60 protein-coding genes and 5 tRNA genes (2 of these 65 running past the window's edge) are annotated in these 54,803 nt (G+C 60.5%); 36 read left to right on the forward strand and 29 right to left on the reverse strand.

What is annotated here, in order from left to right; genetic code table 11:
* The 4 genes from prmC to QRN41_RS23350 all read left to right on the forward strand — a co-directional run.
* Positions 1-223, forward strand: partial view of a peptide chain release factor N(5)-glutamine methyltransferase gene (prmC, locus tag QRN41_RS23335; RefSeq protein WP_034095787.1) — the final stretch only. The gene continues 608 nt to the left of window position 1, outside the view; only the last 223 of its 831 coding nucleotides appear in the window; its start codon lies beyond the left edge, outside the window; its stop codon occupies positions 221-223.
* Entirely contained in the window at positions 217-972 is a 756-nt protein-coding gene (locus tag QRN41_RS23340) for a molybdopterin-synthase adenylyltransferase MoeB (RefSeq protein ID WP_285422181.1), read from the forward strand. Before prmC ends, QRN41_RS23340 begins: the two co-directional genes overlap by 7 nt.
* Positions 965-1,759, forward strand: a complete 795-nt coding sequence (murI, locus tag QRN41_RS23345) for a glutamate racemase (protein WP_285422182.1) — start codon at positions 965-967, stop codon at positions 1,757-1,759. Before QRN41_RS23340 ends, murI begins: the two co-directional genes overlap by 8 nt.
* 111 nt (positions 1,760-1,870) lie before the next feature.
* On the forward strand, positions 1,871-2,389 hold the full coding sequence (locus QRN41_RS23350) for an acyloxyacyl hydrolase (RefSeq protein ID WP_034136802.1): 519 nt from the start codon (positions 1,871-1,873) through the stop codon (positions 2,387-2,389).
* 53 nt (positions 2,390-2,442) lie between these two features.
* Here the strand turns inward: QRN41_RS23350 and QRN41_RS23355 are convergent, their stop codons facing one another.
* The 12 genes from QRN41_RS23355 to QRN41_RS23410 form a co-directional block, all read right to left on the reverse strand.
* Positions 2,443-2,748 (reverse strand): YkgJ family cysteine cluster protein, encoded by a 306-nt coding sequence (locus tag QRN41_RS23355; protein ID WP_034136803.1) that lies wholly within the window; start codon positions 2,746-2,748, stop codon positions 2,443-2,445.
* Positions 2,749-2,802: 54 nt separating this feature from the next.
* Entirely contained in the window at positions 2,803-3,282 is a 480-nt protein-coding gene (locus tag QRN41_RS23360) for a DUF2878 domain-containing protein (RefSeq protein ID WP_285422183.1), read from the reverse strand.
* Positions 3,275-4,546, reverse strand: a complete 1,272-nt coding sequence (locus tag QRN41_RS23365) for an SAM-dependent methyltransferase (RefSeq protein WP_034136804.1) — start codon at positions 4,544-4,546, stop codon at positions 3,275-3,277. Before QRN41_RS23365 ends, QRN41_RS23360 begins: the two co-directional genes overlap by 8 nt.
* The gene (locus QRN41_RS23370) at positions 4,533-5,342 is read right to left on the reverse strand and encodes a DUF1365 domain-containing protein (protein WP_034095793.1); all 810 of its coding nucleotides are present in this window, start codon (positions 5,340-5,342) and stop codon (positions 4,533-4,535) included. The genes QRN41_RS23365 and QRN41_RS23370 overlap by 14 nt, the downstream gene beginning before the upstream one ends.
* A complete protein-coding gene (locus tag QRN41_RS23375) occupies positions 5,339-6,586 on the reverse strand; it encodes an NAD(P)/FAD-dependent oxidoreductase (RefSeq protein ID WP_285422184.1) in 1,248 nt (415 codons plus the stop codon). The genes QRN41_RS23370 and QRN41_RS23375 overlap by 4 nt, the downstream gene beginning before the upstream one ends.
* Positions 6,583-7,365, reverse strand: coding sequence for an SDR family NAD(P)-dependent oxidoreductase (locus QRN41_RS23380; RefSeq protein WP_034095795.1), 783 nt, complete (start codon positions 7,363-7,365; stop codon positions 6,583-6,585). The genes QRN41_RS23375 and QRN41_RS23380 overlap by 4 nt, the downstream gene beginning before the upstream one ends.
* The gene (locus tag QRN41_RS23385) at positions 7,362-7,784 is read right to left on the reverse strand and encodes a nuclear transport factor 2 family protein (RefSeq protein WP_034136806.1); all 423 of its coding nucleotides are present in this window, start codon (positions 7,782-7,784) and stop codon (positions 7,362-7,364) included. Before QRN41_RS23385 ends, QRN41_RS23380 begins: the two co-directional genes overlap by 4 nt.
* On the reverse strand, positions 7,777-9,222 hold the full coding sequence (gene phrB / locus QRN41_RS23390; RefSeq protein ID WP_285422185.1) for a deoxyribodipyrimidine photo-lyase: 1,446 nt from the start codon (positions 9,220-9,222) through the stop codon (positions 7,777-7,779). The genes QRN41_RS23385 and phrB overlap by 8 nt, the downstream gene beginning before the upstream one ends.
* Positions 9,223-10,152: a MerR family transcriptional regulator gene (locus QRN41_RS23395; protein WP_034111698.1), complete on the reverse strand. Its 930-nt coding sequence runs from the start codon at positions 10,150-10,152 to the stop codon at positions 9,223-9,225. It lies immediately after the preceding gene.
* Between the two features lie 15 nt (positions 10,153-10,167).
* Positions 10,168-11,127, reverse strand: a complete 960-nt coding sequence (locus QRN41_RS23400) for a YbgA family protein (protein ID WP_285422186.1) — start codon at positions 11,125-11,127, stop codon at positions 10,168-10,170.
* A gap of 112 nt (positions 11,128-11,239) precedes the next feature.
* Positions 11,240-11,455 (reverse strand): TIGR02450 family Trp-rich protein, encoded by a 216-nt coding sequence (locus QRN41_RS23405; protein ID WP_034136808.1) that lies wholly within the window; start codon positions 11,453-11,455, stop codon positions 11,240-11,242.
* Complete coding sequence (locus tag QRN41_RS23410; protein WP_285422187.1) at positions 11,452-12,438, reverse strand: NAD(P)/FAD-dependent oxidoreductase; 987 nt, start codon at positions 12,436-12,438, stop codon at positions 11,452-11,454. The genes QRN41_RS23405 and QRN41_RS23410 overlap by 4 nt, the downstream gene beginning before the upstream one ends.
* A gap of 198 nt (positions 12,439-12,636) precedes the next feature.
* On the opposite strand from QRN41_RS23410, the gene QRN41_RS23415 reads away from it, so the two are divergent.
* On the forward strand, positions 12,637-13,536 hold the full coding sequence (locus tag QRN41_RS23415; protein WP_034111701.1) for a TIGR01777 family oxidoreductase: 900 nt from the start codon (positions 12,637-12,639) through the stop codon (positions 13,534-13,536).
* Positions 13,537-13,550: 14 nt separating this feature from the next.
* Complete coding sequence (gene hemH, locus QRN41_RS23420; protein WP_167417772.1) at positions 13,551-14,576, forward strand: ferrochelatase; 1,026 nt, start codon at positions 13,551-13,553, stop codon at positions 14,574-14,576.
* A gap of 5 nt (positions 14,577-14,581) precedes the next feature.
* Here the strand turns inward: hemH and QRN41_RS23425 are convergent, their stop codons facing one another.
* Both QRN41_RS23425 and algW read right to left on the reverse strand, forming a co-directional pair.
* Positions 14,582-16,675, reverse strand: coding sequence for a TonB-dependent siderophore receptor (locus tag QRN41_RS23425; protein WP_285422188.1), 2,094 nt, complete (start codon positions 16,673-16,675; stop codon positions 14,582-14,584).
* 112 nt (positions 16,676-16,787) lie between these two features.
* On the reverse strand, positions 16,788-17,942 hold the full coding sequence (gene algW, locus QRN41_RS23430) for a Do family serine endopeptidase AlgW (protein ID WP_034095805.1): 1,155 nt from the start codon (positions 17,940-17,942) through the stop codon (positions 16,788-16,790).
* Between the two features lie 102 nt (positions 17,943-18,044).
* Between algW and QRN41_RS23435 the strand changes: the two genes are divergently transcribed.
* From QRN41_RS23435 to cysN, 4 genes are all read left to right on the forward strand, one after another.
* Complete coding sequence (locus QRN41_RS23435) at positions 18,045-18,803, forward strand: Nif3-like dinuclear metal center hexameric protein (RefSeq protein WP_034095806.1); 759 nt, start codon at positions 18,045-18,047, stop codon at positions 18,801-18,803.
* Positions 18,804-18,980: 177 nt separating this feature from the next.
* Complete coding sequence (gene cysD / locus QRN41_RS23440; protein ID WP_063033107.1) at positions 18,981-19,898, forward strand: sulfate adenylyltransferase subunit CysD; 918 nt, start codon at positions 18,981-18,983, stop codon at positions 19,896-19,898.
* A 104-nt stretch (positions 19,899-20,002) separates the two neighbouring features.
* Complete coding sequence (locus QRN41_RS23445; protein ID WP_167417770.1) at positions 20,003-20,344, forward strand: four helix bundle protein; 342 nt, start codon at positions 20,003-20,005, stop codon at positions 20,342-20,344.
* A 53-nt stretch (positions 20,345-20,397) separates the two neighbouring features.
* Entirely contained in the window at positions 20,398-22,296 is a 1,899-nt protein-coding gene (gene cysN, locus QRN41_RS23450; RefSeq protein ID WP_040267214.1) for a sulfate adenylyltransferase subunit CysN, read from the forward strand.
* A 111-nt stretch (positions 22,297-22,407) separates the two neighbouring features.
* Here cysN and yihG read toward each other — a convergent pair whose 3' ends face one another.
* The 3 genes from yihG to QRN41_RS23465 form a co-directional block, all read right to left on the reverse strand.
* Complete coding sequence (yihG, locus tag QRN41_RS23455) at positions 22,408-23,307, reverse strand: 1-acylglycerol-3-phosphate O-acyltransferase, YihG family (RefSeq protein ID WP_034136812.1); 900 nt, start codon at positions 23,305-23,307, stop codon at positions 22,408-22,410.
* Positions 23,308-25,407 carry a phosphate acetyltransferase gene (pta, locus tag QRN41_RS23460; RefSeq protein WP_034095809.1) on the reverse strand — a complete coding sequence of 700 codons (2,100 nt, stop codon included), beginning with the start codon at positions 25,405-25,407 and terminating at the stop codon, positions 23,308-23,310.
* 79 nt (positions 25,408-25,486) lie between these two features.
* A complete protein-coding gene (locus QRN41_RS23465) occupies positions 25,487-25,777 on the reverse strand; it encodes a DUF3565 domain-containing protein (RefSeq protein ID WP_285422189.1) in 291 nt (96 codons plus the stop codon).
* On the opposite strand from QRN41_RS23465, the gene QRN41_RS23470 reads away from it, so the two are divergent.
* Positions 25,776-26,261 carry an FKBP-type peptidyl-prolyl cis-trans isomerase gene (locus QRN41_RS23470; protein WP_034136813.1) on the forward strand — a complete coding sequence of 162 codons (486 nt, stop codon included), beginning with the start codon at positions 25,776-25,778 and terminating at the stop codon, positions 26,259-26,261. The genes QRN41_RS23465 and QRN41_RS23470 overlap by 2 nt on opposite strands.
* A 355-nt stretch (positions 26,262-26,616) precedes the next feature.
* Here QRN41_RS23470 and rpsT read toward each other — a convergent pair whose 3' ends face one another.
* Entirely contained in the window at positions 26,617-26,895 is a 279-nt protein-coding gene (rpsT, locus tag QRN41_RS23475; RefSeq protein WP_016976313.1) for a 30S ribosomal protein S20, read from the reverse strand.
* A gap of 253 nt (positions 26,896-27,148) precedes the next feature.
* On the opposite strand from rpsT, the gene murJ reads away from it, so the two are divergent.
* From murJ to ispH, 6 genes are all read left to right on the forward strand, one after another.
* Positions 27,149-28,687 (forward strand): murein biosynthesis integral membrane protein MurJ, encoded by a 1,539-nt coding sequence (murJ, locus tag QRN41_RS23480; RefSeq protein WP_034136913.1) that lies wholly within the window; start codon positions 27,149-27,151, stop codon positions 28,685-28,687.
* Between the two features lie 119 nt (positions 28,688-28,806).
* Entirely contained in the window at positions 28,807-29,745 is a 939-nt protein-coding gene (ribF, locus tag QRN41_RS23485) for a bifunctional riboflavin kinase/FAD synthetase (protein WP_034095812.1), read from the forward strand.
* Positions 29,746-29,759: 14 nt separating this feature from the next.
* The gene (gene ileS, locus QRN41_RS23490; protein WP_034136915.1) at positions 29,760-32,591 is read left to right on the forward strand and encodes an isoleucine--tRNA ligase; all 2,832 of its coding nucleotides are present in this window, start codon (positions 29,760-29,762) and stop codon (positions 32,589-32,591) included.
* On the forward strand, positions 32,584-33,093 hold the full coding sequence (gene lspA / locus QRN41_RS23495; RefSeq protein ID WP_034136916.1) for a signal peptidase II: 510 nt from the start codon (positions 32,584-32,586) through the stop codon (positions 33,091-33,093). The genes ileS and lspA overlap by 8 nt, the downstream gene beginning before the upstream one ends.
* Before the next feature lie 7 nt (positions 33,094-33,100).
* Complete coding sequence (gene fkpB / locus QRN41_RS23500) at positions 33,101-33,538, forward strand: FKBP-type peptidyl-prolyl cis-trans isomerase (protein WP_169868004.1); 438 nt, start codon at positions 33,101-33,103, stop codon at positions 33,536-33,538.
* A 111-nt stretch (positions 33,539-33,649) separates the two neighbouring features.
* The gene (gene ispH, locus QRN41_RS23505) at positions 33,650-34,597 is read left to right on the forward strand and encodes a 4-hydroxy-3-methylbut-2-enyl diphosphate reductase (RefSeq protein WP_034095816.1); all 948 of its coding nucleotides are present in this window, start codon (positions 33,650-33,652) and stop codon (positions 34,595-34,597) included.
* On the opposite strand, the gene QRN41_RS23510 is transcribed toward ispH, so the two are convergent.
* Positions 34,551-35,132, reverse strand: coding sequence for a GspH/FimT family pseudopilin (locus tag QRN41_RS23510; protein ID WP_167417768.1), 582 nt, complete (start codon positions 35,130-35,132; stop codon positions 34,551-34,553). The two genes, ispH and QRN41_RS23510, sit on opposite strands and share 47 nt — an antisense overlap.
* 204 nt (positions 35,133-35,336) lie before the next feature.
* Between QRN41_RS23510 and pilV the strand changes: the two genes are divergently transcribed.
* From pilV to thiO, 5 genes are all read left to right on the forward strand, one after another.
* Positions 35,337-35,822, forward strand: a complete 486-nt coding sequence (gene pilV, locus QRN41_RS23515) for a type IV pilus modification protein PilV (protein WP_167417767.1) — start codon at positions 35,337-35,339, stop codon at positions 35,820-35,822.
* Complete coding sequence (locus QRN41_RS23520) at positions 35,819-36,526, forward strand: prepilin-type N-terminal cleavage/methylation domain-containing protein (protein ID WP_285422190.1); 708 nt, start codon at positions 35,819-35,821, stop codon at positions 36,524-36,526. The genes pilV and QRN41_RS23520 overlap by 4 nt, the downstream gene beginning before the upstream one ends.
* A 46-nt stretch (positions 36,527-36,572) precedes the next feature.
* Positions 36,573-37,064, forward strand: a complete 492-nt coding sequence (locus tag QRN41_RS23525) for a pilus assembly PilX family protein (protein WP_123480718.1) — start codon at positions 36,573-36,575, stop codon at positions 37,062-37,064.
* A gap of 10 nt (positions 37,065-37,074) precedes the next feature.
* On the forward strand, positions 37,075-37,476 hold the full coding sequence (locus tag QRN41_RS23530) for a type IV pilin protein (RefSeq protein ID WP_034136921.1): 402 nt from the start codon (positions 37,075-37,077) through the stop codon (positions 37,474-37,476).
* A 62-nt stretch (positions 37,477-37,538) separates the two neighbouring features.
* Positions 37,539-38,648: a glycine oxidase ThiO gene (gene thiO, locus QRN41_RS23535; protein ID WP_034137081.1), complete on the forward strand. Its 1,110-nt coding sequence runs from the start codon at positions 37,539-37,541 to the stop codon at positions 38,646-38,648.
* On the opposite strand, the gene QRN41_RS23540 is transcribed toward thiO, so the two are convergent.
* Both QRN41_RS23540 and QRN41_RS23545 read right to left on the reverse strand, forming a co-directional pair.
* On the reverse strand, positions 38,635-38,868 hold the full coding sequence (locus QRN41_RS23540) for a PP0621 family protein (protein WP_034095822.1): 234 nt from the start codon (positions 38,866-38,868) through the stop codon (positions 38,635-38,637). The genes thiO and QRN41_RS23540 overlap by 14 nt on opposite strands.
* 126 nt (positions 38,869-38,994) lie before the next feature.
* The gene (locus QRN41_RS23545) at positions 38,995-40,020 is read right to left on the reverse strand and encodes an outer membrane protein assembly factor BamD (protein ID WP_034136922.1); all 1,026 of its coding nucleotides are present in this window, start codon (positions 40,018-40,020) and stop codon (positions 38,995-38,997) included.
* A gap of 149 nt (positions 40,021-40,169) precedes the next feature.
* Between QRN41_RS23545 and rluD the strand changes: the two genes are divergently transcribed.
* The 7 genes from rluD to QRN41_RS23580 all read left to right on the forward strand — a co-directional run bounded on the left by rluD (position 40,170) and on the right by QRN41_RS23580 (position 45,264).
* Positions 40,170-41,132, forward strand: a complete 963-nt coding sequence (gene rluD / locus QRN41_RS23550; protein ID WP_024073341.1) for a 23S rRNA pseudouridine(1911/1915/1917) synthase RluD — start codon at positions 40,170-40,172, stop codon at positions 41,130-41,132.
* Positions 41,129-41,854: a peptidoglycan editing factor PgeF gene (pgeF, locus tag QRN41_RS23555; RefSeq protein WP_285422191.1), complete on the forward strand. Its 726-nt coding sequence runs from the start codon at positions 41,129-41,131 to the stop codon at positions 41,852-41,854. The genes rluD and pgeF overlap by 4 nt, the downstream gene beginning before the upstream one ends.
* Before the next feature lie 131 nt (positions 41,855-41,985).
* Complete coding sequence (clpB, locus tag QRN41_RS23560; RefSeq protein WP_034095825.1) at positions 41,986-44,550, forward strand: ATP-dependent chaperone ClpB; 2,565 nt, start codon at positions 41,986-41,988, stop codon at positions 44,548-44,550.
* A 300-nt stretch (positions 44,551-44,850) separates the two neighbouring features.
* A tRNA-Asn gene (locus tag QRN41_RS23565) sits at positions 44,851-44,926 on the forward strand.
* Between the two features lie 9 nt (positions 44,927-44,935).
* Positions 44,936-45,012: transfer RNA gene (locus tag QRN41_RS23570), tRNA-Pro, on the forward strand.
* 5 nt (positions 45,013-45,017) lie between these two features.
* Positions 45,018-45,093: transfer RNA gene (locus tag QRN41_RS23575), tRNA-Lys, on the forward strand.
* 94 nt (positions 45,094-45,187) lie between these two features.
* Positions 45,188-45,264, forward strand: a tRNA-Pro gene (locus tag QRN41_RS23580).
* 128 nt (positions 45,265-45,392) lie between these two features.
* Here the strand turns inward: QRN41_RS23580 and QRN41_RS23585 are convergent.
* Genes QRN41_RS23585 through QRN41_RS23595 form a run of 3 tightly spaced genes read right to left on the reverse strand, consistent with a single transcriptional unit; the run spans position 45,393 to position 47,608 of the window.
* Complete coding sequence (locus QRN41_RS23585; RefSeq protein ID WP_167418612.1) at positions 45,393-46,691, reverse strand: NAD(P)/FAD-dependent oxidoreductase; 1,299 nt, start codon at positions 46,689-46,691, stop codon at positions 45,393-45,395.
* 60 nt (positions 46,692-46,751) lie between these two features.
* Positions 46,752-46,925, reverse strand: coding sequence for a DUF3094 family protein (locus QRN41_RS23590; protein WP_034095827.1), 174 nt, complete (start codon positions 46,923-46,925; stop codon positions 46,752-46,754).
* A gap of 53 nt (positions 46,926-46,978) precedes the next feature.
* Positions 46,979-47,608, reverse strand: coding sequence for a DUF1780 domain-containing protein (locus QRN41_RS23595; RefSeq protein WP_017845475.1), 630 nt, complete (start codon positions 47,606-47,608; stop codon positions 46,979-46,981).
* 102 nt (positions 47,609-47,710) lie between these two features.
* Between QRN41_RS23595 and QRN41_RS23600 the strand changes: the two genes are divergently transcribed.
* From QRN41_RS23600 to QRN41_RS23610, 3 genes are all read left to right on the forward strand, one after another.
* Positions 47,711-48,178 carry an FAD/FMN-containing dehydrogenase gene (locus tag QRN41_RS23600; RefSeq protein ID WP_167418611.1) on the forward strand — a complete coding sequence of 156 codons (468 nt, stop codon included), beginning with the start codon at positions 47,711-47,713 and terminating at the stop codon, positions 48,176-48,178.
* Positions 48,175-48,864 carry an energy-coupling factor ABC transporter permease gene (locus QRN41_RS23605; protein ID WP_034095830.1) on the forward strand — a complete coding sequence of 230 codons (690 nt, stop codon included), beginning with the start codon at positions 48,175-48,177 and terminating at the stop codon, positions 48,862-48,864. The genes QRN41_RS23600 and QRN41_RS23605 overlap by 4 nt, the downstream gene beginning before the upstream one ends.
* A 65-nt stretch (positions 48,865-48,929) precedes the next feature.
* Positions 48,930-49,145: a hypothetical protein gene (locus tag QRN41_RS23610; protein ID WP_003171680.1), complete on the forward strand. Its 216-nt coding sequence runs from the start codon at positions 48,930-48,932 to the stop codon at positions 49,143-49,145.
* Here QRN41_RS23610 and yacG read toward each other — a convergent pair.
* The 4 genes from yacG to QRN41_RS23630 are packed head-to-tail and all read right to left on the reverse strand — an operon-like array spanning position 49,142 to position 52,033.
* Positions 49,142-49,342: a DNA gyrase inhibitor YacG gene (gene yacG / locus QRN41_RS23615; RefSeq protein ID WP_034095831.1), complete on the reverse strand. Its 201-nt coding sequence runs from the start codon at positions 49,340-49,342 to the stop codon at positions 49,142-49,144. The two genes, QRN41_RS23610 and yacG, sit on opposite strands and share 4 nt — an antisense overlap.
* Positions 49,339-49,965: a dephospho-CoA kinase gene (gene coaE, locus QRN41_RS23620; protein ID WP_034111714.1), complete on the reverse strand. Its 627-nt coding sequence runs from the start codon at positions 49,963-49,965 to the stop codon at positions 49,339-49,341. The genes yacG and coaE overlap by 4 nt, the downstream gene beginning before the upstream one ends.
* Positions 49,962-50,828 (reverse strand): prepilin peptidase, encoded by an 867-nt coding sequence (locus QRN41_RS23625; protein ID WP_167418610.1) that lies wholly within the window; start codon positions 50,826-50,828, stop codon positions 49,962-49,964. Before QRN41_RS23625 ends, coaE begins: the two co-directional genes overlap by 4 nt.
* Positions 50,825-52,033, reverse strand: a complete 1,209-nt coding sequence (locus QRN41_RS23630; RefSeq protein ID WP_167418609.1) for a type II secretion system F family protein — start codon at positions 52,031-52,033, stop codon at positions 50,825-50,827. Before QRN41_RS23630 ends, QRN41_RS23625 begins: the two co-directional genes overlap by 4 nt.
* A gap of 203 nt (positions 52,034-52,236) precedes the next feature.
* Between QRN41_RS23630 and QRN41_RS23635 the strand changes: the two genes are divergently transcribed.
* From QRN41_RS23635 to QRN41_RS23650, 4 genes are all read left to right on the forward strand, one after another.
* Positions 52,237-52,650, forward strand: a complete 414-nt coding sequence (locus QRN41_RS23635) for a pilin (protein ID WP_034095835.1) — start codon at positions 52,237-52,239, stop codon at positions 52,648-52,650.
* A gap of 35 nt (positions 52,651-52,685) precedes the next feature.
* A complete protein-coding gene (locus tag QRN41_RS23640) occupies positions 52,686-54,086 on the forward strand; it encodes an O-antigen ligase family protein (protein WP_285422192.1) in 1,401 nt (466 codons plus the stop codon).
* A 48-nt stretch (positions 54,087-54,134) separates the two neighbouring features.
* Positions 54,135-54,207 (forward strand) — tRNA-Thr (locus QRN41_RS23645).
* A gap of 149 nt (positions 54,208-54,356) precedes the next feature.
* Positions 54,357-54,662: a DUF6388 family protein gene (locus QRN41_RS23650; RefSeq protein ID WP_034095837.1), complete on the forward strand. Its 306-nt coding sequence runs from the start codon at positions 54,357-54,359 to the stop codon at positions 54,660-54,662.
* A 69-nt stretch (positions 54,663-54,731) separates the two neighbouring features.
* Here QRN41_RS23650 and nadC read toward each other — a convergent pair whose 3' ends face one another.
* On the reverse strand, positions 54,732-54,803 hold the 3' portion of the coding sequence (gene nadC, locus QRN41_RS23655) for a carboxylating nicotinate-nucleotide diphosphorylase (protein ID WP_285422193.1). The gene runs 777 nt beyond the window's last position; the window shows 72 of its 849 coding nt (coding positions 778-849); its start codon lies beyond the right edge, outside the window; the stop codon is at positions 54,732-54,734.

Genomic DNA, 54,803 nt, shown 5'->3' on the forward strand with positions numbered 1-54,803 from the left:
CAGCGCCCTGGTGGCGGGCCATGATGGTTTGGATGACCTGCGGCTGATCATCCAGGACGCGCCCGCCCACCTGAATGCGGGTGGCTGGTTGCTGTTGGAGCACGGTTACGATCAAGCCCCTGCGGTACGCGACCTTTTGCAGAGCCAAGGTTTTGAGCAAGTGCACAGCCGCGTCGACCTTGGCGGGCACGAACGTATCACCTTAGGGCGCCGGCCGTGCTGACCGATCAGGAGCTGTTGCGCTATAGCCGACAGATTCTGTTGCAGCATGTCGACATAGACGGGCAATTGCGCCTCAAAAACGGCCGTGCCCTGATTGTCGGCCTTGGCGGTCTGGGCGCGCCGGTAGCGCTGTACCTGGCCGCTGCGGGCGTTGGCCAGTTGCATTTGGCGGATTTCGACACGGTCGACCTGACCAACCTGCAACGCCAGATCATCCATGACACTGACAGTGTCGGGCAGACCAAAGTCGACTCGGCCATGCGTCGCTTGTGCGCGATCAACCCCGACATCCAACTGGTGCCCCATCGCACCGCGCTGGATGCCGATTCGCTGGCCGCTGCCGTGGCTCAAGTGGATGTGGTGCTCGATTGCAGTGACAACTTCTCTACCCGCGAGGCGGTCAATGCCGCCTGTGTCGCCGCCGCGAAGCCGTTGATCAGCGGCGCGGCGATTCGCCTGGAAGGGCAACTGTCGGTGTTTGACCCCCGTCGCGCCGACAGCCCGTGCTACCACTGTTTATATGGGCACGGCAGCGACGCCGAATTGACCTGCAGCGAAGCCGGTGTCGTCGGGCCGCTGGTGGGCTTGGTCGGCAGCCTGCAAGCCCTGGAGGCCCTGAAGGTGTTGGCCGGTTTTGGCGAGCCGTTGGTCGGGCGTTTATTGCTGATCGATGCCTTGACCACGCGTTTCCGCGAGCTGCGGGTCAAGCGCGACCCTGGCTGCAGTGTCTGCGGGACTCGCCATGGGTAAGGATGCGCCGATCGGTGTGTTCGATTCCGGTGTCGGTGGCCTGTCGGTGCTGGAGGAAATCCAGCAACTGCTGCCCCACGAGTCGCTACTCTACGTTGCCGATTGCGGGCATATCCCCTATGGCGAGAAAACTCCGGCCTTTATTCGCGAGCGTTCGCGGCGGGTGGCGGCGTTTTTCCGCGAGCAGGGCGCCAAGGCATTCGTAATTGCCTGCAACACGGCGACGGTAGCCGCCGTCGCCGACCTGCGTCTGGACTACCCCGATTGGCCGCTGGTGGGCATGGAGCCCGCCGTCAAACCCGCTGCCGCCGCGACCCGCAGTGGCGTGGTCGGCGTGCTCGCCACCACCGGCACCCTGCAAAGTGCCAAGTTCGCGGCGCTGCTCGACCGTTTTGCCACTGACGTGCGCGTAGTTACCCAGCCATGCCCAGGCCTGGTTGAGCTGATTGAAACCGGCGATCTGAGCAGCCCGGCCCTGCGCCAGTTGTTACGGGGCTACGTCGACCCCCTGCTCAGTGCCGGTTGCGACACCATCATCCTCGGTTGTACCCACTACCCCTTCCTTAAACCGATGCTGGCGCAAATGCTGCCGCCGAGCGTCATCCTCATCGATACTGGCGCCGCAGTGGCACGGCAGCTCAAGCGCTTATTGGGCGAGCGTGACCTGTTGGCCGACGGAAAACCTGCTCCCGCGCAGTTCTGGACCAGCGGCGATCTGTCTCACCTAAGAAATATCCTACCGACACTATGGAAACATCCCGGAATCGTGCGAAGCTTCGGCTCGTGAAAATTTCGTGAAATTTCGTGATTAGAAGCTGAACTTCTGGCTCTGCGCAGGCTTCTATAGCGAGATTGCTTGTACAAAACACCATACAAACTTGTTCGGAAGGAACGTTTAATGAAGCGCTTGTTCTGTTTGGCTGCGATTGCGGCCGCCGTTGTAGGACACTCGTTTTCGGCGCAGGCCGCCGGCCTCGAATTCGGTCTGGGGTCCACCAGCGATTCGACGTTGACTTACCGCCTGGGGCTGACTTCGGATTGGGATAAGAGTTGGATGCAAAGCGATGTAGGTCGCCTGACCGGTTACTGGAGCGGTGCTTACACGTACTGGGAAGGTGATGACCGCGCAGGCGCCAGCAGTCTGTCGTTCTCACCGGTGTTTGTGTACGAATTTGCCGGGCAATCGGTTAAACCGTACATCGAGGCCGGCATCGGCGTTGCTGTTTTCTCCCGTACCAAGCTGGAAGACAACAACATCGGCCAGGCTTTTCAGTTTGAAGACCGTTTGGGTTTCGGGCTGCGCTTTACCGGTGGGCATGAAGTGGGCATTCGCGCCACCCATTATTCCAACGCCGGTATCAGCAGTAACAACGATGGGGTAGAGAGCTACTCGCTGCACTACACCATGCCGTTGTAATCACCCGCATCGCAAAACGCTGCGGGGGCGGCTTGTGCCCTCCCGCATTGCGATCAGATATACGCCGTCGCAATCCCTTGGCGTTCTTCCAGGCACTCCGGTGCGCCCATCTCGAATTCCCGACAAATCAGCGGGCGCCGCTCGTAAATCGTACACATCATCGTGTCCCGATCCAGCGCCGCACACCAGCCGTCGTCCAGGCGCAGCATCACTTCACCGCCCCAATCGTCTGTGTCGATATAGCGCTCAGGTACGCCCGTGTCGGTAATCAGCATGACTTCCAGCTGGCAGCAGCACGCCGCACACGTAGAGCAGGTGACGGCGGGGTCAGCGATTTGGATGTGGGGGATGTTGGTCATAGGCGCGCAGTGTAAGGCATGAGCGAGTCTCGGGTGTGAAAGGTCTGACAGACGTCAGCGTGCCAATCGATGCAGCCCGACAAAAACCACGGCCCACAGCAGCGCCAGCCCGGTCAGCGTGGGCGCCACGTCAAAGCCGAATTCCACGCCTGCCAACTGGCTGCCGGCGTAATACGACAGCGGCCCGCCGACTGCGCCTAATACGGCGGCTCGCCACCAGGGCCGTGCGCTCCATGCCAGGCAATGACGCAACGTGGTGGCCAGCAGCGCCCACAGCAGCATCAGCCAAAACGGGATCAAGGGCCCTGGTTCGCTGAACTGAAACACACCCAGCGCTCGCAGTAATGTGTCCAGCAGCGTACCCGCCACGGTCACGCCAATGATCAGCGCGCCATCCTTGGCCCAAGAACTTATCCACAGCAGATGAACGGCCAGCACCCCCACGCCAATCAGCAACCAGGGGCCGTCGCCGCCCAGCACGCAGGCAAACCAGCCGCACTGGAACAGCGCGGCGTTGGCCAGGTTTTTAAGCATTGAAGCGCCCGAGCAGCGGAGGGTTGATCGCCGCCGGTTTGGCCAGCAGCAACTGAGCGGTGCCGATGGTGCGCTCCATAAAGCCACCTTCGCAGTAGCACAGGTAGAACTCCCACAACCGCAGAAAGTACTCGTCGTAGCCCAGTTCCGTCAGGCGGCCATGGGCGCGGCGAAAATTCTCATGCCACAGGCGCAGGGTTTTTGCGTAGTGCAGACCGAAGTCTTCCATGTGCAGCAGGTTCATATCGGTGTCGCGGCTGACGATCTGCAGCATGTTCTGCACCGAGGGCAGGGCGCCGCCGGGGAAGATGTAGCGCTGGATAAAATCCACGCTGCGTTTGGCTTGCTCGAAACGCTGTTCGCGGATGGTGATGGCTTGCAGCAACATCAGGCCGTCGCGCTTGAGCAACTGTGCACATTGCTTGAAGTAGGTGGGCAGAAAGCGATGACCCACAGCCTCGATCATCTCGATGGACACCAGTTTGTCGTACTCGCCCGTGAGATCGCGATAATCCCTTAGCAGCAGGGTGACCTGATCTTGCAGGCCCAACGCCTGGATGCGTTGTTCGGTGTACGCAAATTGTTCCTTGGACAGGGTCGTGGTGGTGACCTTGCAGCCATAGTGCTGCGCGGCATACAGCGCCATGCTGCCCCAGCCGGTGCCGATCTCCAGCAAATGGTCGCTGGGTTTGAGGGCAAGCTTCTGGCAGATACGCTCCAGTTTGTTCAGTTGCGCCTGTTCCAGGGTGTCGTCGGCCGTCAGAAATTGCGCCGCCGAGTACATCATGGTCGGGTCGAGGAATTGTTCGAACAGCTCATTGCCCAGGTCGTAGTGGGCGGCGATGTTTTTTTGCGAGCCCTCGCGCGTGTTGCGATTGAGCCAGTGCAGGCTCTGAGTCAGCGGGCGGGCGAGGCGGGCCAGGCCACCTTCCAGCGCGTCGAGTACGTCCAGGTTGCTGACCATCACCCGCACCACGGCGGTCAGGTCCGGGCTGGTCCAGTAGCCATGGATAAACGCTTCGCCGGCGCCGATCGAACCGTTGGCCGCCACCAGGCCCCACACGGCCGGATCGACGATCTGGATTTCCCCCAACAGGTGCGCTTCCCGTGCGCCGAACACTTGGCGTTCACCGTCCTCGATCACCACCAACTGGCCATGGCGCAATTGGCTGAGTTGGCGCAGCACACCCTTGCGCAGTAGCGCGGTGGTCATGCCGTTGACGTTCAGGCGGCTGGCCTTGACCGATAAGCTAGGGGATTTCATGGCGATGTTCCTTGGTATACCCGACGGCGGTGCGAGAGGCGCCATCGGCGGCCCGGTGGGAGAAAATCGGTGTGCGTTTGAGCAACAGGCGCAGGGCCTGCCAGTAAATGGCCAGGCAGGTCTTGGCGGTCATCCACGGAAAACGTCCCAGGTAGCGGTGCAGACTGGCGCGGGTCAGCGCCTCTTTGTGCAGGCTCAGGGTGGCGTCGAAGACTTTCAGCTCGCCCTGCCAGTCGGCCATATGTACGCCGAGCCGCTCGGCCGGCGGGCTGAAGCTCATGCGGTATTCCAGGTCTCGCGGCAGGAACGGCGACACATGGAACGCCTTGGCCACGGCGAAATGCTGGTGCTCGTCCGCGCCCAGGGCCTGGGCCGGCAGCACGTAGTGGTAGCGTTCGCGCCAAGGGGTGTTGGTCACTTCACACAGGATCGCGGCCAGTTGCCCATCGGCCTCGAAACAGTAGAAGAAACTCACCGGATTAAAAGCCAGGCCCCAACTGCGGGCCTGGGTCAGTAGGCAGATAACGCCCTGGGGTGTGCGCCCCAGCGCCTTGCCGACTTCCTGGCGCACGGCATCGCTCAGGCTCATGCCGTGGCCGGTCAACTCACGCAGGTAGTCCTGCTGGCGAAAACCGAAGGGCGCCAGGCGGCTACGCCCGGCCAGGGGCGAGAGCCCGAGCACTTGGTCTTCTTCGCTCAAATCCAGGTACAGCAGGCCGATGCGGTAGCGAAAGGCATGAGCCTTGGGCGCAAACCGGCGGTGGGCAATCCAGCCGCTGTACAGGGCGCTGTTCACAGGGTCTCTCCAAAGGCTTGCGCCACGCGCAGGGCGCTGACCACGCCGTCTTCATGGAACCCGTTGGCCCAATAGGCGCCGCAATAATGGGTATGTCGGGCGCCGTTCAGTTCTTCCCAGCGCTGCTGGGCGGCGACGGCGGCCAGGCTGTATTGCGGGTGGGCATAGGTAAAGCGCGCGAGGATCTTCAGTGGGTTGATCACCGCCGTCTGGTTGAGGCTCACGCAAAAGGTCGCGGCGCTGTCGATGCCTTGCAGGATGTTCATGTCGTAGGTCACGGCGGCCTGGGCCTGACTGTCGCCGGTCAGCCGGTAGTTCCAACTGGCCCAGGCCAGCCTGCGGTCGGGCAGCAGGCGTGTGTCGGTGTGCAGCACTACGTCGTTGTCGGCGTAGGGCAGGGCGCCGAGGATTTCCTGCTCGGCCTGGCTCGGGTCGCCGAGCAACGCCAGGGCCTGATCGCTATGGCAGGCGAACACCACTCGGTCGAACGTCTCGCTACCGGACGCGCTGTGGATAACCACGCCCTCCTCGTTGCGTTCTACTTTATGCACAGGGCAGTTCAGGCGGATCCGCTCACGAAAACCGCGCGTCAGCGGTTCGATATAAGCACTGGAGCCGCCTTCGATCACGCACCATTGCGGGCGATTGTTCACCGACAACAAGCCGTGGTTCTTGAAGAACCGTACAAAGAACTGCAACGGAAACCCCAACATGTCCGCCAGTGACATCGACCAGATCGCTGCCCCCATCGGCACGATGTAGTGGCGCACGAAGCGCTCACCGTAACCGCCGGCAGTGAGGTAGTCGCCCAGGGTCATATCGGCGCTGATCCGTTGTTCTTGCAGATCCAGCGGAGCCTGGCGGTTGAAGCGCAGGATGTCGCGCAACATGCCCCAGAAGCCTGGCGAAAGGATATTGCGGCGCTGGGCGAACAGGCTGTTGAGGTTGTTGCCGTTGTACTCGAACCGGGTGCGCTCGTCGCACACCGAAAAACTCATCTCGGTGGGTTTGAACGCCACGCCGATCTGCCCCAGTAACCGAATGAAGTTGGGGTAGGTCCAGTCGTTGAACACGATAAAACCGGTGTCCACCGCGTAGGGTTGGCCCTCCACCGTCACGTTGACCGTATGGGTATGCCCGCCGATGCGGTCGCCCGCTTCGAACAGGGTGATGTCGTGGCGGCGGCTGAGCAGATAGGCGCTGGTCAGCCCGGCGATACCGCTACCGATAATGGCGATCTTCACAGGTCGTCCTTTTTCGGCGGTGGGCTGCGCAACATGCGTTTGCCGATGATCAATTGCGCGCGGTTGGGCAGTTTCGACAACGGCCACAAGGTGGCGATAAACAGCGCGGGGAAGGCGATCTCCAACGGACGCTTGCTCAGCTTGGCGAAGATATGCCGCGCGGCTTTGTCGGCGGGCCAGCTCAGGGGCATCGGGAAGTCGTTGCGTTCGGTCAGGGGCGTGTCGACAAAGCCTGGGCTGATCACGGTAACGTCGATGTTCTCCGGCGACAGGCTGATGCGCAGCGATTCGAACAAGTAGCGCAGGCCGGCCTTGGACGCACCGTACGCCTCGGCACGTGGCATTGGCAGGTAAGTCACGGCGCTGGCGACGCCCACCAGGTGCGGTGTGAGCCCGGCGCGCAGCAACGGCAGGGCGGCTTCGATGCAATAACTGCTGGCCAGCAGGTTGGTGCGCACGACGTGCTCGATGATCGATGAGTCGAACTGGCGGGCGTCCACGTATTCGCACGTGCCGGCGTTGAGGATCACCGTGTCCAGCGCACCCCACACCTGAGCGATGTGCTCGCCGATTTCGCGCACGGTCTGGCTGTTGGTCAGGTCGCCGGCCACCACCAGCACTTGGCCAGGGTAACGCTGCGCCAACGCCTCCAGCGGCTCTTTGGTGCGCGAGCTCAAGGCCACCTGGGCGCCGCTGTTGAGCAGCTCCACGGCCAGCGCGGCGCCGATGCCACTGCTGGCGCCAGTCAGCCAATAACGACGGGGCGTCACTGCGTTCATCCCACTCTCCTTTTCAGCCAACTGATCACCTTGCCCAACACGGGCAGGTGTTCGTACAGCAGTGCCCCGGCATCGAAATAATCCCGATGGCGGTACACCGTTTCACGCCACATCAGGTGTGAGCAGCCTTCCACGCGGATGACCTTGCCATTGGCCAGGCGCGGGTGGCAGAAACTCATTTTCCAGCGCAGGTAGCCTTCGCCCTCGGCGACCTGATCGAAACCGTGGAAATCGAAGCGTAACTGGCTGACGTTGCCGTACAGCGACTCGAAATAGCGGTGCAGCGCGGTCAAGCCGTGCACTTCGTGCAGCGGATCGGTGAAGGCGATGTCCTTGCTGTACAGACTGTCGAGCAAGTGCAGGTTGTGCTTGTCCAGGGTGGCGAAGGTCTGGGCGAAACGGCGCAGGAAATCACTCATGGGCACCTCCTACCGCTTCGCGCGACGGCAGACTGCGAAACGCCGCCAGGGCGCGCTCGCGGGATTTTTTCAAATCGACCATGGCGCGCGGGTAATCCGCCACGCCAAACAGTCCGCCAACCGCGTCGGGGTTGTGGACTTCCTTTTTATTCAGCCCGGCCAGTTCCGGCAGCCAGTGCTTGATGAACACGCCTTCGCTGTCGAATTTTTCCGATTGGCTCAGCGGGCTGAAAATCCGGAAGTACGGCGCCGAGTCGGTGCCGGTGGAAGAGCTCCACTGCCAGCCGCCATTATTGGCGGCCAGGTCGCCGTCGATCAGATGGCGCATGAAGAACCGTTCGCCTTCGCGCCAATCGATCAACAGATTCTTGGTCAGGAACATCGCCACCACCATGCGCAGGCGGTTGTGCATCCAGCCGGTTTCAAGCAACTGGCGCATCGCCGCGTCGATGATCGGCAGACCGGTGCGCGCCTCTTGCCAGGCCGCCAGGTCCTTGGGCGCATCGCGCCAGGCCACGGCTTCGGTTTCGGGGCGGAAGGCGCGGTGACGGGACACCCGGGGGTAGCCCACCAGAATGTGTTTGTAGAACTCACGCCACAGCAGTTCGTTGATCCAGGTGATCGCGCCGATATCGCCGCTTTCGAACTCGCCCTGATTGGTTTGCAGCGCCGCGTGCAAGCATTGGCGCGGCGAGACCACGCCGGCGGCCAGGTAGGCGGACAACTGGCTGGTGCCGGGTTTGGCCGGGAAATCGCGCTCGTCCTTGTAATAGCTGATCTGCGCATCGGCGAAGGTTTCCAGGCGGCGTCGGGCTTCGTCTTCACCGGCAGGCCAGAGGGCGCGTAGGCGTTCGCTCGGCGGTTCGAAGCCATCGACGGTGGCTGGCACGGTGTCGCTTTTGATCGCCAGTTTTGCCTGGGCCTTGGGCGTGCTCACCAGGCGCGGCAGGGCGCTGTGCAGACGGGTGTAGCAGACTTTGCGGAACTGACTGAACACTTGGAAATACGTGCCGCTCTTGGTCAGCACACTGCCGGGTTGGAAAAACAATTGATCCAGGTAGCTGTGGAAGGTCACCCCATCGGCTTCCAGCGCCGTGGCCACCGCCGCATCTCGGCGGCTTTCATGAATGCCGTATTCCTCGTTGACGTGCACCGACGCCACGCCCAACTCGCCGCACAATTGGCGGAGCACGGCGGGTGCCTGGTCCCAGGTGGCGGCGGTGCGGATCAGCAACGGGATGTTGAGTTCGCCCAGGGACCGGCTCAAGTGCCGCAGGTTACGCAGCCAGAAATCCACTTTGCACGGCGCGTCATCGTGGGCCAGCCATTGTTCGGGCGTGATCAGGTACACCGCTGCCAGCGGGCCGCGCTGGCTCGCAGCGGCCAGGGCGGTATTGTCGTGAAGGCGCAAGTCGGTGCGCAGCCAGATCAGGTGCATTTAGACGAGTCCACGCTGGAGCATAAGCTGGTGGGCCGACAACGGGTCTTCGGCGAGGGACAGATCCGCAAGGTCATGGCTCAATAACGCCAGCTCGGCCTGATGAATGCTCACCGTGGGGCCGACCAGCAGTGTCGGGCAATCAACACCGCCCAATAGTTTGGCGAAGGCCGGCAGTTGCAAGGCTTTGCTCGAATACAGCAGCACGGCGCGCGGTTTGAGGTGCTCCACCGCCAGGGCCAATTCGCCGGCCGGCAGCGGCCAGTCGAACACTTCCACCGGGCAATCGGCGCTGCTGGCCAGCCAGGCGCTGAGCCACAGATGCGGCTCCAGCGGCAAGTCGGACTGGTTGATCAGCAGCAGCGGCGCACCGTGCAATTGCCGATTGTTGTGGTAAATGCGCGCGCCGAACTTGCTGCGCAGCCACGACAGGAAAAACACCCGCTCCATCTGCGCGCCGAACTGGCCCTGCCAGCGTTGCTCCAATTCCTGGATCAGCGGTAGCAGCAGTTGCTCGCACAAGGTGCGCGGCGGGTATAGCGCCATGGCCTGGTTAAAGGCATCGTCGACCCGGCGCTCGGCCAAGTCGCTGATGGCCTGCACCAATGTCTGGCGCAGACTCTGCCATTCGTTGGCAACGCTGTCGGGGGTGATCTGGGCGGAGTCGATCAGGTTTTTCACCTGGCTGACCGGCACGCCGCGATTAAGCCAGGTCAGGATGGTGTGGATACGTTGCACATGCTCGGCACTGAAGAGCCGATGCCCCTTGGGCGTGCGCTGCGGCACGATCAAACCGTAACGGCGTTCCCAGGCGCGCAGGGTCACGGCGTTGACGCCGGTCTGGCGCGCCACTTCACGGATCGGCAGCCAGCCGTCTTCAAGGGCTTGGGCGATGTCTTCGCCGGGTTCGTCTTGGAGGACGGCGTTCATGACGCTTTTCATGGGTTAGATCGCATTTCGCAGGCTGAGATTTTCCGGGTGCGGCTGCAAGTACGCCTGCTGCGCAATGTAGCGGTCCGGGTGTTGACGAAAGTGGTGCTTGAGCAACGTCAGCGGCACCACCAGCGGCACGATGCCGTGGCGGTATTGGCCGATGACGGTCTGCATTTCATGTTTGTCGTCGGCGCTGATCACCTGTTTCAGGTAGCCGCTGATGTGCTGCAGCACATTGCTGTGGGTGCCGCGGGTGGCGCATTTTTTCAGGCCGGTCATCAACTCAGTGAAGTAAACGCTGGCCAGCTCATCCAGCTCGGTACTTTTATCCATCGTGCCCAACAGGTGACCGAGGCTTTTGTAGTGCTGCGGGCTGTGAGCCATCAGCAAGTACTTGTACCGAGAATGAAAGGCCAGCAAGCGATGACGGCTCAAACCTTCGGCCAGCAGTGCTTGCCAGCTGGCATAGACGAATACGCGGGTGAGGAAGTTTTCCCGCAGGACCGGGTCATTCAAGCGACCGTCTTCTTCCACCGGCAAGTTGGGGTGGCGCGCGCAAAACGCCTGGGCATAGATGCCGCGACCGCCGCCATCCACCGGTGTGCCATTCTCGCGATACACCTTGACCCGCTCCAGGCCACAGGACGGGGACTTCTGCATAAAGATGTAACCGCACAGGTCGGTATGCTCGCGCGCCATCTGCCGGCCGTAATCGTCCAGCGGCTGGGTCACGTTGAGGGCACGGTTCACCGTGCCGACGGCTTGCGGCTGGGCAGGGTCGCCCACCAGACGGATCGGTTCACGGGGGATGCCCAGGCCGATGGCGACTTCCGGGCACAGCGGCACAAAGTCGAAATAATCGGCCAGGGTCTGGCAGCAGAGCAGGGATTGTTTATGTCCGCCATTGAAGCGCACGTTCTCGCCCAGCAGGCAGGCGCTGATGGCGATCTTCGGTTTGGTGATGCTGGACATGAACAAACCTCTGCAAAATTCCTATACAAACAAGAGTGCCTGTACAACTAAATCTCATCATAGGTTTGATGCTGTACAAGTCAAATCATTTGTATAAGTTTTTGCGCTGAGATTATTGCCAGCCGATTTTCCACGCCTCGGCGTCTTGCAGGGTTTGCCACGGCAGGCGTTCACCCCGGCGCGTCATGACCGCTTGCAGCTCGATTTCCAACACGGTGCCTTCTTCGTCACGAAACAGTTCGGTGACCAGAAAATGCTTTTCCTTGTTTTGGGGGTGTGCTGCTGTCCACTTCGACAGCAGCAATTTGGCCGGGTTGATGCGATTCATTGCAGATGCTCGATCAGCCGTCGCGCTGCTTCTTGCCCGCTGAGCCAGGCGCCTTCCACACGGCCGGACAAGCACCAGTCACCGCATACGTACAAGCCTAGGTCGGCATCGGCGAGCACGCCGAATTCATGGGCGCTGGACGGTCGCGCGTACAGCCAGCGATGCGCCACGCTGAACGACGGTGCGGGCATGGCGCTGTGCAGCAGTTCGGCGAACGCGCCGTGCAGGTATTCGGTGACCGCTTCTTTGGACAGGTCCAGATGAGCCTTGCTCCACGCGCTGGTGGCGTGCAGCACCCAGGTGTCGAGGGTGGTGTCGCGCCCGGGCTTGCTGCGGTTACGCGCCAGCCAATCGAGGGGGCTGTCCTGTACGAAGCAGCCCTCCATTGGGGTGTCCAGCGGGGTGTCGAAGGCCAGGGCCACGGCCCAGGTAGGGTCCATTTTCACACCGGCGGCGACGCCCGCCAGTTTGGGCGCGGCTGCCAGCAGGGCAGTGGCCTGGGGCGCGGGCGTGGCGATGATGACATGGCTGAACGGCCCGTGATTGCCGCCGTCGGCGTCCTGCAGGTTCCAATGATGTTTGCCTTGGAACACCTCGGTGATGCGGCAGCCGAATTGCACCGGCAAATCATCCAGCAATGCGCGGGTGATCGCACTCATACGCGGTGTACCGACCCAGCGCACCTGTTCATCGGGTGAGGGAGTGAGCTGGCCGGACTTGAATTGATAAAGCTGCGGTTGCCACTGATCGACCACGCCCTGCGTCTGCCAGCGTTGCACCTCGGTGGCGAAGCGCCGGTCGCGGGCGGTGAAGTACTGGGCGCCCATGTCGAGCGCGCCAGCATCGCTGCGTTTGCTGGACATGCGTCCGCCGCTGCCGCGGCTTTTATCGAAGAGTTGTACAGGGTGCCCGGCCTCTTTTAACGCTCGGGCGGCGGAAAGTCCGGCGATGCCGGTACCAATAATCGCGATGGGTAGAGTCATGGTGGGCCTCATTTACCGTTGGGTACAGGCTACGCCGAGACCAATAGCTGTACAATATTGTTTTTTGGTATAAGTTTTGGCGTACCTGAACCGTTGGCGTGGCCTATGGTTAACCCTACGCCACGCCCGACTTCGAATTGATCCCTGCTTATAAAATAGACCAGTGATCGGCGGCGAACGTTACATGAGGAGCGTCCCATGCATATTTTGCTGACCGGCGGTACCGGCTTGATCGGTCGCCAACTCTGCCAACACTGGCTGGCCCAGGGTCATCGTCTGACCGTGTGGAGCCGTCATCCTGAGGAAGTGGCGTCGCTGTGCGGCGCGCAAGTACTGGGCGTTGCGCGCCTGGAAGAGGTGATCGGCGCGGTGGATGCGGTGGTCAACCTGGCCGGCGCGCCCATCGCCGACCGCCCCTGGACTCACAAGCGCAAGGCGCTGTTGTGGAGCAGCCGCATCAGTCTTACCGAAACCTTGCTGGCCTGGCTCGAAGGCCTTGAGCAGAAACCGGCAGTGCTGGTGTCCGGTTCGGCGGTGGGTTGGTACGGCGACGGCGGCGAGCGCGAATTGACCGAAGCCAGTGGCCCGGTGCAGGACGATTTCCCCAGCCAGCTGTGCATCGCCTGGGAAGAAACCGCCCAACGCGCCGAAGCCCTGGGTATCCGCGTGGTACTGGTGCGCACTGGTCTGGTACTGGCTGCCGAGGGCGGCTTTTTGTCGCGGTTGCTGCTGCCGTTCAAACTGGGGCTGGGCGGGCCTATCGGCAATGGCCGCCAGTGGATGCCGTGGGTGCATATCCAGGATCAAATTGCCCTGATTGATTTTCTTCTGCACAAGCAAGACGCCAACGGTCCTTATAATGCGTGCGCGCCGCACCCGGTGCGTAACCGCGAGTTCGCCAAGACCCTGGGCCAAGTGTTGCATCGCCCGGCATTTATGCCCATGCCGGCCTTCGCGTTGAAGGTGGGGCTGGGCGAGTTGTCGGGGTTGTTGTTGGGCGGCCAAAAGGCCGTACCGGAACGTTTGCTGGCGGCCGGTTTCACTTTCCAGTTCACTGAGTTGCGTGCGGCTCTGGACGACTTGTCCACCCGCCTCTAGAGATAGGATGTTGCATGACGGATCACGCGTTGTTACTGGTCAACCTGGGTTCACCGGCGTCCACTTCGGTGGCCGATGTGCGCAGCTACCTCAATCAGTTTTTGATGGACCCTTATGTGATCGACTTGCCATGGCCGGTGCGACGCCTGCTGGTGTCGCTGATCCTGATCAAGCGCCCAGAGCAGTCGGCCCATGCCTATGCATCGATCTGGTGGGACGAGGGCTCGCCGTTGGTGGTGCTCAGCCGTCGCCTGCAAGCGCAAATGACCGCGCAGTGGACCCAAGGCCCGGTGGAGTTGGCGATGCGTTACGGCGAGCCCTCCCTGGAAACCACCCTGACGCGCCTGGCCGCCCAGGGCATCCGCAAAGTCACGCTGGCGCCGTTGTACCCGCAGTTTGCCGACAGCACCGTGACCACGGTGATCGAAGAGGCCCAGCGCGTGGTGCGTGATAAGAAACTGGATGTGCAGTTTTCGATCCTGCAGCCGTTCTACGATCAGCCGGAGTACATCGACGCATTGGCGGCGAGCGCGCGCCGCTATGTGGAACAGGATTACGATCACCTGCTGCTGAGTTTCCACGGCTTGCCCGAGCGGCACCTGACCAAGCTCGACCCCACCGGCCAGCATTGCTTCAAGGATGCCGACTGCTGCAAGAATGCCTCGCCTGAGGTGCTCGCCACCTGCTATCGCGCACAGTGCTTCAGTGTCGCCCGTGATTTCGCTGCGCGGCTGGGCTTGCCCGAGGGCAAGTGGTCGGTGGCGTTCCAGTCGCGGCTGGGGCGCGCGAAATGGATCGAACCCTACACCGAGGCCCGCCTGGAGGCGCTGGCCCAGCAAGGTGTGAAAAAACTGCTGGTGATGTGCCCGGCGTTCGTCGCCGATTGCATCGAGACCCTGGAAGAGATCGGCGACCGCGGCCGCGAGCAATTCCGCGAGGCCGGGGGCGAGGACCTGATATTGGTGCCGTGCCTGAACGATGACCCGCAGTGGGCGGCGGCGCTCAATACCCTGTGCGAGCGCGCGCCGCAGCAACTGTAGGCGCGTTACAGATTGAGGGTCAGGCTGACCGTGAGGTTGCGCGGTTCGCCGGGGTTGACCCAGTAATTGCTGTAGGAGCGCTCGTAGTACTTTTCATCGAACAGGTTGTTGAGGTTCAGGCCCACCGTCACGTTTTGCGTGGCCTTGTAATGGGCCAGCAAATCGACGGTGTGGTAGGCGGGCAGTTCAAAGCTACCGCCGGCCTCACCCGAGCGATCCCCCACATAGGTGAACGCTGCGCCCACATCCGAGCCGCGCAAGGCGCCATCCTGGAATTCATACACCCCCAATAGACTGCCGCTGCGCTTGGCCACGCCGAGAATGCGGCTGCCCGTGGGAATGGTTTTGTCACCCTTGGTCACTTCGGCGTCGATATAGGCCAAGGCGCCGATCACGCGCACCGCGTCGGTCACTTGCCCGCTCAGTTGCAGGTCGAAACCCTGGCTGCGAGCCTTGCCCATGGCGCGATTGGTGTTGGTGGCCGGGTCCAGGGCCAGCACGTTTTCCTTTTCGATATGGAACGCGGCCAGGGTGGCGCTGAGGCGGTCGTCGAACAGTTCGCTCTTGATCCCCACTTCATAACCCACGCCTTCTTCAGGCTTGAAGGTTTTGCCCGTGGCGTCCAGGCCGCTATTGGGCTTGAACGAGGTTGAAGCGTTGGCGAACACGCCGAGTTCGGGCGTGAGCTGGTAAAGCAGCCCGGCGCGCTGGGTGAGGGCGTCGTGGGTTTGTCGACTGGTTGGGGCGTTACGAGTGAAGTCGTCGAGGGTTTGTTCGAAGTGCTCGAAGCGCGCGCCAATCATGCCGCGCAGGCGGTCGGTGAAAATGATCTGGTCCTGCAGGTTCAACGCGTGGCTTTTAGTCTGCTCGAAGAAGTCAGTGCCGGAGTGAGCGCCATTGGGTTTGGGTTGGCCGTAGACCGGGTTGTAGAGGTCGATGGGGTAGCTGCCCGCGATCGCAGTCACGCGTTCGCTCTTGCGGTAGTCCTCGTATTCAGTGCCCACCAGCAATTCGTGCTGCCAACTGCCGATGTCGAACAGGCCACGCAGTTCCAGCTGGGTGATGCTGTCATGCCAGCCCATGGAGCGCTCGCGGTAACGGCGATTGAGGGTATGACCGTCGGCATTCAGCGCCCGGTTTTCCGAAGCATCGCCCCATAGGCTGCCTTGTTTGTAGTGGCTGGCCAGGCGCAGTTTCCAGGCGTCGTTGAGGTGATGTTCGAGGGTCGCTTGCAGGCGGTTGTTGTGGTTGTCGATATCGCCGTCGTTGGGTTCGCCGAGGAACGTGCGGCGCGATACGCCGGGAGCGTCGACGATGCCGCGGTCGAAGGTAGAGCTGTGGCGCACGAATTCACTTTCCACCAGCAGGGTGGTGTCCGGGTCCAATTGCCAGCTGAACGACGGCGCGACAAACACCCGCTTGCTGCCGACGTGATCGCGGAAACTGTGGTTGTCTTCCACCGCCAGGTTGACCCTCGACAGCACGTTGCCTTCGCTATCCAGTGGGGTGTTGACGTCCAGTGCGGTGCGATAACGATCCCAACTGCCTGCGCTGGCTTGCAGGGTGGTGAAGGCTTCGGGTTGAGGTTTTTTGGTGACGATATTCACCGTGCCGCCGGGATCGCCGCGCCCGTAGAGGCTGGCGGCAGGGCCCTTGAGCACCTCGATGCGTTCGATATTGGCGGTGTCCGGCGTGCTCGGGTAGCCACGGTTGGCGCTGAAGCCGTCCTGGTAGAACTCCGACGTAGTGAAACCGCGCACGCTGTATTCGTACAGGGTCAGGCCGCCGAAGTTGTTTTGCTTGGACACCCCGCCGGCGAATTCCAGCGCGCGTTCCACGTTGGTACTGCCCAGGTCTTTGAGCACCGTGGCGGGAATCACGCTGATGGACTGTGGGATGTCACGCAGAGCCGTGTCGGTTTTGGTCGCGCTGGCGGATCGGGTGGCGCGGTAGCCCGTGACCGGGCCGGTGGCGGATTCATAAGCGTCGGTCGTGACGCTGATAGCTTCCAGTTCCAGGCGGTTGTCTTCGGCGAAGGCAGGGTCCAGCAGCAATCCTAGGGCCAGACCGGCCATGGGAGCGATTTTTCGAGACGGCATGAGAGAGCGTTCCAATGATTTAATTGAAACAATATAACATGCCCAATGAGAATGAATCGCTATGAGATGTCAGCTGGCAAGTGCCCGCGAACGGGCACCTGGGGGCGGCCGGTTATTCCTCTTCTTTTACCGGGGCTGGCGGTGGGCGCAGGCCGATCTCGGCTGACAACTTGATCTCTTTGCCATTGCGCATGACCTGAATTGCGACTTTATCCGTCGGTTTGATTCGCGCCACTTGGTTCATCGACTTGCGTCCATCGCCGGCCGGTTCTCCGTTGATGCTCAGAATCACGTCACCCAATTGCAGGCCGGCCTTCTGCGCCGGGCCATCGCGGAAGATCCCCGCCACCACGATGCCTGGGCGCCCAGTCAGGCCGAACGACTCGGCCAACTCTTTGGTCAACGGCTGCACTTCGATGCCCAGCCAGCCGCGAATTACTTGGCCGTGCTCGATGATCGACTTCATCACTTCCATCGCCAGCTTCACCGGGATCGCAAATCCGATGCCTTGCGAGCCGCCGGACTTGGAGAAAATCGCCGTGTTGATGCCGGTCAGGTTGCCATTGGCATCCACCAGGGCGCCGCCTGAGTTGCCCGGGTTGATCGCGGCATCGGTCTGGATAAAGTCTTCGTAGCTGTTAAGACCTAACTGGTTACGCCCGGTGGCACTGATGATGCCCATGGTCACCGTCTGGCCAACCCCGAACGGGTTGCCGATGGCCAGTGCGACATCACCCACGCGCAAGCCGTCGGAACGACCGAGGGTGATCGACGGCAGGTTCTTCAAGTCGATCTTCAGCACCGCCAGGTCCGTTTCCGGATCACTGCCCACCACACGGGCCAGGGTTTCGCGGCCGTCACGCAGGGCCACCACAATCTGATCGGCGCCACTGGTCACATGGTTGTTGGTGAGGATGTAGCCCTCAGGGCTCATGATCACCCCGGAACCCAGGCTGGACTCCATGCGCCGCTGCTTGGGCCCGTTGTCACCGAAATAGCGGCGGAACTGCGGGTCTTCAAACAGCGGATGCGCCGGTTTGTTGATGACTTTGGTGGTGTATAGGTTGACCACCGCTGGGGCGGCGATTACCACTGCGTCGGCGTAGGTCACCGGGCCTTGCACCACCGTGGTGGTCTGGGGGGCCTGTTGCAGGTTCACATCAAGGCTGGGTAAGCCCACCCACTGGGGGAAACGCTGAATGATCAGCATCGCGATCAGCACGCCGGCCAGCAATGGCCATCCAAAAAAACGCAGCGCCTTGAGCATCAAGTAAGTCCTGACAGGTTGCAGGGGGCGGGGGAGCGCCCATAATGTCGCGCATTATACGAGGCTGAGCGCGCCTCTGAACGGGATATTTAGGAGACTTTCATGGCCGTCCCCCTTACCACCCTCGTCGAGGAAGCGGACCGCTACCTCGGCAGTGCAAAAATTGCCGATTACTGCCCCAACGGCCTGCAGGTCGAGGGTCGTCCGCAGGTGATGCGCATCGTCAGCGGCGTGACTGCCAGCCAGGCGCTGCTGGACGCCGCCGTCGAAGCCCAGGCCGACCTGGTACTGGTGCACCACGGTTATTTCTGGAAAGGCGAAAACCCGTGCATCACCGGCATGAAGCAGCGTCGCCTGAAAACCCTGCTCAAGCACGACATCAGCCTGCTGGCCTACCACCTGCCGCTGGACCTGCACCCCGACGTCGGCAATAACGTGCAGCTGGCGCGCCAGTTGGATATCACCGTCGAAGGCCCGCTGGACCCGGACAACCTCAAGGTCGTCGGCCTGGTGGGCTCCCTCGCCGAGCCGCTATCCCCCCGCGATTTCGCTCGCCGCGTGCAGGACGTCATGGGCCGCGAGCCTTTGCTGATCGAAGGCAGCGAGATGATCCGGCGCGTCGGCTGGTGCACTGGTGGCGGCCAGGGCTATATCGACCAGGCGATTGCCGCCGGTGTCGATCTGTTTCTCAGTGGCGAAGCCTCCGAGCAGACCTTCCACAGCGCCCGCGAAAACGACATCAGTTTCATCGCCGCCGGCCATCACGCCACCGAGCGCTACGGTGTGCAGGCGCTGGGCGATTACCTGGCGCGGCGCTTTGCCCTGGAACATCTATTCATTGATTGCCCCAACCCGATCTGAACCACAACGCTGACCCGGATGGGGGAGGGGATGCCTGCTTTCACACAAACCTGACGGCATATTCATATATCGTTTCGGTCTAGCTGGCGCCCTAAATAGAAGAAGTTGCTGTGCTAGCATGCCTCGCTCGAACACGGCCCGCTGGCCGTCCATAAGATCGTTTTTCCGTGAGTAACCATGGTCGACAAACTGACGCATCTGAAACAGCTGGAGGCGGAAAGCATCCACATCATCCGCGAGGTCGCCGCCGAGTTCGACAACCCGGTGATGCTCTACTCGATCGGTAAAGACTCTGCCGTGATGCTGCACCTGGCACGCAAGGCGTTTTTTCCGGGCAAGCTGCCCTTCCCGGTGATGCACGTCGACACCCGCTGGAAATTCCAGGAGATGTACAAGTTCCGCGACAAGATGGTCGAAGAACTGGGCCTGGACCTGATCACCCACGTCAACCCGGACGGTGTGGCGCAGGGCATCAACCCATTCACCCACGGCAGCGCCAAGCACACCGACATCATGAAGACCGAGGGCCTCAAGCAGGCTCTGGACAAGTATGGTTTCGACGCAGCATTCGGCGGCGCCCGTCGCGATGAAGAGAAATCCCGCGCCAAAGAGCGTGTGTACTCGTTCCGCGACAGCAAACACCGCTGGGACCCGAAGAACCAGCGTCCGGAGCTGTGGAACGTCTACAACGGCAACGTCAACAAGGGCGAGTCGATCCGCGTGTTCCCGCTGTCCAACTGGACCGAGCTGGACATCTGGCAGTACATCTACCTCGAAGGCATCCCGATCGTGCCGCTGTACTTCGCTGCTGAACGTGAAGTGATCGAGAAGAACGGCACGTTGATCATGATCGACGACGACCGCATCCTCGAACATTTGTCCGACGAAGACAAAGCCCGCATCGTCAAAAAGAAAGTACGTTTCCGTACCCTTGGCTGCTACCCGTTGACGGGCGCGGTGGAGTCCGAAGCCGAGACGCTGACGGACATCATTCAGGAAATGCTCCTGACGCGAACTTCCGAGCGCCAGGGCCGGGTCATCGACCATGATGGCGCCGGCTCTATGGAAGATAAAAAACGTCAGGGGTACTTTTAAGTTTCGAGTTACAAGCGGCAAGCTGCAAGTTAAAGGCGGTATGCGTAATTTGGCGGTTTGGTGCTTGCAGCCGGTTGTTGCGAGCCGCTATCGAGTGACTCGTAATGGACTTCGAGAAGTTGGTCGTTTGGCAGAGAAGCAAATGTTTAGCGGTGGGAGTCTACCGGGAGTTGGCGCAATGCAGGGATCTTGGTTTTAAGGACCAGATTACTCGCTCTGCACTTTCGGTGCCCTCTAATATTGCTGAGGGTATGGAGCGTCGCAGTGCTAAAGAAAAGGCGCGTTTTCTTTGGATAGCGAAGGCTTCTTGTGGTGAGTTACGGACACAGATTCTCATCGGTCGCGACATTGCTTACATCGCCCGCCCGCTGGCTGAAAACTGGATTACAGAAACTCGCGAGCTCTCAAAAATGCTCTGCGGCCTGATCAACAAAATTTCTGACTAGCTGTACGCCGACAAGCTTGCCGCTTGAAGCTTACAGCTCGGAGCTTGAACCCAATGAGCCATCAATCTGATTTGATCAGCGAGGACATCCTCGCCTACCTGGGCCAGCACGAGCGCAAGGAAATGTTGCGCTTCCTGACCTGTGGCAACGTCGACGACGGCAAGAGCACCCTGATCGGGCGCCTGCTGCACGACTCCAAGATGATCTACGAAGATCACCTGGAAGCTATTACCCGCGATTCGAAGAAGTCCGGCACCACCGGTGACGACATCGACCTGGCCTTGCTGGTCGACGGCTTGCAGGCCGAGCGTGAGCAGGGCATCACCATTGATGTGGCCTATCGCTACTTCTCCACCGCCAAGCGCAAATTCATCATCGCCGACACACCCGGCCATGAGCAGTACACCCGCAACATGGCCACCGGTGCGTCCACCTGTGACCTGGCGATCATCCTGATCGACGCACGCTACGGTGTGCAGACCCAGACCCGTCGCCACAGCTATATCGCCTCGTTGCTGGGCATCAAGCACATCGTGATTGCCGTCAACAAGATGGACATCAACGGCTTCGACCAAAGCGTGTTCGAGGCGATCAAGGCCGATTACCTGAAGTTCGCCGAAGGCATCGCGTTCAAGCCGAGCACCATGGCGTTCGTGCCGATGTCGGCGCTCAAGGGCGACAACGTGGTCAACAAGAGCGAGCGTTCGCCTTGGTACACCGGCCAGTCGTTGATGGAGATCCTCGAAACCGTCGAGATCGCCAACGACCGCAACTACACCGACCTGCGTTTCCCGGTGCAGTACGTCAACCGTCCGAACCTGAACTTCCGTGGGTTTGCCGGCACCCTGGCCAGCGGCATCGTGCACAAGGGCGACGAAGTCGTGGTGCTGCCGTCGGGCAAGAGCAGTCGCGTCAAATCCATCGTCACGTTTGAAGGTGAGCTGGAACACGCCGGCCCAGGCCAGGCTGTGACCCTGACCATGGAAGACGAAATCGATATCTCCCGTGGCGACTTGCTGGTGCATGCCGATAACGTGCCGCAAGTGGCCGACGCGTTCGACGCCATGCTGGTGTGGATGGCCGAAGAGCCGATGCTGCCGGGTAAGAAATACGACATCAAGCGCGCCACCAGCTATGTGCCCGGTTCCATTACCAGCATCGTGCACCGCGTGGACGTGAACACCCTGGCCGAAGGCCCGGCGAGTTCGTTGCAGTTGAATGAGATCGGCCGGGTCAAGGTGAGCCTCGACGCCGCCATCGCGCTGGACGGTTACGACAGCAACCGCACCACTGGCGCCTTTATCGTCATCGATCGCCTGACCAATGGCACCGTGGCGGCCGGCATGATCATCGCGCCGCCGGTCAGCCATGGCAGTGCATCGCACCACGGCAAGTTGGCCCATGTGGCAACCGAAGAGCGCGCCATACGCTTCGGCCAGCAACCGGCTACCGTGTTGTTCAGCGGTTTGTCGGGCGCCGGTAAGAGCACCCTGGCCTATGCGGTCGAGCGCAAGCTGTTCGATATGGGCCGCGCGGTATTCGTGCTGGATGGCCAAAACCTGCGTCACGACCTCAACAAAGGGCTACCGCAGGATCGCGCCGGGCGTACTGAAAACTGGCGGCGCGCGGCTCACGTTGCGCGTCAGTTCAACGAAGCCGGGCTGTTGACCCTGGCCGCGTTCGTCGCACCGGATGCCGAAGGTCGCGAGCAGGCCAAGGCGCTGATTGGCAGCGATCGCCTGTTGACGGTCTACGTGCAAGCATCGCCGCTGGTGTGCGCCGAGCGTGACCCGCAAGGTCTGTACGCCGCCGGTGGGGATAACATCCCGGGCGAATCCTTCCCATACGACGTGCCGTTGAACGCCGATCTGGTAATCGATACCCAGGCCCTATCGCTGGAAGAGAGCGTCAAGCAAGTGCTGGAGCTGTTGCGCCAGCGCGGCGCGATCTAAGCTTCGCGCAATCAAATGTGGGAGGGGGCTTGCCCCCGATAGCGATGTACCAGTGACAGATGTACTGACTGACACACTGCTATCGAGGGCAAGCCCTCTCCCACCTTTTGATTATCGTTTGTCTGGGAAGTCTTTATGTAGCTTGTCCAGTAACCCATCCTTCTCTTCCCACAGCTGATTGATCCACCCCTGGAACGCCAGCCGATACTCCCCATCCTGCTCATAATTCCTGCCGATAAACTCGACCGGGATCTGCACCTCGTCAAACTGCACCACCACGTCCTTCACCTTCCCGCATAGCAAATCCCAGTACCCAGGGCGCCCTGCGGGGTAGTGAATGGTCACGTTCACCAGTGACTTCAATTGCTCGCCCATGGCATCCAGTACAAACGCGATACCGCCGGCCTTGGGTTTGAGCAGGTAGCGAAACGGCGAGTTCTGCTGTGCGTGTTTGGCCGGCGTAAACCGCGTGCCTTCGGCGAAGTTGAAGATGCCCACCGGGTTGTCGCGAAATTTCGCACAGGTCTTGCGAGTGGTTTCCAGATCCTTGCCTTTCTTCTCCGGGTGTTTTTCCAGGTAGGCCTTGGTGTAACGCTTCATGAATGGAAAGCCCAGGGCCCACCACGCCAGTCCAATCACCGGCACCCAAATCAGTTCCTGTTTGAGGAAGAACTTCAGTGGGCGAATCCGACGATTGAGCACGTATTGCAGCACCATGATGTCGACCCAGCTCTGGTGGTTGCTGGTCACCAGATAGGAATGCTGATAATCCAGGCCTTCAAGGCCCTTCACATGCCAGCGCGTGCGCTGAACCAGGTTCATCCAACCCTTGTTGTTGGTCACCCAGGCCTCATGGGTGTGGTTCATCAGCCATTCGCTGAACCCCTTGGCGAAGGGCAGGGCCTTGAACAGCGCCACGACAAACAGGAACGAACACAACAGGATGGTGTTCAGCGCCAGCAACAGCGAGGCGATCACCCCGCGTACGGCGGCAGGTAGAAAATCCAGCATTTAGATATCCATAGGTCGATTGGCGGCTTGGATCGCGGTCAGCGCGATGGTGTACACGATGTCGTCGACCTGGGCGCCGCGCGGCAGGTCGTTGACCGGTTTGCGCAGGCCCTGAAGCATCGGCCCCAGGCTTACGCAGTCGGCGCTGCGCTGCACCGCTTTGTGGGTGGTGTTGCCGGTGTTCAGGTCCGGGAATACAAACACCGTAGCCTTGCCAGCGACCGGGCTGTTAGGTGCCAGTTGGCGGGCCACGGTTTCATTGGCGGCGGCGTCGTATTGCAGCGGGCCGTCGATCAGCAGTGAACTCTGTTGCTCGTGGGCGAGCAGCGTGGCTTCGCGGACTTTCTCGACTTCTTCGCCGCTGGCCGAATCGCCGCTGGAGTAACTGATCATCGCCACCCGTGGCGTGATGCCGAACGCCTGCGCCGAGTCGGCGCTCTGCAGGGCGATTTCCGCCAGTTCGGCGGCGCTCGGGTGCGGGTTCATCACACAGTCGCCGTACACCAACACCTGCTCGGGAAACAGCATGAAGAACACCGACGACACCAGCGTGCAACCTGGTGCGGTTTTAATCAGTTGCAAGGCCGGGCGGATGGTATTGGCGGTGGAGTGGATGACGCCGGACACCAGCCCGTCGACTTCATCCAGGGCCAGCATCATGGTGGCGATCACCACGGTGTCTTCCAATTGCTGCTCGGCCATCGGCGCATTGAGACTCTTGCTCTTGCGCAGCGCCACCATGGGTTCGACGTAACGCTCTCGGATCAGGTCCGGGTCGAGAATCTCCAGCCCTTCGGGCAGCTCGATGCCTTGGGCGCGGGCCACGGCTTCCACATCCGCCGGTTTGGCCAACAGCACGCAGCGCGCAATGCCTCGGGCCTGGCAGATAGCGGCGGCCTGTACGGTCAGCGGTTCGCTGCCTTCGGGCAAAACGATGCGCTTGTTGGCGGCCTGGGCACGCTGGATCAATTGGTAGCGGAACACCGCCGGCGACAGGCGCATCTCCCGCGGCGTGCCGCAGCGTTGGTGCAGCCAACGCGCATCGAGATGGCTGGCGACGAAATCGGTAATGATCTCGGCGCGCTCGCGGTCATCGATGGGGATTTCCTTGTTCAGGTTGTTGAGCAGGTTGGCGGTTTCGTAGGAGCCGGTACTCACCGACAGCACCGGCAGCCCGGCCTGGAAGGCGCCGCGGCACAGGTCCATGATGCGCGGGTCGGGCAGGGTGTCGCTGGTCAGCAGCAACCCGGCCAGGGGTACGCCGTTGATGGCGGCCAGGCTGACGGCCAGGATAATGTCGTCGCGGTCGCCGGGGGTCACCACCAACACGCCGGGCTTGAGCAGTTCCACGGTGTTACGCATGGTGCGGGCGCAGATGATGATGCGAGTCATGCGCCGGGTTTCGTAATCGCCGGCGTTGAGGATCTGCGCACCCATCAGGTCGGCGACGTCGCGGGTGCGTGGCGCGTTAAGTTCTGGCTGATAGGGAATGCAGCCCAGCAGACGGAAATCACCGCTGCGCAACAACGGCGAATGCTCCTTCAGGCGTGCCGAGAAGGCCTCCATGCTTTCATCGGTGCGTACTTTGTTGAGGATCACCCCCAGCACTTTCGGGTCTTTCGGCCCGCCGAACAGTTGCGCCTGCAACTCCACGCGGCCGGACAGCTCGGTGAGCACTTCGTTTTCCGGGGCGGACACCAGGATCACTTCCGCATCGAGGCTCTTGGCCAGGTGCAGGTTGACCCGTGCGGCATAGCTGGCGCTACGGGTCGGCACCATGCCCTCGACGATGAGCACATCCTTGCCCACGGCGGCCTGCTGATACAGCGTGATGATTTCTTCCAGCAGCTCATCGAGCTGGCCGTCGCCGAGCATCCGCTCTACGTGGGCAAGGCCCAACGGCTGTGGCGGCTTGAGGCCGTGGGTGCGCGCCACCAGTTCGGTGGAGCGTTCGGGGCCGGTGTCGCCGGGGTGGGGCTGGGCAATTGGCTTGAAGAAGCCGACTTTCAGTCCGGCTCGTTCGAGGGTGCGCACCAGCCCGAGGCTGATGGAGGTCAGACCCACACCAAAATCGGTGGGCGCGATAAAAAAAGTCTGCATGCGAATTCTCTGGAGGTGCATGGCTTCGGTGGCGCTCTATGACTGAGGGCCTGCCGGGAATCAGGTGCCAAGGTTATCGCTATTCGCGGGCTTGCGCACACCAGCCGCAGGCAAAGCGTTGGCCTATTTTTTCACTGCGTTGCCGCGGGGCCAGCACCCAGGCGCGGGATTGCCAAGGCGGCTGGTGGCGCAGGTGCTGGGTGTGGCCGCAGGACAGCTCGGCCACCCAGTGCGCGCTGTCGTCCTGATGGAACGCGACGATGTAGGATGCCGTTGATCGGCCCCGTCCGTCCGGGTTCTGTTCGCTTTCGGGCAAATCCTTGTTTAGACTTGTCCGTTCTTCATTCTTATGCAAAAGGTCTCGCCCCATGACGATCGCCGCTAACAAGGCTGTCTCCATCGACTATACCCTCACCAACGACGCTGGTGAGGTCATCGACAGCTCAGCCGGCGGCGCGCCGCTGGTCTACCTGCATGGCGCAGGCAACATCATTCCTGGCCTGGAAAAGGCCCTGGAAGGCAAAGTAGTTGGTGATGAGCTGACCGTTGCCGTGGAACCTGAAGATGCCTACGGCGAATATTCCGCCGAACTGGTCAGCACCCTGAACCGCAGCATGTTCGAAGGTGTTGATGAGTTGGAAGTGGGCATGCAGTTCCACGCTTCGGCGCCGGACGGCCAAATGCAGATCGTCACTATCCGTGATCTGGACGGCGACGACGTTACCGTCGACGGCAACCATCCCCTGGCTGGCCAGCGCCTGAACTTCCAAGTGAAGATCGTTGACATCCGCGACGCTTCCCAGGAAGAAGTGGCCCACGGCCACGTCCATGGTGAAGGCGGTCATCACCATTGATCGTGGTTTGATCAATAGGTAGCAAAACGCCCCGACTGGTTCGGGGCGTTTTTTTGCCTGCATTTTTTGGTTGACCGGTTTCCAGTGGTGAGCGGGCTTTTTGTGGTGAGCGGGCTTGCCCCGCGCCGGGGCGCGAAGCGGCCCTAAAACCTGAGATTGGGTTCTGTCTGGAGGAACGCGTTGAATGTATTGGGGCTGCTGCGCAGCCCAGCGCGGGGCAAGCCCGCTCATCACAAAAAAACCGCACATCCCGCAGGGGGGGATTTTCAGGCCCCAACAAAAATGCCCCGGACCTTTCGGTACGGGGCATTTCTTAACTGTTACGCAACCTGGGTTGCGTTGCAGTTGTTACCACTTAGGCTGCTGCAGCAACGCTCAGAGCCTTGATGTGGCCATTCAGGCGGCTCTTATGACGAGCGGCCTTGTTCTTGTGGATGATGCCTTTATCGGCCATACGGTCGATAACTGGCACAGCCAGAACGTAAGCAGCTTGAGCTTTTTCAGCGTCTTTGGTGTCGATGGCTTTAACTACATTCTTGATGTAGGTACGAACCATGGAACGCAGGCTGGCGTTGTGGCTGCGACGCTTCTCAGCCTGTTTTGCACGTTTTTTGGCGGAAGGTGTGTTGGCCACCGTCGAGCTCCTCGAAAGACTTTTTAGGAAATAGCAAACAAAATAGGCCGCGAATCATGCCGATGACTTGATGGGTTGTCAAGGGCGGCTGATGCGAACTGCTGAGCGGTCGATCTGAAGAGGCGGGTGATTTATTTCCGGCGCTTGACCTGTAAACTCGCGAGCTTTGGCTCTGTGCTGTTGCAGGCGCGCAGTATCGCATAAGTAGGCGCACAGTTCGCCTGCTCTTTATCTATAGGCGCAAACTCTTTCGATGAATCTGCTCAAATCGCTGGCCGCCGTCAGCTCTATCACGATGATTTCCCGGGTTCTGGGGTTTGTGCGTGACACCCTGCTAGCGCGCATCTTTGGCGCCAGTATGGCCACGGATGCCTTCTTTATCGCCTTCAAATTGCCCAACCTGCTGCGGCGTATCTTTGCCGAGGGCGCCTTTTCACAGGCGTTCGTGCCGATTCTGGCGGAGTACAAGACCCAGCAGGGCGAAGAAGCGACGCGTACCTTTATCGCCTATGTTTGCGGGCTGCTCACCCTGGTACTGATGCTGGTGACTGCCCTGGGCATGCTGGCCGCTCCGTGGGTGATCTGGGCCACGGCGCCCGGCTTTGCCAACACCCCAGAAAAATTTGCGCTAACCACCGACCTGTTGCGCGTGACCTTTCCTTATATATTGCTGATCTCCCTGTCGTCCCTGGCCGGGGCGATCCTCAATACCTGGAACCGTTTCTCGGTGCCGGCCTTCGTGCCGACCCTGCTGAACGTGAGCATGATCATCTTTGCGCTGTTCCTCACGCCGTACTTCGATCCGCCGGTGATGGCGCTGGGCTGGGCGGTGCTGGCCGGCGGCCTGGCGCAATTGCTTTACCAACTGCCGCATTTGAAGAAGATCGGCATGCTGGTACTGCCGCGCCTGAACCTCAAGGACACCGGTGTTTGGCGTGTCATGCGCAATATGTTGCCGGCGATCCTTGGTGTATCGGTCAGCCAGATCTCGCTGATCATCAATACTGCATTCGCCTCCCTGCTGGTGTCCGGCTCGGTGTCGTGGATGTACTACGCCGACCGCCTGATGGAATTGCCTTCCGGGGTGCTGGGGGTGGCGCTCGGCACGATCTTGCTGCCGACCCTGGCGCGCACCTACGCCAGTAAGGATCGCCAGGAGTATTCGCGCATTCTCGATTGGGGCCTGCGCCTGTGCTTTGTGCTGGTGCTGCCCTGTTCCCTGGCGCTGGGGATTCTGGCCGAGCCGTTGACGGTCTCGTTGTTCCAATATGGTCAGTTCGACGCCCATGACGCCCAGATGACCCAGCACGCGCTGATCGCCTACTCCGTCGGCCTGCTCGGCATCATCGTGATCAAAGTGCTGGCGCCGGGCTTCTATGCTCAGCAGAACATCCGCACGCCGGTGAAAATCGCAATCTTCACCCTGATCGTCACGCAACTGCTCAATTTGCTGTTTATCGGCCCGCTGGCTCATGCCGGCTTGGCCTTGGCAATCAGTGCTGGCGCCTGCATCAATGCTGGCCTGCTGTTCTATCAACTGCGCAAGCAGCAGATGTTTCAGCCGCAGCCGGGCTGGGGGATATTCGCGATCAAATTGCTGGTGGCGGTAGGGGCGATGTCCGCCGTACTGCTTGGCTTGATGCACATAATGCCCGCCTGGGATCAGGGCCACATGCTGGAGCGCTTTATGCGACTGGGTGTGCTGGTGATCGCTGGTGTGGTGGTGTACTTCGGAATGTTGCTGCTGCAAGGTTTCCGGCTACGGGATTTCAATCGCAAGTCACTGAATTAGAGAGTTTGCCGCGATAAAACCGGTGTTTTATCGATTCGACCCATTTGGCCTGCGCTGTTGCCTGTCGTCCGGGGCAGTGTGTGGTTATAATCGACCACTTTATGAGCAAGAAGCGCGTTATGCAGCTGGTTCGAGGTCTCCACAACCTGCGCCCCCAGCATCGGGGCTGCGTCGCCACTATTGGCAACTTTGACGGTGTTCACCGTGGCCACCAGGCTATCCTGGCCAGGCTGCGCGAGCGTGCGGTCGAGTTGGGCGTGCCCAGCTGCGTGGTGATTTTTGAGCCCCAGCCGCGGGAGTTTTTCTCCCCTGAGACCGCGCCAGCTCGCCTGGCACGCCTGCGCGATAAACTGCAATTGCTGGCCGAAGAAGGTGTGGACCGCGTCCTCTGCCTGGCCTTCAACCAGCGTTTGCAAAGCCTCAGTGCCGCCGAGTTCGTCGACCGCATCCTGGTCGATGGCCTGGGTGTACAGCACCTGGAGGTCGGTGACGACTTCCGTTTCGGCTGCGATCGCGTCGGCGATTTCGAGTTTCTGCAACAGGCCGGCGTCAGCCAGGGGTTTACCGTCGAAGCTGCGCAAACCGTCGAACTGGATGGCCTGCGCGTGAGCAGTACCCAGGTGCGTAATGCCTTGGCCGCTGCCGACTTCGCGTTGGCCGAGCGTTTGCTCGGTCGCCCGTTCCGCATCGCCGGGCGGGTACTGCACGGCCAGAAGCTGGCGCGCCAATTGGGCACGCCAACCGCCAACGTGCAACTCAAGCGCCGCCGTGTGCCGCTGACCGGGGTTTATCTGGTCAGCGTCGACATCGACGGTCAATCGTGGTCCGGAGTCGCCAACATAGGCGTCAGGCCCACGGTTGCAGGTGATGGCAAGGCCCACCTGGAAGTTCATCTTTTGGATTTTGCCGGTGATCTGTATGACCGGCGTTTGACGGTGGTTTTCCACCAGAAGCTGCGTGAAGAGCAGCGTTTCGCCTCCCTTGAGGCGTTGAAAACGGCGATCAATGCGGATGTCGCCGCCGCCCGTGCACTAGCCGCACCTAGCGCCCATCGCTAACCGAAGAGCCTTAAATGACCGACTATAAAGCCACGCTAAACCTTCCGGACACCGCCTTCCCAATGAAGGCCGGCCTGCCACAGCGCGAACCGCAGATCCTGCAGCGCTGGGACAGTATTGGCCTGTACGGAAAGTTGCGCGAAATTGGCAAGGATCGTCCGAAATTCGTCCTGCACGACGGCCCTCCTTATGCCAATGGCACGATTCACATCGGTCATGCGCTGAACAAGATCCTCAAGGACATGATCATCCGTTCGAAAACCCTTTCGGGTTTCGACGCACCTTATGTTCCAGGGTGGGACTGCCACGGCCTGCCGATCGAACACAAAGTCGAAGTGACCCACGGCAAGAACCTGGGTGCCGACAAGACGCGCGAACTGTGCCGTGCGTACGCTACCGAGCAGATCGAAGGGCAGAAGTCCGAGTTTATCCGCCTGGGCGTGTTGGGCGACTGGGCCAACCCGTACAAAACCATGAACTTCAAGAACGAGGCCGGTGAAATCCGCGCCTTGGCCGAAATCGTCAAGGGCGGTTTCGTGTTCAAGGGCCTCAAGCCCGTGAACTGGTGCTTCGACTGCGGCTCGGCCCTGGCGGAAGCGGAAGTCGAGTACGAGGACAAGAAGTCCTCGACCATCGACGTAGCCTTCCCGATCGCCGACGAGGCCAAGCTGGCCGATGCGTTCGGCCTGGCCAGCCTGGCCAAGCCGGCGGCCATTGTGATCTGGACCACCACCCCGTGGACGATTCCCGCCAACCAGGCATTGAACGTGCACCCGGAATTCACCTACGCCCTGGTGGACGTCGGTGATCGCCTGCTGGTGCTGGCCGAGGAAATGGTCGAGGCCTGCCTGGCGCGCTACGAGTTGCAAGGTTCGGTGATCGCCACCACCACAGGTTCGGCGCTGGAGTTGATCAACTTCCGTCATCCGTTCTATGACCGTCTGTCGCCGGTGTACCTGGCCGATTACGTCGAGCTGGGCTCGGGTACGGGCGTGGTTCACTGCTCGCCCGCCTACGGCGTCGACGACTTTGTGATCTGCAAGAAGTACGGCCTGGTCAACGATGACATCATCAATCCAGTGCAAAGCAACGGCGTCTATGTACCGTCGCTGGAGTTCTTCGGTGGCCAATTCATCTTCAAAGCTGACAAGGCCATCATCGACAAGCTGCGCGAAGTTGGCGCGCTTATGCAGACCGCGACTATCCAGCACAGCTACATGCACTGCTGGCGCCACAAGACCCCGCTGATCTACCGCGCCACCGCACAGTGGTTTATCGGCATGGACAAACAACCGGTTGCCGGTGACACCCTGCGCAATCGCGCGCTCAAAGCCATCGAAGACACCGGTTTTATCCCGGCCTGGGGCCAGGCGCGCCTGCACTCGATGATCGCCAACCGTCCGGACTGGTGCATCTCCCGTCAGCGCAACTGGGGCGTGCCGATCCCGTTCTTCCTCAACAAGGAAAGCGGCGAGCTGCACCCGCGTACCGTCGAACTGATGGAAGAAGTGGCCCAGCGCGTTGAACAGGAAGGCATCGAAGCCTGGTTCAAACTGGACGCCGCCGAGCTGCTGGGCGACGAAGCGCCGCTGTACGACAAGATCAGCGACACCCTCGATGTCTGGTTCGACTCGGGCACCACACACTGGCACGTACTGCGCGGCTCGCATCCGATGGGCCACCAGAGCGGCCCGCGCGCCGACCTGTACCTGGAAGGCTCGGACCAACACCGTGGCTGGTTCCACTCGTCGCTGCTCACCGGTTGCGCCATCGACGACCACGCGCCGTACCGCGAACTGCTGACCCATGGTTTCACCGTCGACGAAAACGGCCGCAAGATGTCCAAGTCCCTGGGCAACGTGATCGCGCCGCAGAAAGTCAACGACACCCTGGGTGCCGACATCATGCGTCTGTGGGTGGCTTCTACCGACTATTCCGGCGAAATGGCCGTGTCGGAGCAGATCCTGCAGCGCAGCGCCGATGCCTACCGCCGTATCCGTAATACCGCACGCTTCCTGCTGTCGAACCTGAGCGGTTTCAACCCGGCCACCGACATCCTGCCGGCCGAAGACATGCTCGCCCTGGACCGTTGGGCCGTGGACCGTACCCTGTTGCTGCAACGCGAGTTGCAGGAACACTACGGCGAATACCGTTTCTGGAACGTCTACTCGAAGATCCACAACTTCTGTGTGCAGGAGTTGGGCGGTTTCTATCTCGACATCATCAAGGACCGCCAGTACACCACCGGCGCCAACAGCAAGGCGCGCCGCTCGGCGCAGACCGCGCTGTACCACATCTCCGAGGCGCTGGTGCGCTGGATCGCACCGATCCTGGCCTTCACCGCCGATGAACTGTGGGAGTACCTGCCAGGCGAGCGTAACGAGTCCGTAATGCTCAACACCTGGTACGAAGGCCTGACCGAATTGCCGGCCGACTTCGAGCTGGGCCGCGAGTATTGGGAAGGTGTGATGGCCGTCAAGGCTGCGGTGAACAAGGAGTTGGAGGTTCAGCGCGCGGCCAAGGCGGTTGGTGGCAACCTGCAAGCCGAAGTTACCCTGTTTGCCGAGGAAGGTCTGACCGCCGACCTGGCCAAACTGAGCAACGAGCTACGCTTTGTGTTGATCACCTCCACCGCGACCCTGGCGCCTTTCGCCCAAGCCCCGGCGGATGCCGTGGCGACGGAAGTGCCTGGCCTGAAGCTCAAAGTGGTCAAGTCGGCTTTCGCCAAGTGCGCCCGTTGCTGGCACTGCCGTGAAGATGTCGGTGTGAACCCTGAGCATCCTGAAATCTGCGGTCGCTGCGTCGACAACATCAGCGGTGCCGGTGAGGTTCGCCACTATGCCTAACGCCGGCCGTTTCGGACGTCTGGGCTGGCTTGTATTGAGTTTGCTGGTCCTGGTCATCGACCAGGTCAGCAAGGCTCACTTCGAAAGCTCCCTGGAAATGTTCCAGCAAATCGTGGTGATCCCGGACTACTTCAGCTGGACACTGGCTTACAACACCGGTGCGGCGTTCAGCTTCCTTGCCGACGGTGGCGGTTGGCAGCGTTGGCTGTTTGCTCTGATCGCGGTAGTGGTCAGTGCGGTGCTGGTGGTCTGGCTCAAGCGCCTGGGCCGCGATGACACTTGGCTGGCTGTGGCCTTGGCCCTAGTGTTGGGCGGCGCGTTGGGTAACCTGTACGACCGCATTGCCCTGGGCCATGTGATCGACTTTATCCTGGTGCACTGGCAGAACCGTCATTACTTCCCAGCATTCAACTTTGCCGACAGCGCGATCACCGTCGGTGCAATCATGTTGGCGCTGGATATGTTCAAAAGTAAGAAAACCGGAGAGACCGTCAATGACTGATCAGGTATTGGCTGAGCAACGTATCGGCCAGAACACGGAAGTCACTTTGCATTTCGCACTGCGCCTGGAAAACGGCGACACGGTCGACAGCACGTTCGATAAAGCTCCGGCCACCTTCAAAGTCGGCGACGGCAACCTGCTGCCGGGTTTCGAAGCGGCCTTGTTCGGTTTCAAGGCCGGCGACAAGCGTACCCTGCAGATCCAGCCGGAAAATGCGTTTGGCCAGCCCAATCCGCAGAATGTGCAGATCATCCCGCGTTCGCAGTTCCAGGACATGGAGCTTTCTGAAGGCCTGCTGGTGATTTTCAACGATGCGGCGAATACCGAACTGCCAGGGGTGGTCAAGGCGTTCGATGACGCGCAAGTGACCATCGACTTCAACCACCCGTTGGCCGGTAAAACCTTGACGTTTGATGTGGAAATCATCGACGTTAAGGCACTTTGATCAACGCCCCGATCTAGAATGTGTGAGGGAGCCATCTCCCTCACACCTCTGACCTCAATTGTCAGTTCAGCAGCATCAACTCTGACCCAAGCGCCAGGCACGAGGCACAGCATGCAAATCAAACTCGCCAACCCCCGTGGCTTCTGTGCCGGTGTGGATCGGGCGATCGAAATCGTCAACCGCGCTCTCGAAGTCTTCGGGCCACCGATCTACGTGCGCCATGAAGTGGTGCATAACAAGTTCGTAGTCGAAGACCTGCGCGCGCGCGGTGCCATCTTTGTCGAGGAACTCGACCAAGTGCCGGACGACGTTATCGTTATTTTCAGTGCTCACGGGGTTTCCCAGGCCGTGCGCAGCGAAGCGGCAGGTCGTGGCCTGAAAGTCTTCGATGCAACGTGCCCATTGGTCACCAAAGTCCATATTGAGGTTGCGCGCTATAGCCGCGACGGCCGCGAGTGCATCCTGATCGGTCATGCCGGCCACCCGGAAGTCGAAGGCACCATGGGCCAGTACGACGCCAGCAACGGCGGCGCCATCTACCTGGTTGAGGACGAAAAAGACGTCGCCAATCTGCAAGTGCGCAACCCGGAACGCTTGGCATTCGTGACCCAGACCACTTTATCCATGGACGACACCAGTCGCGTCATCGATGCCTTGCGCACGCGCTTTCCAGCGATCGGCGGGCCGCGTAAGGATGACATCTGCTACGCCACGCAAAATCGCCAGGATGCGGTCAAGCAACTGGCCGATGAATGCGACGTGGTCCTGGTGGTCGGCAGCCCGAACAGCTCCAACTCCAATCGTCTGCGCGAGTTGGCCGAGCGCATGGCGACGCCCGCGTACCTGATCGATGGTGCCGAAGACATGCAGCGCAGTTGGTTCGATGGCGTCGAGCGTATCGGTATCACCGCAGGCGCTTCGGCGCCGGAAGTGCTGGTGCGCGGCGTCATCCAGCAGTTGCACGAATGGGGCGCGACCGGCGCCGATGAGTTGGCTGGGCGCGAGGAGAACATCACTTTCTCCATGCCCAAGGAGCTGCGGGTACGTTCGCTGCTCTGAGTGCCAGGGTGCCGGAATAACTCCGGCACAACGCCTGCTCGACGCTGTCTCTGCGCAGGCTGATGCGGCCGCTGGGGGCCAGCACCACTTGGTGTAGGCTCTGTGCCCGGTCCGTGCCACACACATGTAACGTCCCTGCGCGGAACCCTCCGCCGGAAAATACCGGCTCGCCCATCCCGCTGAACCGTACCTGGCTCTTCACCGGCCCATTACCGACGATGGCTACCCGTCCGGAGTCCTGTCGCTCCAGCAGCACCGGATTGTCTTCATCCAGAGGGCCACGCCCGCTGACATCCACAATCACGCGCCAGCCGTGACTCCAATCATTGTTCAACGCATGAATGACCACCGCCCGGTTTCGCGCGATGGCCTCGGTGCGTGCGAAACGCAGCCCGCTCGCCAGGGATTGCGCGGCGCTTCGTTGCTGTTGTGACTCCAGCAACGTCTTGAGTCCGGGCACTGTGAGATGGGCCAGGATGCTGCTGACGATCAGCCCCAGCAGCAGTTCGATCAGGGTGAAACCTCGTTGTTGCATAGGTTGTCCCTCCGTGGACGCGGTAGATATTTCAGGTGCAGCCAAAGGTATAGCGGCTGGATCTTGGCCTCGGATGATGGCCTTTATGTCCAAAGTATTTCCCTTTGTTCCGGGGACAGCGCGGGTAAAAAACCGACGCTAGTCTTGGGTCGCACGGCAGCGTTTGTCTGCTCTTTTCGGCCCTCGACACGGATGACGACGGTGATGCTTGCTCGCCCGAACATTTTTTTTGCATCTGCTTTATCTCGACGACAAACCGGCACGACCCTTATCGAGGTGCTGGTGGCGGTACTGATTCTCGCCGTGGGCTTGCTGGGCGCGGCGGTGATCCAACTCAACGCGCTAAAGTCCACGGACAGTTCGAGGATGAGCAGTCAGGCCAGCTTTATTGCTTACGACATGCTTGACCGAATCCGCGCCAATGCCGGCGCCGATTACGCATGGAGCCGCTCGGAGCGCGCTCCGGCCAGCACCGCAGGTGCCAGCGTGCGCGACCTGGACCTGCATGATTTCGAGGCCAATATTCTGAGCTTCGCCGGGCAGAGCGCCAAAGGTTCGGTGGCGATCAGTGCCAATGAGGTCACCGTGAGTATCAGTTGGGATGACAGCCGCGGTGCCGGCGCGGTTGGTGCGCGCGAAACGGTCACCCTGACCACTCGCATCGACAGCGATCCGGAGGGTGCACAATGAACCGAAGGTCGCGAGGTTTTACCCTGGTGGAGTTGCTGTTGGCCCTGACCTTGGGGTTGATACTGGTGCTCGGGGTCAGTCAGGTGGCGATCAGTTCCCGAGCGACCCACGCCAGCCAGCAGGCCGCCATGTTGTTGCAGGACGACGCGCGGTTCGCGCTTGGCAAGATGATCCAGGATATTCGTCAAGCCGGCATGTTCGGTTGCCTGGCTAGCGCTCATATCGAACAGGCACCGCCGGCATTTGAGCTGCCGATCAGTTGGAGCGCCGGCACTGATTCGAAGTCGCTGACATTAGTTACGACCAGCACCGGCGAAGGCAGTGGCAGGCCCGATTGGACGGTACTGTCAGATTGCACAGGTACCGCCCAGGCTTACACCGGCTTCTCTCCTGCGCCTGGGCCTGGGCAGATTCGATTCGCGATACGCCAGATCACCTACACCTTTGAGGCGGGCCAGTTAAAGGTCAGCACGCCGGCCGCACCGGCCAAAGCAGTACTGGTGGATAACGTTCAGGCGTTCGACATCAGTTTCGGCATTGCGGCTAATGCCGTATCGGCAAAGGTGGTGCGCTACGACGCAAGCCCTGCTGACGTGGCGTTGATTCGCAGCGTGCGCGTCCTCATGACGCTGCAAGACCCCTCCGGTCGGGTCAAGGCGCAAACCTACAGCGTCGTGGCGGCGCTACGAAACCGTCTGGGGTAGGGCTGTTATGCAGGGCGTTTGGATAACTTATCGGCGGCAGTCAGGCATGGCGCTGCTATTGAGTCTGGTGTTTTTGCTGCTGTTATCGCTGATTGGCCTGTCCTCGATGCAAGGGGTGGTGGCTCAGCAAAAGATGGCCGCCAGTTTCTGGCATCGCAATCAGTCGCTGCAAAGTGCCGAGAGCGGTTTGAGACTCGGAGAGTGGAGCGCGCGGCGTAGTGGTGGGACGTTGCCGCAGTGCCAGTCAATCACCACCTGTGCGCCACCGGATGAAGCGTTTTCGGTGATTGCCGCAGGCACCCATCCGGTTTCAGCGGTGTCTTGGGTTGCCCTCAAAGGGGGGCTGTACGGCGTTCAGTTTCTAGGCATGGGGCGCGGGATCGCGCACTTGCCGCCGAATACAAAGGCCGCACTGTATCGAGTGACGGCAGTCGGCTGGAGCGGTCAGGCCCGCACGGTGCTGGAGAGCGTATATGCCCGAGTAGACGGGGAGGCAGGCTCGCGATTTCGGCGAGTGTTATGGCGACAACTTCTATAGGAGCAATGGGATGGGCATGGACACCCGAGGTTTTACCCTGTTGGAATTACTGATCGGTGTGGTGATCATCGCGATTCTGGCTGGGATCGTTTACCCCGGTTACACGGCGCAGGTGAAAAAGGCCTACCGTGTACAAATCGTCGGCCTATTGACTGAGCAGGCGCAGCACCTGGAGCGGTTCTATGCGAAGAACGGCACTTTTATTGACGCAAGCGGCGTCAGTGCTGGCGATGATCGCTATAGAATCTCCGTCGCATTGAACCCTCAGGATTTCCGTTTGCTGGCTACGCCTGTGGCTGGCTCGATCATGGACGGCGACGCCTGTGGCGAGTTCAGCCTGACCAGCACCGGCGCACGCAGCAATCCAGGCGCGGCGCCGGAGATGTCGCGCCAGGCGTGCTGGGGGCAATGATGCGAATGCTGGATGACTGGGCGCCGGTGGCGCTTGTTCCTTTTTATCGATTGGATCGAATGATGGCTAAGCAACAGCAAGTGGTGATTGTCGGTGGCGGAGTCATCGGCTTGTTGACAGCGTTCAACCTGGCGACCCAGGGGCAGGCGGTAGTGCTACTGGAGCGCGCCGGGGTAGGGCAGGAGTCGTCCTGGGCGGGTGGTGGCATCGTTTCGCCGCTGTATCCGTGGCGCTATAGCCCAGCGGTCACCGCGTTGGCCCATTGGTCCCAGGATTTTTACCCGCAATTGGCCGAGCGCCTGTTTGCCACCACCGGTGTCGACCCGCAGGTGCATACCACCGGTTTGTACTGGCTGGATCTGGACGATGAGCCCGAAGCGCTGGCCTGGGCTGTCCGCGAGGGACGCCCCTTGAGCAAAGTGGATATATCAGTCGCCCATGATGCTGTTCCGGTGTTGGGGGGTGGGTACTCGCAAGCAATTTTTATGGCCAACGTTGCCAATGTGCGTAACCCGCGCCTGGTCAAATCCCTCAAGGCTGCGCTGTTGGCATTGCCTGGTGTGACGATTCGCGAGCAGTGTGTGGTGACGGGGTTTGCGGTAGATAACGGCCGTGTGGCGGGGGTGGATACGGCGCAGGGGCCGATCCTGGGCGATCAGGTGGTGCTGGCGGCAGGGGCGTGGAGCGGTGACCTGCTCGGCACGCTCGGCTTATCGCTGCCGGTGGAACCGGTCAAAGGTCAGATGATTCTCTACAAGTGTGATTCGAACTTTCTGTCGAGCATGGTCCTCGCCAAGGGCCGTTATGCGATTCCGCGAAGGGACGGGCATATTCTTATCGGCAGCACACTGGAACACGAAGGCTTCGATAAGACGCCCACCGAGACCGCATTGGAAAGCCTGAAGGCTTCTGCTGTCGAGCTGATTCCTGCCCTGGCCCATGCTGAAGTGGTGGGGCACTGGGCCGGTTTGCGACCGGGGTCGCCGGAAGGTATTCCCTATATAGGCCCGGTGCCGGGGTTCAAAGGTTTATGGCTCAACTGCGGGCATTACCGCAACGGTCTGGTTCTGGCGCCTGCGTCCTGTCAGCTGTTCGCCGACCTGCTGCTAGGCAATAAGCCGATTATCGACCCGGCGCCTTATGCGCCAGAAGGTCGAATCAACGCTGGATAGACTTTGGCCCCTGCTCCAGATGCGCCTGGGTGCAGTACCACTCCTGGCGCAGCCGCAAGGCGCGATCCTGCGGCAGGTGCACGCCGCAGTGAGCGCAGCGCACCATCAGCGCGGCATCCGGCTCGTTGGCGCGCTGCTGCTTGGTGGCTGGGCTTTTGAACTTGCGCCAGAACCATACCGCGGCGGCAATGACGGCAATCCAGAACAAAAGACGTAGCATGATGGGCAGTTTCTCGACAAGGAATGCGCCAGTTTAGCCAAGGACGTGGCAGGCGCACAGAGCAATAATGCTGCCCATGAAAAAGGGAGCCTCTGGAGGCTCCCTTTTAGGTGCTACATGGGCTGATCAGTCGAATAGGCCAAAAGTCATGTAGCTGAACCACGAGCGGTCCTGATTGTTGCCCAGGGCTTGCGGTTCTTCCTCTTCGATCACGTCGCCGTTTTCGTCGTGCGGTTTGAGGTCGGAAGGAATAGCGTCCTTGGCGTCCTGGAATTGCTTGATCACGTCCTGGTTGGCGCGGGTTTCGCCCGGCGGCAGCGGTGGGCGGGATTCGATCAGACCCAGGGTGTACTTGCTCAGCCACGAGCGGTTGTCAGCTTCGGCAACCTGAGGTACGAACTGGCCGTCTTTCAGGCTTGGGTGATCGGGATAGTTGAGTTTGAGGGTTTCCAGGCTGGTAGCGGCCAGTTCGTCCAGGTGCAGACGCTGGTAAGCCTCGGTCATTACGGCCAGGCCATCACCCACGGATGGGGTTTCCTGGAAGTTCTCCACCACATAGCGACCACGGTTGGCGGCGGCGACGTAGGCCTGACGGGTCAGGTAGTAGTGCGCGACGTGGATCTCGTAGGAAGCCAGCAGGTTGCGCAGGTAGATCATGCGCTGCTTGGCGTCCGGCGCGTAGCGGCTGTTGGGATAGCGGCTGGTGAGCTGGGCGAACTCGTTATAGGAGTCGCGGGCCGCACCCGGGTCGCGCTTGGTCATGTCCAGCGGCAGGAAGCGCGCCAGCAGGCCAACGTCCTGGTCGAACGAGGTCAGGCCCTTCATATAGTAGGCGTAGTCCACGTTCGGGTGCTGCGGGTGCAGGCGGATGAAGCGCTCGGCGGCGGACTTGGCAGCTTCCGGCTCGGCGTTCTTGTAGTTGGCGTAGATCAGCTCGAGTTGGGCCTGGTCAGCGTAGCGACCGAACGGATAGCGTGACTCCAGTGCCTTCAGCTTGGCTGTGGCGCTGGTGTAGCTATTATTGTCCAAGTCTTTCTGAGCCTGTTGGTACAGCTCGACTTCGCTCAGGTTTTCGTCGACGACTTCCTTTGTTGACGAGCAAGCAGCAGTCATGGCGAGGATGGCGATCAGCAGCAGGTGTTTCACTTGCATGGCGGCTTGCGTCCCTATGACGGCCGCTGTCTTGGGCGGGGCCGTCCTGTTATGATGAGCGCCCCGTTGAAAGCCTCGGGGCAAAAGACGCCGTATTTAACCACAAGCGCGCAGCCGAAACCAAAGGCTGTGCCACGCCTAGTCTGAGCATGTCCGATAAAATTGAACTTCGCGCAGAGGTGCCGTCCGAATTGGGCGGCCAACGCCTCGATCAAGTCGCCGCACAATTATTCGCTGAGCACTCGCGCTCGCGCCTTTCCGCCTGGATCAAAGACGGCCGCCTGACTGTGGATGGAGCGGTTATCCGCCCGCGAGACATAGTCCATGGCGGTGCGATTCTTGAGCTGACTGCCGAGCAGGAAGCCCAGGGAGAGTGGGTCGCCCAGGACATCGAGCTGGACATCGTCTATGAAGACGACGACATCCTGGTCATCAACAAACCCGCAGGCCTGGTGGTGCACCCGGCTGCCGGGCACGCTGATGGCACTTTGCTCAATGCCCTGTTGCACCACGTACCGGACATCATCAATGTGCCGCGTTGCGGCATCGTGCACCGACTGGACAAGGACACCACCGGTCTGATGGTGGTCGCCAAGACCATTCAGGCCCAGACCCAACTGGTCACCCAGTTGCAAAGCCGCAGCGTCAGCCGGATCTACGAGTGCATCGTGATCGGCGTGGTGGTGGCCGGTGGCAAGATCAACGCCCCTATCGGTCGCCACGGCCAGCAGCGCCAGCGTATGGCGGTGATGGAAGGTGGCAAGCAGGCCGTGAGCCACTATCGAGTCTTGGAGCGTTTCCGGTCCCACACCCATGTGCGGGTCAAGCTGGAAACCGGTCGTACCCACCAGATTCGCGTGCACATGGCCCATATCAACTTCCCGTTGGTCGGCGATCCGGCCTACGGCGGTCGCTTCCGCATTCCGCCGGCCGCCAGCGCGACCATGGTTGAATCGCTGAAATCCTTTCCGCGTCAGGCCCTGCACGCGCGCTTCCTTGAGTTGGATCATCCGACGAGCGGTAAGCGCATGAGCTGGGAATCGCCGCTGCCGGACGACCTGGTGTGGTTGCTGTCGCTGCTCAAACAGGACCGCGAGGCGTTTATCGGATGAATGACTGGCTGATTCCTGACTGGCCCGCGCCGGCTCAGGTCAAGGCCTGCGTCACCACCCGTGCGGGCGGCGTCAGTCTAGCGCCGTTCGACAGCCTCAACCTGGGCGATCATGTCGAGGACAGCCTTGAGGCAGTCCTGGAAAATCGCCGTCGACTTTCCCAAGCCTTCGATATCCAGCCAGCCTGGCTACGGCAGGTTCATGGCGTGAACGTCGTCAAGGCCGACCCCGGTCGCACCCTGGAAGCCGATGGCTGCTGGACCGACACGCCGGGTATCGCCTGCACAGCCATGACTGCCGATTGTCTGCCGGCGCTGTTTTGCAACCGCGCCGGCACCCGCGTGGCAGCCGCCCACGCCGGTTGGCGGGGGTTGGCGGCCGGCGTACTGGAGGCGACGGTCGATAGCCTGGCCGCCGAGCCTGACGACGTATTGGTCTGGCTGGGCCCGGCGATTGGCCCCCAAGCCTTTGAGGTCGGTCCGGAAGTGCGTGAAGTGTTCATGCAGCAACTGCCGGCGACTGCCCAAGCATTCGTGCCGAGCCGTAATCCTGGCAAGTTCATGGCCGACATCTATCAACTCGCGCGCCTGCGGCTCGCTGCGCGCGGTATCACGGCGGTCTATGGTGGTGGTTTGTGCACCGTGACCGATCCGCGTTTCTTTTCTTATCGTCGCAGTCCTCGCACCGGACGATTTGCCTCCCTTATCTGGCTTGAGCGCTAGACTCTTCTGATCTGCGTCAACTGTTTGTTGCTTGAATCTCCCAGAATCGACCACATCTATAAGGGTATCTGGCAGGTTTCTTCATTCAGGATGTGTTTATAGATCCGGCCTGCTCAAAAGGAAGGTGACTAATGCGTATTGATCGTTTAACCAGCAAATTGCAGTTGGCCTTATCGGACTCTCAATCCTTGGCGGTGGGCCTCGACCACCCGGCCATTGAGCCTGCGCACTTGATGCAGGCGCTCCTGGAGCAGCAAGGTGGTTCCATCAAGCCCTTGCTGATGCAGGTGGGCTTTGACGTCAACAGCCTGCGCAAGGAGTTGAGCAAAGAGCTCGACCAACTGCCGAAAATCCAAAACCCCACTGGCGACGTAAATATGTCCCAGGATCTGGCGCGCCTGTTGAACCAGGCCGATCGTCTGGCTCAGCAAAAAGGTGACCAGTTCATCTCCAGTGAACTGGTGCTGCTCGCCGCCATGGACGAGAACAGCAAACTGGGCAAGTTGTTGCTGGGTCAGGGCGTCAGTAAGAAAGCCCTGGAAAACGCCATCAACAACCTGCGCGGTGGCGACGCGGTGAACGACCCTAATCATGAGGAGTCGCGCCAAGCTCTGGATAAATACACCGTCGACCTGACCAAGCGCGCCGAAGACGGCAAGCTCGACCCAGTGATCGGTCGTGACGATGAAATTCGTCGCACCATCCAGGTACTGCAGCGTCGCACCAAAAACAACCCGGTGCTGATCGGTGAGCCTGGCGTAGGTAAAACCGCGATCGCCGAGGGTCTAGCCCAGCGCATCATTAATGGTGAAGTGCCGGATGGCCTCAAAGGCAAGCGTCTGTTGTCTCTGGACATGGGGGCGCTGATCGCCGGTGCCAAGTTCCGTGGTGAGTTCGAAGAACGCCTCAAAGCCCTGCTGAACGAGCTGTCCAAGCAGGAAGGGCAGATCATTCTGTTTATCGACGAACTGCACACCATGGTCGGCGCCGGTAAAGGCGAGGGCTCCATGGATGCGGGCAACATGCTCAAGCCGGCGCTGGCTCGCGGTGAGCTGCATTGCGTGGGCGCCACGACGCTAAACGAATACCGTCAGTACATCGAAAAGGACGCGGCGCTTGAGCGGCGCTTCCAAAAAGTGCTGGTGGAAGAGCCGAGCGAAGAGGACACAATCGCAATCCTGCGTGGCCTCAAAGAGCGTTATGAGGTTCACCACAAGGTGGCGATTACTGACGGGGCGATCATTGCGGCGGCCAAATTGAGCCATCGCTATATCACCGACCGCCAGTTGCCCGACAAGGCGATTGACCTGATCGACGAAGCGGCGAGCCGTATCCGTATGGAAATCGACTCCAAGCCGGAAGTACTCGATCGTTTGGATCGGCGCTTGATCCAGCTGAAGGTGGAATCCCAGGCCCTCAAGAAGGAAGAGGACGACGCGGCGAAGAAACGCCTGGAAAAACTCCAGGAGGAAATTCAGCGTCTGGAGCGGGAGTATTCGGACCTCGAAGAAATCTGGACCTCGGAGAAAGCCGAAGTACAGGGTTCTGCTCAGATTCAGCAAAAAATCGAGCAGTCTCGTCAGGAGCTGGAGGCCGCACGCCGTAAAGGTGACCTGAACCGTATGGCCGAGTTGCAGTACGGGGTGATTCCCGATCTGGAGCGCAGCCTGCAGATGGTCGACCAGCATGGCCATAGCGAGAACCAGTTGCTGCGCAGCAAGGTGACCGAGGAAGAAATTGCCGAGGTTGTCTCCAAGTGGACCGGCATTCCTGTGTCGAAGATGCTGGAAGGCGAGCGCGATAAGCTGATGAAAATGGAAAGCCTGTTGCATCAGCGCGTTATCGGTCAGGAAGAGGCCGTCGTGGCGGTATCCAACGCGGTGCGGCGTTCCCGTGCAGGGTTGTCCGACCCGAACCGTCCAAGTGGATCGTTCATGTTCCTCGGCCCGACCGGTGTGGGTAAGACCGAGTTGTGCAAGGCCCTGGCCGAGTTCCTCTTCGATACTGAAGAGGCCATGGTGCGGATCGATATGTCCGAATTCATGGAGAAACACTCGGTCGCTCGCTTGATCGGTGCGCCACCAGGCTATGTGGGCTACGAGGAGGGCGGCTACCTGACCGAAGCTGTGCGGCGCAAACCTTACTCGGTCATCCTGCTGGATGAAGTCGAGAAGGCTCACCCGGATGTGTTCAACATCCTGCTGCAAGTGCTGGAGGATGGCCGTCTGACCGACAGTCACGGGCGTACGGTGGATTTCCGCAACACGGTGATCGTAATGACCTCCAATCTGGGCTCTACACAGATCCAGGAATTGGTAGGAGATCGTGAGGCTCAGCGTGCAGCGGTGATGGACGCGTTGACCTCGCACTTCCGCCCGGAATTTATCAACCGGGTCGATGAAGTGGTGATCTTCGAGCCATTGGCGCGGGATCAGATCGCCGGCATCACCGAGATCCAGTTGGGCCGCCTGCGTGGTCGTCTGGCCGAACGCGAGCTGTCGCTGGAACTGAGCAGCGAAGCGTTGGACAAACTGATCGCGGTAGGTTACGACCCGGTGTATGGCGCACGCCCTCTGAAACGTGCGATCCAGCGCTGGATCGAAAACCCGCTGGCGCAGTTGATCCTCTCGGGCAGTTTTATGCCGGGAACCAGCGTCACAGCCAGCGTGGAAAACGACGAAATCGTCTTCCACTGAGGCCTGACTGCCGGTTGATAAGAGAAGGCCCCGCATTGCGGGGCCTTTTTTTTCGCTAGGGCGTTGAACTGTAAGGCAAAGGCTTGTAAAGTGCGCCCCGCAGCAACGTCAACCCACGGGTTTCTTCTCCCCAAGAAGAAATCAGAAACAAGCGCAAATCATTGTCTTAAAAGCAATTTAAAGGGTTGACAGGGGTTTTTAAGATTGTAGAATAGCGCGCCTCAGAGACACGAACGTAGCGATACGCAAGCGTCGAAGAAGAAGTAAAAAGCAGTAAGTTGTACGTTTGAAATGCTAAGTTCCGTGATAGCTCAGTCGGTAGAGCAAATGACTGTTAATCATTGGGTCCCAGGTTCGAGTCCTGGTCACGGAGCCAATTTCAAATCGGGGTATAGCGCAGTCCGGTAGCGCGCCTGCTTTGGGAGCAGGATGTCGGGAGTTCGAATCCCCCTACCCCGACCATATTTGGGTCGTTAGCTCAGTTGGTAGAGCAGTTGGCTTTTAACCAATTGGTCGTAGGTTCGAATCCCACACGACCCACCATTTTTGAAACCAGTTAACGCTGGGATCAGATCTTAAGATCAGAGGCCAAAAGCGCTGATCGAAGAAGGCGACTGAAAGGTCGCCTTTTTATTACCGGGGTATAGCGCAGTCCGGTAGCGCGCCTGCTTTGGGAGCAGGATGTCGGGAGTTCGAATCCCCCTACCCCGACCATATTAAAAATCCTCGTATCGAAAGATACGGGGATTTTTTTTGTGCGCGCAAAAACTCAAAAGTTTGGCTGATCGCATGTGAAGAGGGGGCTTGCTCTCATATCGAGCAAGCCCCCTCTGGCCTTACTGTCAGTGCAACTTGAGCCTCGGCTCCGTCCCACGTCCAATCCTGCTGCCCAACATCAGCATTGCCGTACGAAACACGCCATACAGCGCCATCTGGTGCATACGGTAGAGCGATACATAGAACATCCGCGCCAGCCAGCCCTCCAGCATCACACTGCCGGTCAGATTACCCATCAGGTTACCCACCGCCGAGAATCGCGACAGCGAGATCAGCGAGCCGTAGTCGGTGTACTTGTACGTCGGCAATTGTTTGCCTTCGATCCGAAGCTTGAGGGATTTGGCCAACAGCGACGCTTGCTGATGCGCGGCCTGGGCCCGTGGCGGGACGTTACGGTCAGTGCCCGGCTGCGGGCAGGCGGCGCAATCGCCGAAAGCGAAAATGTTTTCGTCGCGGGTGGTTTGCAGCGTCGGCAGCACTTGGAGTTGATTGATGCGATTGGTTTCCAGGCCGTCGATGTCCTTGAGGAAACCCGGCGCGCGAATCCCGGCAGCCCACACCTTCAGGCTGGCTGGAATCACATGGCCGCTGCTGGTGATCAGCGCATCAGCCGTTACTTCGCTGACCGCCGAATTCGTGAGCACCGTCACTCCCAGTTTTTCCAGGGTTTTATGGACCGGGCCGCCAATGCGCTCCGGCAGGGCGGGCAGTACTCGTGGACCGGCTTCGATCAACGTGATGTGCATGTTCTCTGGCTTGATCCGGTCCAGGCCATAGGCCGCCAGTTCATGGGCGGCGTTATGCAGTTCTGCGGCCAGCTCAACACCGGTCGCACCGGCGCCGACGATGGCGACGCTGATTTTTTCCACCACATCGGTCTGCCCGGCATGGGCGCGCAGGTAGTGGTTGAGCAATTGTTGGTGAAAGCGCTCGGCCTGTTTGCGGGTATCGAGGAACAGACAGTGTTGCGCCGCGCCTTCGGTGCCGAAATCATTGGTGGTGCTGCCGACGGCGATCACCAGGCTGTCATAGCCCAATACGCGCGCAGGGACCAATTCGCGGCCTTCTTCGTCGAGGGTGGCGGCCAGTTGGATTTTCTGCTGCTCACGGTCGAGCCCGCTCATGCGCCCCAGCTGGAACTCGAAGTGGTTCCATTTCGCCTGGGCGACATAATTGAGTTCATCTTCCGAAGAGTTCAGAGAACCGGCAGCCACTTCATGCAGCAGGGGTTTCCAGATATGGGTCAGGTTGGTATCGACCAACGTGATGTTGGCGGTACCGCGCTTGCCCAGAGTCTTACCCAGGCGGGTAGCCAACTCCAGGCCGCCGGCGCCGCCGCCGACGATAATAATACGATGGGTCATGGGGATATCTCGCAAGGCTAAAAGAAATCGGTGCGGTTACCCCCGCGAGCGCCAGGCAGCTCATAGCGTCAGGTAACTCAAAAGACGGCTCAGCAGCCCGAGCCCGATCACTGCGACCAGCACCACACAGAGGAGCAGCCAGGGCCTGAAAGGCTTGCGCTCGACTCTGTGCTGGGAGAGTTGCAGATATTCTTCGACACGTTGTTGGTCTTCGGGTTTCAGGCGGCTGGTCATAAAGGCCTCGTCAGGTAGACGTTGCAAAGGGGCGCCACGTTACAGGGCGGGGATCAGAGGCTGATGCCCACGTCGAACACTATGCTGCGGCCCAGATTGTTGCGCAAGAAATCCGGCGCATCGGGGTGCGCGAACAGCACTCGGGCAAAGGTCGGCCCCACCAGCGACAGCGAGCGCCAGCCTTGGCGCAGGTATTCGGTCGGCGGTGGGAAGTGACTATTAAGGTCGAGCACTTCGCGCTTGAGGCTGGCGAAGGCGACGATATCCAATTCGCCCAAATCCATCCCGCGCTCTTTGTAGTTATGCGCCTTTTTGCGCAGCGTCGGCGCCAGGCGCAACAGGAACTCATGGGCGGGAATGCGCCGTGGCTTGGCTTCGCGGCGCACCAGTTGGCTCAGGGAAAACGCGCTGCGTCGACGCAGTAACTCATCGCGCCATTCGTCGTTCAGGCGCCGCCCCTCGTCCAGTACGAAGAACACTTCGAAGCTCGCATCGCGAAACAGCACGTCCGGCGGCTCTTGCCCGGCGGCGTGGAACTCTTCGGCGCGATAGGGCACATTCAGGCCTTGCAACAGGCGCTGGCACACCCAACGCTCACGCTCCCATTTGCGGGCATTGGACAGGAAAGCATTGGCTTGTTCGGCCGCCACGGTGAGCAGGCGCAAGTAATCTGAGTCATCCATGCTTGCAGCTTAGCGTTCAAATGATGACCACAGGAAGTCCCGCTGCAAAAGGTCGGTGTAGACTGGCGGCTCTATCGATCAAGCGAGCATGAGGAGTGCGCAGTGAAGTTATTCGTAGTGCTGTTCCTGAGTCTTTTGCCGTTATGGGCCCAGGCCGTCGAAGTCGGCGAGCGCCTCGCGCCTTGGACACTGTTGGATCAGTTCGATCAGGCCTATACCCTGGATGACCAGGCGCAAATCTTGTTGGTGGCCCGCAGCATGGACGCCGCCAAAATCGTCGACGGCGCGCTGCAAGGTCAGCCCAAGGGCTATCTGGAGGCCCGTCACGGGATATTTGTCGCCGACATTCAGCGCATGCCGCGATTGGTCGCCAGACTGTTCGCGATACCTGCCATGCAGTCGTACAGCTACCGGGTCATGCTGGACCGGGATGCGCGCATCGCGCCGCGCTACCCGGGAGCTGTGGACAAAGTGCTGTGGCTGCAATTGGAGAGCGGCAAGTTGATTGCGCAGCATGAATACGGCTCCGCGGCTGAACTGCGCCAGGCCCTGGAGCAGGTGAAACCGTGATCAGCGCCGGCGTGCTGACAGCGCCCACCCTTGGCATCGGCTGGCTGCTGTATGCGCCGGTGCTGGCGTGGGCGGTGCTGCGTTCGCCGTGGGTCGAGTTGTTTGCCGACCGACGGCGCCAGCATTTGCTGTTCGGCACCGTGTTTGCGCTGTTTATGCTGTGGTTGGTCCGGCGCGATTTCGATACCGGCGTTTCCTATCACTTCATTGGCATGACAGCCGTAACCCTGCTGCTGGACTGGCCGCTGGCGATTGTCGGTGGTTTTGTCGCACAACTGGGTCTGATGATGCTGGGCCGTCAAGACCTGGCCGCCATCGGCATCAATGGTCTTTTGTTGATTGTGCTGCCGGTACTGATCACGGAAGGCGTCGCACTGCGGGTAGAGCGCGCGCAGCCGCGCAATCCGTTTGTGTATATCTTCTGTTCAGGGTTTTTGGCAGCAGCGCTGGCGGCATTGGCGTGCCTTCTACTGGGGCTGGGGCTGTTGTGGTTCGACGGTCTTTTCGCCATGCCGGAATGGTTGGAAGACTTCATCGGTTATCTGTGGCTGATCATCTTCCCCGAAGCCTTTATCAATGGCACGGTGATCAGCGCTCTGGTGGTGTTTTGTCCGGAATGGCTGGAAACCTTCAATCGCACACGCTACCTCTCGGCGCCCTGGAAGGACGACGATTCGCTGCGTTGATCCAAATCAAACACCCTGTGTCACGGCAGGCCCATGCTCTGGGAAATTTTCCAGGAGTGCGGATCATGAGTGTGTATGAGTGGGCACGGCAGGAACTTCGCAGAAGCCAGGACGCGGCACAGGAGATCGGTTTCGATCCGGGCCTGACCCTGCGCGCCATGCTGAGCGCCGTCGTGCAGCAAAGCAAGGGCGTGCGCAGTTTCGAAGACCTGGCCGACGAGCTGCAATACCTGGCAGAAAACCTCGACGACCAGCAGGAATACGCCTTTATGCGCCCTTAGTGGCGGGGTGGGAGGTCTTCGGAGAACAGTTCGTCTTCGGCATCCGGGGCCACGGGGATCTTGTGTTCTTCGGCGGCCCAGGCCCCCAGGTCGATCAATTTGCAACGGTCCGAGCAGAATGGCCGGTTGGGGTTGGTCGCTTTCCATTCCACGGGTGCGCCGCAGGTTGGGCAGTCGACGGTCAAGGGTTGGCTCATGATCGGCCTCCACGCAAAGTAAGGTAAAAGTGGTGCAGTCGCTCGACTTCGCTGTGCAGCCAGGCGAGGTCTCTGTCATTGACCAGTACGTCGTCGGCATGGTTCAGGCGGTCTTCGCGGCTGGATTGGGCCTTAAGAATGGCCTGCACCTGCTGCTCGCTGATGCCGTCGCGCTGCAGGGTACGCTCAATCTGCAGCGATTGCGGCACGTCGATCACCAGAATGCGTTGGGTCATGCTGTACTGACCGGACTCGATCAGCAGCGGTGACACCAGAATCGCGTAAGGCGAGCGCGCCCGTGCCAGGTGGCTGCGAATTTCTTCGGCAATCAAAGGATGCAACAGCGCTTCAAGCCAGCGGCGTTCCTCCGGCACTTCAAAGATCAGTTTGCGCAGTGCGCTACGGTCCAATTGGCCGTCGGGCAACAGCACGCGATCGCCAAAGTGCTCGGCGATGCGCGCCAGCGCGGGACGGCCTGGCTCGACCACCCAGCGTGCGGCGTGGTCGGCGTCCACCGCATCGATTCCGAGATCGATAAAGTGTTGGGCTGCCGCGCTTTTGCCACTGCCGATGCCGCCGGTCAGGCCGAGTATCCACGGGGTTGGAACAGAAGAAGTGCTCATTGGAAACCGACAGACTGCAAATAGAAGTCGGTTATTTGACCACCCCAGAGCAATGCAATCCAGCCGGCAATCGCCAGATAGGGCCCAAATGGCATTGGCGTGGACACCTGGGCCTTGCGCACGCGCATCAGTATCAACCCGGCAAATACCCCAACCAGTGACGCCATCAAGAGGGTCATCGGCACGATCTGCCAACCGCCCCAGGCCCCGAGCAGGGCCAGGAGTTTGAAGTCGCCGTAGCCCATGCCGTCCTTGCCAGTGATCAACTTGAACAGCCAGAACACCGACCATAGGCTCATGTATCCGGCCACCGCTCCCCATACGGCGTCGGGCAACGGCACCAGCAGTGCAAAGCTGTTGACGATCAGACCCAGCCACATAAGCGGCAGCACCAGCACATCCGGCAGTAATTGGTGGTCGGCGTCGATCAGGCTCATCGCCAGCAAGCCCCAAGTCAGCAGCAATACTGTCCCGGCTTGCCAACCAACGCCGAAGTGCCAGGCCACGATCGCCGACAACAATCCGCAGGCAAGTTCGGTGAATGGGTAGCGCAGGCTGATCCTTGCCTTGCAGTGAGCGCAGCGGCCCTTGAGGATCAAATAGCTGAGCAGCGGAATATTTTCCCAGGGGCTGATCCCATGATCGCACTGAGGGCAGCAGGAATTTGGGCGCATCAGGTTGTAGGTCGGCCCGACGGGTTCGGCCGGTAAGCCAAGTACTTCATGGGCCTGGGCACGCCACTCCCGTGCAAGCATCTTCGGCAGGCGCCACACCAGCACATTGAGGAAACTGCCCACGATCAGCCCCAGCACCGAAGCCAGGGCGACAAAGGCCCATGGGGATTCATTCAGCAGCAGGATCAAAATGCGCTCCCCAGTTGGAAGATCGGTAAGTACATGGCAATGACCAACGCCCCGACGATGCCTCCCAGTACGACCATGATCAGCGGCTCCATCAGGCTGGTGAGGTGATCGACCTGGTTATCCACTTCGGTTTCGTAGTGGCTGGCGACTTTTTCCAGCATGAAGTCCAGCGTGCCGGATTCTTCGCCGATTGCCGTCATCTGAATCGCCATCCCTGGAAACAGACCACTGGTGGCCATGGCGTGATTCAACGGCATACCTGTGGATACATCGCGACGCATATGCTCGATTGCCTGTTTGTAGGGGGCGGAGCCCGCGGCACCCGCCACTGAATCCAGGGCCTGCACCAGCGGAACCCCCGCCGCGAAGGTGGTTGAAAGCGTACGGGCGTAGCGAGCCACGGCCGATTTTTGCAGCAGTTTGCCTGCCAGCGGTGCTTTCAACAAACCGGCGTCCAGCCAATGGCGAAAGATTGGCGATTTTCGACAGGCCTGACGCAGGCCAATAACCCCCACACCAAGCCCCAGCGCGACGATCCACCAGGCATGTTGCATGAACTCCGACAGGGCGATAACGGCGAGGGTGAAGCCCGGCAGCTTACCGTCCACTCCTGCGAACAGGCTCTGGAACTGCGGCACCACATGCACCAGCAGCACGCCAGTGACCAGCCCGGCCACGACTACGACCGCGATGGGGTAGGTCATGGCTTTTTTGATCCTGGCTTTGAGCTGCTCGCTCTTTTCGCGATGAACCGCCAGGCGCTCCAGCAGCGTCTCAAGCGCGCCGGCCTGTTCGCCGGCCGCTACCAAATGGCAGTACAGCTCATCGAAATAACGCGGGTGATTGCGTAACGCTTCAGTCAGATTTGTGCCGGCGGCGACCTGTTGTCTCAGGCTTTGCAGCAGTTCACCCACAGGCGGCTTCTCGACACCTTCGCTGATCAGATCGAAGGCTTGCAGCAGGGGAATACCGGCCTTCAGCAACGTGGCCAACTGGCGGGTGAGCAAGGTTATGTCGGCGGCTTTGATCGGCGCGGCCAGGCCTGGCAGCCGTGGGATTGACTTGCGCACACGGCCGGGGCGGATGCCTTGTTGGCGCAGTTGCGCCTTGACCACGGCAGGGCTGCGTCCGGTGCTTTGGCCGGACACCTTGCGGCCTTTGCGGTTGATGCCTTCCCAGGTGTAAAGCGTTACAGCGTTGTTCATGTCACGGTTCCGCGCGCAGGTCGTTGAAGTTTTTCAAAGCTTAGTCACGGGCTGAAGGCGGGCAGGCTGTGGTGGTGGATAAAATGTCAGAATGTGCGTCATGCAGGCGATTGACCACCGGCGGATGAGTACACTGGCGCCGCTGCACAACGCGGGGCGCAGGAAGCGCCTTGTCATGAGTTCTATTCTGGAGAGTGAGAGTGATGCGTCAGAAAGGTTTTACCTTGATCGAGCTGTTGATCGTCGTGGCAATCATCGGCATTTTGGCCACCATTGGCCTGCCCATGTACACCACCCATCAAGCCAAGGCCAAGTTCACCGCCGGCCTGGCTGAAATCAGCGCATTGAAGGCCGGGTACGAAGACACCCTCAATCAGGGCACCGTACCTACCCTGGCATTGATCGGCGGCACCAGCCCTACCGCCAATTGCAAAATCGAGGTGACAGGGGACGTTGCAACGGGCGCGGGCGATATCCGTTGCGAGATCCTCGATGCACCGGCGCCCGTACTGGGCAAGAGCATTGTGCTGACACGCAACGCCACCAGCGGCTGGACCTGCACCACCACGGCCGAGGCCAAATACGCCGGCAAGGGCTGCGGCGCTGGCGGCGCTTAGCGGTGCCTAGACCCACAAGGACGTTGAGGTAACCGATGGTGTTATCCGTACAGCAGCGCGGCAGTATTTTCCTGGTGGTGACGGTGTGCCTGTTGGTGGTGGGGATTTGTGCACCGTTCAGTGGGCACGATCTACAGCGGGTCATGCAGATTGCCATCGGGTTTTGTGCGGTGCTGTACGGAAGCTCGATTACCCCGACCGAGCCCTGGGTGGATCGCCAGACGGCATGGGGGCTGGCGCTCATCGTGGGATTGGGCCTGGCGTCTTCGCTGCTGGCCCATCAGCCGCTTTGGGCGCTGACCGAGATGGCGCTGTTCGTCAGCTGCGCGGCAATCGCGTTAGCTTTTGCATCGCTGCGCCGTTACGGCGGCGAGCCTTTGGATCGTGTGCTGCTGCTGATCGTGGTGTTGCTGTGCCTGATCAAAACCCTCCAGTACCTGTACGCCGGCGTGCTTGCGTTCGCCAGCGGCGGGCACACGATGAACCCTGATCTGCTGTTATCCAGCTTTTCCAACAAGCGCTTTTATGGCCAGTTCCAGACATTCACGCTGCCGCTGTTGGCGTTGCCTTTGCTGTTACCCACAGTCTCTCGCGCATTGCGGGGGATGGCATTTGCGTTGCTATGCGCCTGGTGGTTGATCGCGATCAGCGGCGGTACACGCGGCACCTGGCTCGGCATGGCGGTGGCGGGCATGGTCGTGGCACTGATCGGGCCATGGGGGCGGCGTTGGTTGGGTTGGCAATTGGCGGGGATGCTGAGCGGCTTGTGGATCTACTGGCTGCTGTTTACGGTGCTGGCGACCTACCTGGGAATCGACACCTCCAATGACGCCGGCGACCGCCTCACCACTTCGCTGTCGGGGCGCGGCCCGATCTGGTGGCAGGGTTGGCACATGCTGACTGAGCGGCCGTGGTTAGGCTTCGGGCCGATGCACTTTGCCGATATTGCCAACGAAGTTGCCGCCCATCCGCATCAGGCTGTTTTGCAGTGGGCCAGCGAATGGGGCGTGCCGTCGACATTGTGCGTGGCGTTTTTGGCGGCGCGCAGTGGCTGGGCCACGATTGTCGTGCTGCGTGAGCGCGCGCAGTTCAGCGAGCGTGCGGATCTACTGCGCTTATGTCTGTTCGCGGCGTTGGTCGGTGCGCTGACGCAGTCCATGGTCGACGGTGTGCTGGTGATGCCCACGTCCCAGGTTTGGCTCGCGCTGGTAGTGGGCTGGCTGATGGCGCTGCACCCTTGGCGCACACCTGTAACGGCGTCATGGCCGTTGGCCTGGCGCGCATGGAAGCTGTTGAGCGCGTTGGCCATTGCATGGCTGGTATTTGTCGCACTGCGCGATGTGCCCCATATCAAGCAGGCCCAGCGACAGTACCTCGACACCCTGGGTAGCTACCTGCAACCGCGTTTCTGGGCGCAGGGTGTTATCGCCCGCTGAAGGCCGCGAGTTGCCGGACGCCGGATGCGGTGCTAGCTTTAGTCCACCGCCCGTGTAGCTCAGCCGGTAGAGCAGCGCACTCGTAACGCGAAGGTCGCAGGTTCGATTCCTGTCTCGGGCACAAAGGCAACACTGTTTCAAAGGCAATGTTTTCAGCTGATCCCAGAATGGTTCTGAAGGCCAGACGAGCCGGCATTCGTGCCTGTTCTTTTGTATCTGCGCAACCTGATGTCCCAGATGCATCCCCATTCCTCGATCTAAGAGAACACCATGACCACGACTGAAATGACCCAGGAAGCCCGGCACGAAGCAGCTCTTGAGCACTACCTCAAGGAATCGCCGCAGCTTAAAGAAGAGATCAAGGACCTGAGCGCCGATGATCAGCGCGACCAGATTCAGTGGGCATTCGAGGACGAGGCCGAAAGCCAGGGCCTCCAACCTTGGGAACTGACCCTCAAGTACACCTCGACACCGGAAGAGTTCGAAGCGCAACGGTTGGTCCTGCACAAGGAAGCGGCCGAGGTGCTGGGTGTGGATTGGGACGAGTATTGCGAGATGAATAACCTGGTGGTTTAGAACAGAGCGGCAAGCTGCAAGGGCGGCACTCGGCTTCCTTGCAGCGTCACGCTGACCGCTTGCCGCTTTTCAGAGGCTCAGCCTCATCGACAGGTCCACCGCCTTCACGTCCTTGGTCATCGCACCGATGGAGATATAGTC

The organism is Pseudomonas sp. efr-133-TYG-23, assembly GCF_030209215.1.
In the GTDB taxonomy this organism is placed as follows: domain Bacteria; phylum Pseudomonadota; class Gammaproteobacteria; order Pseudomonadales; family Pseudomonadaceae; genus Aquipseudomonas; species Aquipseudomonas rhodesiae.

Coding starts and splice junctions, on each gene's coding strand:
- murI (WP_285422182.1), top strand. CDS start 965: ATGGGTAAGGATGCGCCGATCGGTGTGTTCGATTCCGGTGTCGGTGGC.
- QRN41_RS23350 (WP_034136802.1), top strand. CDS start 1,871: ATGAAGCGCTTGTTCTGTTTGGCTGCGATTGCGGCCGCCGTTGTAGGA.
- QRN41_RS23355 (WP_034136803.1), bottom strand. CDS start 2,748: ATGACCAACATCCCCCACATCCAAATCGCTGACCCCGCCGTCACCTGC.
- QRN41_RS23360 (WP_285422183.1), bottom strand. CDS start 3,282: ATGCTTAAAAACCTGGCCAACGCCGCGCTGTTCCAGTGCGGCTGGTTT.
- QRN41_RS23365 (WP_034136804.1), bottom strand. CDS start 4,546: ATGAAATCCCCTAGCTTATCGGTCAAGGCCAGCCGCCTGAACGTCAAC.
- QRN41_RS23380 (WP_034095795.1), bottom strand. CDS start 7,365: ATGAACGCAGTGACGCCCCGTCGTTATTGGCTGACTGGCGCCAGCAGT.
- QRN41_RS23385 (WP_034136806.1), bottom strand. CDS start 7,784: ATGAGTGATTTCCTGCGCCGTTTCGCCCAGACCTTCGCCACCCTGGAC.
- phrB (WP_285422185.1), bottom strand. CDS start 9,222: ATGCACCTGATCTGGCTGCGCACCGACTTGCGCCTTCACGACAATACC.
- QRN41_RS23395 (WP_034111698.1), bottom strand. CDS start 10,152: ATGAACGCCGTCCTCCAAGACGAACCCGGCGAAGACATCGCCCAAGCC.
- QRN41_RS23400 (WP_285422186.1), bottom strand. CDS start 11,127: ATGTCCAGCATCACCAAACCGAAGATCGCCATCAGCGCCTGCCTGCTG.
- QRN41_RS23405 (WP_034136808.1), bottom strand. CDS start 11,455: ATGAATCGCATCAACCCGGCCAAATTGCTGCTGTCGAAGTGGACAGCA.
- QRN41_RS23410 (WP_285422187.1), bottom strand. CDS start 12,438: ATGACTCTACCCATCGCGATTATTGGTACCGGCATCGCCGGACTTTCC.
- QRN41_RS23415 (WP_034111701.1), top strand. CDS start 12,637: ATGCATATTTTGCTGACCGGCGGTACCGGCTTGATCGGTCGCCAACTC.
- hemH (WP_167417772.1), top strand. CDS start 13,551: ATGACGGATCACGCGTTGTTACTGGTCAACCTGGGTTCACCGGCGTCC.
- QRN41_RS23425 (WP_285422188.1), bottom strand. CDS start 16,675: ATGCCGTCTCGAAAAATCGCTCCCATGGCCGGTCTGGCCCTAGGATTG.
- algW (WP_034095805.1), bottom strand. CDS start 17,942: ATGCTCAAGGCGCTGCGTTTTTTTGGATGGCCATTGCTGGCCGGCGTG.
- QRN41_RS23435 (WP_034095806.1), top strand. CDS start 18,045: ATGGCCGTCCCCCTTACCACCCTCGTCGAGGAAGCGGACCGCTACCTC.
- cysD (WP_063033107.1), top strand. CDS start 18,981: ATGGTCGACAAACTGACGCATCTGAAACAGCTGGAGGCGGAAAGCATC.
- QRN41_RS23445 (WP_167417770.1), top strand. CDS start 20,003: ATGGACTTCGAGAAGTTGGTCGTTTGGCAGAGAAGCAAATGTTTAGCG.
- cysN (WP_040267214.1), top strand. CDS start 20,398: ATGAGCCATCAATCTGATTTGATCAGCGAGGACATCCTCGCCTACCTG.
- yihG (WP_034136812.1), bottom strand. CDS start 23,307: ATGCTGGATTTTCTACCTGCCGCCGTACGCGGGGTGATCGCCTCGCTG.
- pta (WP_034095809.1), bottom strand. CDS start 25,407: ATGCAGACTTTTTTTATCGCGCCCACCGATTTTGGTGTGGGTCTGACC.
- QRN41_RS23470 (WP_034136813.1), top strand. CDS start 25,776: ATGACGATCGCCGCTAACAAGGCTGTCTCCATCGACTATACCCTCACC.
- QRN41_RS23465 (WP_285422189.1), bottom strand. CDS start 25,777: ATGGGGCGAGACCTTTTGCATAAGAATGAAGAACGGACAAGTCTAAAC.
- murJ (WP_034136913.1), top strand. CDS start 27,149: ATGAATCTGCTCAAATCGCTGGCCGCCGTCAGCTCTATCACGATGATT.
- ribF (WP_034095812.1), top strand. CDS start 28,807: ATGCAGCTGGTTCGAGGTCTCCACAACCTGCGCCCCCAGCATCGGGGC.
- ileS (WP_034136915.1), top strand. CDS start 29,760: ATGACCGACTATAAAGCCACGCTAAACCTTCCGGACACCGCCTTCCCA.
- lspA (WP_034136916.1), top strand. CDS start 32,584: ATGCCTAACGCCGGCCGTTTCGGACGTCTGGGCTGGCTTGTATTGAGT.
- ispH (WP_034095816.1), top strand. CDS start 33,650: ATGCAAATCAAACTCGCCAACCCCCGTGGCTTCTGTGCCGGTGTGGAT.
- QRN41_RS23510 (WP_167417768.1), bottom strand. CDS start 35,132: ATGCAACAACGAGGTTTCACCCTGATCGAACTGCTGCTGGGGCTGATC.
- pilV (WP_167417767.1), top strand. CDS start 35,337: ATGCTTGCTCGCCCGAACATTTTTTTTGCATCTGCTTTATCTCGACGA.
- QRN41_RS23520 (WP_285422190.1), top strand. CDS start 35,819: ATGAACCGAAGGTCGCGAGGTTTTACCCTGGTGGAGTTGCTGTTGGCC.
- QRN41_RS23525 (WP_123480718.1), top strand. CDS start 36,573: ATGGCGCTGCTATTGAGTCTGGTGTTTTTGCTGCTGTTATCGCTGATT.
- QRN41_RS23530 (WP_034136921.1), top strand. CDS start 37,075: ATGGGCATGGACACCCGAGGTTTTACCCTGTTGGAATTACTGATCGGT.
- thiO (WP_034137081.1), top strand. CDS start 37,539: ATGGCTAAGCAACAGCAAGTGGTGATTGTCGGTGGCGGAGTCATCGGC.
- QRN41_RS23540 (WP_034095822.1), bottom strand. CDS start 38,868: ATGCTACGTCTTTTGTTCTGGATTGCCGTCATTGCCGCCGCGGTATGG.
- QRN41_RS23545 (WP_034136922.1), bottom strand. CDS start 40,020: ATGCAAGTGAAACACCTGCTGCTGATCGCCATCCTCGCCATGACTGCT.
- rluD (WP_024073341.1), top strand. CDS start 40,170: ATGTCCGATAAAATTGAACTTCGCGCAGAGGTGCCGTCCGAATTGGGC.
- pgeF (WP_285422191.1), top strand. CDS start 41,129: ATGAATGACTGGCTGATTCCTGACTGGCCCGCGCCGGCTCAGGTCAAG.
- clpB (WP_034095825.1), top strand. CDS start 41,986: ATGCGTATTGATCGTTTAACCAGCAAATTGCAGTTGGCCTTATCGGAC.
- QRN41_RS23585 (WP_167418612.1), bottom strand. CDS start 46,691: ATGACCCATCGTATTATTATCGTCGGCGGCGGCGCCGGCGGCCTGGAG.
- QRN41_RS23590 (WP_034095827.1), bottom strand. CDS start 46,925: ATGACCAGCCGCCTGAAACCCGAAGACCAACAACGTGTCGAAGAATAT.
- QRN41_RS23595 (WP_017845475.1), bottom strand. CDS start 47,608: ATGGATGACTCAGATTACTTGCGCCTGCTCACCGTGGCGGCCGAACAA.
- QRN41_RS23610 (WP_003171680.1), top strand. CDS start 48,930: ATGAGTGTGTATGAGTGGGCACGGCAGGAACTTCGCAGAAGCCAGGAC.
- yacG (WP_034095831.1), bottom strand. CDS start 49,342: ATGAGCCAACCCTTGACCGTCGACTGCCCAACCTGCGGCGCACCCGTG.
- coaE (WP_034111714.1), bottom strand. CDS start 49,965: ATGAGCACTTCTTCTGTTCCAACCCCGTGGATACTCGGCCTGACCGGC.
- QRN41_RS23630 (WP_167418609.1), bottom strand. CDS start 52,033: ATGAACAACGCTGTAACGCTTTACACCTGGGAAGGCATCAACCGCAAA.
- QRN41_RS23635 (WP_034095835.1), top strand. CDS start 52,237: ATGCGTCAGAAAGGTTTTACCTTGATCGAGCTGTTGATCGTCGTGGCA.
- QRN41_RS23640 (WP_285422192.1), top strand. CDS start 52,686: ATGGTGTTATCCGTACAGCAGCGCGGCAGTATTTTCCTGGTGGTGACG.
- QRN41_RS23650 (WP_034095837.1), top strand. CDS start 54,357: ATGACCACGACTGAAATGACCCAGGAAGCCCGGCACGAAGCAGCTCTT.